The organism is Shewanella sp. LC6, from assembly GCF_006385735.2.
Lineage (GTDB): Bacteria > Pseudomonadota > Gammaproteobacteria > Enterobacterales > Shewanellaceae > Shewanella > Shewanella xiamenensis.
Genome location: NZ_CP043902.1, coordinates 230,685 through 287,324, shown reverse-complemented (window position 1 = coordinate 287,324; position 56,640 = coordinate 230,685). Strand labels below are relative to the sequence as shown.

The window sequence follows — 56,640 nt, the reverse complement described above, 5'->3', positions numbered from 1 at the left end:
AATAAGCTAAAACCAATCACAATCAGCGCCAATACAGCCAGCACCCTTGCAGTAAACACTTCTTCCAAGCCTTTACTGAATAATGCGACAGAAGCGGCCCAAGTCGATAACGCAAACACCCAGAACAACAGAGACCCTTCATGACCGCCCCATACGGCCGCAATCTTAAAGAAAATAGGTAACTGAGAATTAGAGTGATGTGCCACGTAGGCCACGGAGAAATCATCAACGGCGAAGCTATAACCAAGCGATACTACGGATAAAGCAATAAAAAAGAACATTCCGTAGGCTAACGGCCAAGCATACCTCACTAGGTATTGGTCTTTACGGGCAACACCTATAAGGGGAACGCTGGTTAACAAGAAGGCGAATGCCACTCCTATAATCAGCGAAAAGTGTCCAAGTTCTGGGATCATGGGTTTTCCTCAGTCTCTAATAATATGTTGATTTAGAAAAATTCCAAACCAACGCACAACATGCTGTTCACACAAATGCACGAAATTTGGTTCATTTTAGTATTTGCTATTGTTCCTGTCTGCCTCTTTCATACAAAACTGGGTGACTTGTCTCATTCTCGATTTTTGCCCAAATGGAGCCACCGCAGGCCTACAGTTTTGCATGTGACAGATAAATGAGCCTTAAGTTTCATATAAAATTTACCAGATGGAACAATTTGTGAACCAGTGCCCAACTCTCAGCTTTCACAGTTGTGAAGGTCTTATATTACTGTTCAATGAATAATCTTTACGTATAATCTTGCTTCCAAGCCAGCGGTAACAACCGCTTTTATGCAAACTAAAGTGAATATAGAAACAATGACGACATTTTGGATTTTTATTGCGCTTGTTGTGTTGGTCAGCTTAACACTGATCTGGATCCCACATTTCAGACAGCAAAAGTTATTGCGTACTGAGGAAGCTGGTGTTCGCAAACAAACGAACCTCGAATTGTTCAATGAACGTCTTTCCACCCTTGAGAAAGAACTTAATGAAGAACTGCTCGACCAAGCAGAATTTGATGCGCTTAAGAAAGAACTCGAAATCAGTTTACTCCAAGACATCAAACAAGCGAGCGATGATTCCCTTGTCAATCAAATCAAACCTAAAAGTATCCTTTGGCCATCAGTCATGTCGGTATGCTTGATTGCGATCTCAGGTTACCTTTATCAGCAATTAGGGGCCTTTGAAAATATTGGCAATACCCAAGCGGCTAACCCACATGCTGGTATGGATACTGCGCAAATCATGGGGCAGCGCGTACAAATGATGGAAGCCCAAGTGCAAGCCGAGCCAGAAAATAGTCAGGCTTGGTTTAGTCTAGGTCATGCATATATTTCGGCTAACCAATTTGATAAAGCAGTCGCGGCCTTCGACAAAGTGATGGATTTAGTGGGCAAACATGCCGAGTTAATCGGACCAAAGGCCACGGCGTTGTACTACAAAGCCGGTCAGCAAATGACACCAGAAATTCAAGCCTTAATAGACGAATCGCTAGCATTAGATCCACAGGATCCATCAACACTGTTGTTAGTTGGTATGGATGCTTTCTTTACTGCAAAGTACCAAAAAGCCATTGATTCATGGCAGACTATTCTTAATAGTGACCGTACAGATGTGGATCGCGCCGCACTGATGAATGCCATCGAAACAGCTAACTTACGTATGCAAGCCGAAACGACAGGTATGCCTAACGATGATGTACACAAGCAGGCAAAAGTCACAAGCAAATCAGTAAGTATTGAAATTTCAATTTCACCTGAACTTGCAGCGAAAGCGAGCCCAGAAGACACTATCTTTGTCTTTGCACGTGCAACTGAAGGTCCTAAAGTACCGCTAGCAGCAACTAAAGTTAGTGCAAAATCATTGCCTGTTACAGTGACACTAGACGACAGCACAGGCATGGGTGGCGATGTAAAATTAAGCCAAACTGCTAGCGTTGAAGTTATTGCCGTCTTATCCAAGCATGGCAATATCAAACCTCAGGCGGGTGATATTCAAGGAAAAATCAGCAAAGTTAATGTGGGTGAAACGGCAAACTTAGTACTGGATACCCAAGTGCAATAAGTTATCCGCACCTAGCACTAAGTTTCAGCTTAGCGCAGACATAAAAAAACCGGCTAATGCCTAATGCCGTTCACTTAAGAGTGAACGGCATTTTTCTTTGGTCTAACCGGAAACTTGTTTTTGCTCATTTTAAGGACTCGTGGATATGCCCTTTCCCGTTTACCATCCAGCTTAAATTGCCGTGCATTTCGTTCTATATCCAATACGTCTCTCGGGACATTCCCCGGTGTTTGTGATGACAGTTGTGTCAACTTGAAGATGATATAACTCGCCGCATCCCGAAAACTCAGTTGATTGGGATGGACCGATGGCAAGCTTTTAGCCATCAGCAACATCTTATATCTAATGAGATTGTAGGCCAGTAGCACGCCCCATAACTCTTGAGTCACCAGCTCCGGTAGTTGACTGCGGAGCGTAAAACGGCTCTCCAGTAGATGTTGTTTCATCTCTCTATAGCCCAGTTCGATTTCCCATCGATGGGCATATAAGTCGACGATGTCTTCGCTGGGGTAACGCATCGGGTCTGTCAACGAGGTCAAAATGGCGACTGACTTACCTTTCACTGTCTTAGTCAATAAACGCGCTTCAAGAGTTTCAGGGAGCTGCGGCCATTTCTTTCTGGCTTGAGGTGTCGTGGTGAGTTTCACCCACTGGTCATGTTTCCCCAGCGTTCGCACTACTTCATATTGAGTGCCTTTCTTCAATGGCAACAACCAGTGGCTATCAGGTTGCGCTTGCTGCCAAGCGTGCAGCAGGCCGAGCGAGTAAAATCCTCGGTCAAATAGGGTTAGGCTGTGATTGGGAATGCTAGGAATGAGCTGGGACGCTAAGTTCATTTCATTTTCGGCAACCGAATCAAAGGCGCTGTTGACCAATAAATGGCTGCTTAACTCCATCAAGCAAACCATGCGAATTTGCGGATAAGCCGCTTCGCCTAAAGCGTTGGCGGTTCGTCCAAAGGCGGCTTGATTTTGAACACTATCGGGTGTCCGCCACACGACACCGTCAACACCATACAAGTTAAGACCGCACCAATGAGGATGTTCAGCTCTCGCGTGCCAGGTATTGCCGCTGCGGCTAAATACTTCTCTAATAACCTCACTGCCCAATCGTTTACGCGCCTGAGTCACGGCGCTGCGTGCAACATAATCAATCTCTTGCGGCAAAACAATGTCGAGTTTGTTGATGAGTGACCGAACAGACTCCCCTCGGAACAAAGCCATTCCGATAACGGCCCAAATCATCGCGTCCATCGGCAATTTACGCCGTCTTAACGTCGCAACGCCCTGGGAGTCTAGGCAAGATTGAATTAACTCAGGTTCTAACACATCAGCTAAGCAGGTGAATTCGGTTAGGCGGGTAATATGGGTACGGGCGAGTGCTTCCGAGAGTTGCATAAAAAATCCGATGACATGAGGTCATCGGATTTTGATCTTTTCAGCGAGATCGTCAAGCGATCTGTCTTAACTGATCGGCATTAGGCTAATGCCGGTTTTTTAACACTGCAAAAAAAATTACTTAGCTTTAGACATAAACTCGATAGCTGCTTTGTAATCATCATCAGTACAATCAGTACACATACCACCTGGTGGCATTGCGTTTAAACCTGTTTTTACACTTTTAACTAGATTATCAACACCTTTAGCTAAACGTGGTTCCCACTCCGCTGCATTGTGCGCTTTTGGAGCACCAGCAACACCCATGCTATGGCACACGGTACATGCCTTGTTGAAAATAGCTTCAGCATCTTGAGCTGAAACGTTGACTGACATAGTCAAAGCAGCGACTGCAGTCATTGCTAACAGTTTTTTCATGTTCAATGTTCCTAATGCAAATACGTACAAAGCTCGCGCTGCCCTTTGAGGCAGACTCATTATAGCGGACTAAGATTACTACAAACTTCAATAAATCTCATCTTTTTGTGATTAGAATCTCAGCACAAATGATATAAGGCGACAAGCGTGACAAATTCGTTAATATATTAGCAAGTATTAAAAAAGTTCGATTTGTACGAGAAATATTGCGGTTATTGGAACCACATCAAATTGCTGACATCTAGTCCCAAGCAAGTGTAAACCCGCAATATCGTTTGTGTTAGAATCACTTGTGTTTCCTTCCGGCTTGAGATAGAGGGTTCAGTGACAAATATAACTTCAGTAAACACACTGTTATCAGCGAGCAAGCTGACATGCATCCGTGAAGAACGCATTCTATTTGATGAATTAAGTTTTGAGATTAATGCTGGCGATATCGTCCAGATTGAAGGCCCTAATGGTGCCGGCAAAACCAGTTTATTACGCATATTAGCAGGTCTATCTCGTCCCTATGCGGGGCAAACCTTCTATATAAATGAAGATATCAACCGCTGTCGTGACGAATATAACGAAGATCTACTGTATTTAGGCCATCTTGCGGGAGTGAAATCCGAATTAACCGCTGAGGAAAACCTTAACTTCAATTTAAGAATCAGTGGCTATGATGATTTTGATACGTCTGCCATATTAGCTAAAGTAAATCTATCAGGTTTTGAGGAAGCGCTTGCTGGGCATTTGTCCGCGGGCCAACATCGCCGAACAGCATTGGCAAGGCTTTGGCACAATGATTGTAAGGTGTGGATCCTAGATGAACCTTTTACCGCAATCGATAAAAAAGGCGTCGAAGAGCTTGAACAGTTATTTATTCAACATGCGGATAATGGTGGCTGTGTGATCCTGACCACTCACCAAGATATGGGCATTATCAAAGATGATAGGCTTCGTAAAATTCGTCTAGATTATCGCTTCGTATAAGGTTTGGCATAATGAAAAGAGGCATCAGCTTTACTCAAGCGTTTTTAACGTTACTTCAGCGGGATCTAAAGATTGCCATTCGACACCGTGGTGATATTTTTAATCCCCTATTATTCTTCATTATGGTTGTAACCCTATTTCCACTCGGCATTGGCCCAGAACCACAAATGCTAGCCCGTATTGCCCCAGGGATTATTTGGGTTGCGGCATTGTTAGCATCCATGTTGTCGCTGGAGCGTCTATTTAAAGCTGACTTTAGTGACGGCAGCTTAGAACAGATGCTACTTAGCCCACAACCTTTGTCTGTTTTAGTCTTAGCCAAAGTGTTAGCCCACTGGATACTTACGGGTGTTCCATTGATTATTATTGCCCCACTGCTGGCCGTGCTACTGAACTTAGATGCTAATAGTTATGGTGCATTGATTGCCACACTGGCTTTAGGCACCCCAGTGTTGTCACTCTTAGGTGCTATTGGCGTGGCATTAACCGTTGGTCTACGTAAAGGCGGCGTACTATTAAGCCTTTTGATTCTGCCACTTTATATTCCAGTGCTCATTTTCGCGACCAGCGCCATTGATGCGGCAGGAATGAATTTACCCTATGACGGTCAGCTCGCTATAATTGGCGCCATGTTGATCGGTTCGTTAACCTTAGCACCTTTTGCAATCGGTGCATCTCTGCGAGTGAGTACTAACTAAAATGTGGAAATGGTTACACCCTTACGCGGATCCTGAACGCGCATATAAGTTATCAGGAACATTATTTCCATGGTTTGCCACCTTAGCCTGCCTTTTCCTTACAGTTGGCACCGTATGGGGGTTATTGTTTGCCCCGACAGATTACCAGCAAGGAGATAGCTATCGTATTATCTTTATCCATGTACCAGCGGCATCAATGTCAATGGCGGCCTACATGGGTATGGCGACAGCGGCATTTATTGGTCTTGTCTGGCAGGTCAAATTAGCAGACTGGGCAGCTGCGTCTATTGCTCCTATAGGAGCTGTCATCACCTTTATAGCACTCTTTACTGGTGCCGCTTGGGGCAAACCTATGTGGGGCACTTGGTGGGTATGGGATGCGCGTCTGACCTCTGAATTAGTACTACTATTCCTCTACTTAGGTGTGATTTCCCTCTACGCTTCCTTTGAGGATAAAGTACTCGCTGCACGTGCAGCTGGGATCTTGGCAATCGTAGGGGTAATTAATATCCCCATTATTAAATATTCCGTTGAATGGTGGAGCTCATTGCATCAACCATCAACCATCAAAATTACCTCTAAATCGACCATGTCGAGCGACATGTTATACCCACTTTTAATCAATATTTTAGGTTTCGGGCTTATGATAGGCGCTATCACTATTGTGAGATTTAGAGCAGAAATCTTAGCAAGAAACGGCATGCGCCCTTGGGTACGTGAACTTGCTAAAGCTGAGGAGGTCAAATAATGCAATTCGATTCTATCAGTGATTTTTTCAACATGGGTGGCTATGCCTTTTATGTATGGCTTGCCTATGGTGTGACCTTCTTCTGTGTATCGACGCTGATCATCACTAGCGCACGCCAAAAGCGTAAAGTTTTGATTGAAATAGCGAAAAAGATGAACCGCGAAGAGCGCCTCAAAGAAACTAGGAGTAACAAATCGTGAACCCAAGACGCAAAAAGAGACTGACGTTAGCTATAGCACTAATCGGTGGCGTAGCCGCGATTGCTTCACTGCTGCTGTATGCGTTGAACTCCAACTTAAACTTATTCTATACACCGTCAGAAATCGTAAACGGTAAAACCGATACAGGCGTTAAACCCGAAGCGGGCCAACGTATTCGTGTAGGTGGCATGGTAACGGTAGGCTCTATGGTACGTGATCCAAACAGCCTACATGTGCAATTTGCAGTACACGATTCCTTAGGTGGCGAAATTCTAGTGACCTATGACGATCTATTACCGGATCTATTCCGCGAAGGACAAGGCATCGTCGCCCAAGGTGTATTAGGGGAAGATGGTAAGTTGGCCGCAACTGAAGTCTTAGCAAAACATGATGAAAACTATATGCCTCCAGAAGTTGCAGAAGCAATGGGGCAAAAACATGAGAAGCTAGATTACAGCCAGCAGAAAGCGACAGCACAATAACGTAAGCACATCGCCGAAAGAATATTTAAAGCCTCATTATGAGGCTTTTTTATTGCCAGCCGGATACTCGAGGTTAAACTATACTCAAAGCTATATTCCACTAGGTATCTCTCCATGAATTTAATTAAGTTATTAATTAAAAGATGGCGACAGATTTTTACCTTGATACTGGTATGTTTCATACCAATGGCATATGCGGCCAAGGTGGTTGTCATCGAGAGCTATCACCAAGGTTACACGTGGGATAAGCAGTATTATCAAGCCATACTCGATACGTTGACACCTCTCAATGAGGTAAATCACTTTGAAATGGATACAAAACGGCTACCTAAAAATCTTCATGCAAAACGGGCAGAACTGGCATGGCAATTTATTCAGCAACAAAAACCACAGTTAGTGATCCTAGCAGATGATAATGCCGTTAATTATCTACACCAACGGTTAAACTCAAGCCAAATTCCAGTGGTATACCTTGGCATTAATATGAACCCAAGAGAATATCACTTAAATGAATATAAGCGTTTTACGGGTGTGCTTGAAAGACCTCTACTCAGACGCTCTCTGCTATTACTGCAACGAATATTACCAATATCAAAGCACCGAAAAATCTTAGTTCTGTTCGATCAAAGTGATACGTCTAGACTTGCAGCGGAATATATCAGTAAGCAGCAACTGAGCATGTTGAGCGATGTGGAAGTTGAAATATTACAACTAAATCAACTTAGTGAATGGCAAAAGCAAGTCATTGCGGCTAAAGACAATGGCTTTAGTGCGATAGTCGTTGCACTTTATCATGCAGTGAGGGATGACAAAGATCAGTCGGTTGATGCTGAAAAATTATTAGGATGGGTTTCAGCTAACACACCAGTACCCAATTTTGGTTTTTGGGGATTTAGCGTATACAACAACGGCAATATCGGCGGCTATGTTCTCGATGGTTACCAGCACGGCAAGATCGCAGCCAAAATGGCCTCAAGGATCCTCGCAGGTGAGAAACCGGAAAACATATTCCCAGTAACAGATGACCTAGGACAATTTATGTTTAGCCGTAAAGGGTTAAGTAAATGGCACTTAACATTGCCTAAAGAAATCGAGAAACAAACGACTTGGGTCGAGTAAGTTAAAACGAGCTGAAATAAAAAGCCGGGCTTAGAGCCCGGCTTTTAAATTTGTAACCTTAATTACTCAGCAGCTTCAACATCAACAGCTTGAGCAGCTTCTGGACGACCTACTAGCTCGATGTAAGCCATTGGGGCTTTATCACCAGCACGTAAACCGCACTTAAGGATACGGGTGTAGCCACCAGGACGTTCCTGGTAACGTGGACCCAATTCAGTGAATAACTTACCTACGACTTCAGCGTCGCGAGTACGTGCAAACGCTAAACGACGGTTTGCAACGCTGTCACTCTTAGCAAGTGTTATCAGAGGCTCAACTACGCGACGCAGTTCTTTCGCTTTAGCTACGGTTGTCTTGATGATCTCATGACGAACCAGTGAGCTTGCCATGTTACGGAACATAGCTTGGCGGTGGCTGCTGTTGCGGTTAAGTTGACGACCACTCTTACGATGGCGCATGACCTAATCCTTATAACCTAAATCTGTACAAACCTGAGACTTATAGGTCGTCTGCTAAACTAGCTGGAGGCCAGTTTTCCAGACGCATACCTAACGACAGTCCGCGAGAAGCTAAAACGTCCTTAATTTCAGTAAGAGATTTCTTACCTAAGTTAGGGGTTTTCAGCAGCTCAACTTCAGTACGCTGTACCAGATCTCCGATGTAATGAATCGCTTCGGCTTTCAAACAGTTAGCCGAACGTACAGTTAGCTCTAAATCGTCGACAGGACGCAACAGAATCGGATCGAACTCCGGCTTCTCTTCCTTCATTTCTGGCTCAGTCACGTCACGCAGCTCAACAAACGCATCCAGCTGTTCAGCTAAGATGGTTGCAGAACGACGGATAGCTTCCTCAGGATCAATAGTACCATTAGTGGTCATATCGATAACGAGTTTATCCAAGTCAGTACGCTGTTCAACACGAGCTGCTTCTACATTGTAGGCAATACGTGCGACTGGCGAGAAAGAAGCATCAACCAGCAAGCGGCCGATTGGGCGATCATCGTCTTCTGTCTGTGCACGAGCAGATGCTGGCACATAACCACGACCACGCTCAACGCGAATACGCATGCTGATATCATTGTTACCTGTCAAATGACAGATAACATGATCAGGATTCACGATAGTGACATCACCATCATGCGTGATATCTGCTGCGATGACAGGGCCTGCGCCGGACTTGCTTAATGTAAGCATAGCCTCGTCTTTACCCTCGATAGTCACTGCTAATCCTTTCAGATTAAGCAAGATTTCAAGGATATCTTCTTGTACGCCTTCCTTACTGCTGTATTCGTGCAGTACGCCGTCAATCTCGACTTCGGTAACCGCGCAGCCGGGCATAGACGACAATAGGATGCGACGCAACGCGTTACCTAAAGTGTGGCCGAAACCACGCTCAAGCGGTTCCAAAGTAACCTTGGCACGTGTTGAGTTAACCTGCTCGATATCAACGAGACGCGGTTTAAGAAATTCTGTAACAGAACCCTGCATTGTGTCCTCTCTTGTTTGTTAGCCTTACTTAGAGTAAAGCTCGACGATCAGCTGTTCGTTAATTTCCGCAGACAAATCGCTACGTTCTGGAATACGCTTGAAAGCACCTTCCATTTTCGCGCTGTCGACTTCAACCCATGTAGGCTTCTCGCGTTGACCAGCCACTTCTAAAGCCGCTTTGATACGAGCTTGAGTGCGTGACTTTTCACGGATGCTTACAACATCATTCGCAGACACTTTGAATGACGGAATGTTAACAACACGACCGTTAACCATAACAGATTTATGGCTTACTAGCTGACGTGATTCTGCACGAGTCGCACCGAAACCCATACGATAAACAACGTTATCTAAACGAGTTTCTAAAAGTTGCAACAGGTTTTCACCGGTGTTGCCTTTCAGACGTGCAGCCTCTTTATAGTAGTTACGGAATTGCTTTTCTAACACACCGTAAATACGACGAACTTTTTGTTTTTCGCGTAACTGTAAACCGTACTCTGACAGACGTGGCTTACGAGCGCCATGCTGTCCTGGTGCAGATTCCAGTTTACACTTAGAATCGATTGCTCTCACACCGCTTTTTAAGAAAAGGTCAGTACCTTCTCGGCGGCTGAGCTTGAGCTTGGGACCCAAGTATCTTGCCATGATCTTTCTCCAACTATCCTAATGAAACGCGTTATACACGACGCTTTTTAGGAGGACGACAACCATTATGAGGGATCGGCGTCACATCGGTAATGTTGGTAATTTTGTAACCAACAGCGTTCAGCGCACGAATGGCTGATTCACGACCTGGACCTGGACCCTTCACAAACACTTCAAGGTTTTTTAAACCGTAGTCTTGAGCAGCAGCGCCTGCACGCTCAGCAGCTACCTGTGCAGCAAATGGCGTAGATTTACGTGAACCACGGAAACCTGAACCACCTGAAGTAGCCCATGACAACGCATTACCTTGACGATCTGTAATGGTGACAATTGTGTTGTTGAAAGAAGCATGGATATGAGCCATGCCATCTGCAACCTGTTTACGTACGCGCTTACGCGGAGAACGTGACGGAACTTTAGCCATTGTCTACCTTCCCGTTACTTCTTGATTGGTTTACGTGGACCTTTACGCGTACGCGCATTGGTCTTAGTACGTTGCCCACGAAGAGGCAGGCTACGACGATGGCGGAGACCACGATAACAACCAAGATCCATAAGACGCTTGATGTTCATAGAAATCTCACGACGTAAGTCACCTTCTACTAAGTATTTGGCAACTTCTTCGCGTAGGGTGTCGATTTGAGCTTCGCTCAATTCCTTGATCTTAGCAGTTTCAGCAATTGACGTAGCTGCGCAGATTGCTCTAGCGCGAGTACGGCCGATGCCGAAAATTGCAGTCAATGCGATGACTGTATGCTTTTGATCAGGAATGTTAATGCCAGCGATACGGGCCACTATGCACTCCTTAAGTTAAAGGCCAACTGCGAAAAGCCCGAAAGGATACTCGACAGTTGACAGATTTGCAAACAATATTTGTTCAGCCCAACAGTGGGCTGAACAATTTCACTTTTAGCCTTGACGCTGTTTGTGTTTTGGTTCAACACAGATAACGCGCACAACGCCACTACGCTTGACGATCTTGCAGTTACGGCAGATCTTCTTCACGGAAGCTCGAACTTTCATTTCATCACTCCGTAAAGCTTACTTAGCGACCAAAACGATCTAAATTCGCTTTGTTAACTAGGTTAGCTTTCTTCATCACAGACTCATACTGATGTGACATCATATGGGTCTGAACCTGAGCCATGAAGTCCATGATTACGACTACCATAATTAGTAGTGAAGTACCGCCAAAATAGAACTGTACTTTCCACGCAATTAGCATGAACTCCGGAATTAAACAGATAAAGGTAATGTATAACGCGCCAGCTAATGTTAGGCGAGTCATTACTTTATCAATGTAACGCGAAGTCTGTTCTCCAGGACGGATCCCAGGGATGAATGCACCACTCTTCTTCAGGTTGTCTGCTGTTTCACGTGGATTAAATACCAACGCTGTATAGAAGAAACAGAAGAAGATAATCGCTGCTGCATACAATAATGAGTAAAGCGGTTGTCCAGGTGACACGGCCAATGAAAAATCACTTAACCATGACATAGACTCATTTTGACCAAACCACTGAGCCAGTGTGCCTGGGAACAAAATAATGCTTGACGCAAAAATTGGAGGAATTACACCCGCCATGTTTATTTTCAGTGGCAAGTGAGTAGATTGCGCAGCGAATACCTTACGGCCTTGCTGACGCTTAGCATAGTTAACGACGATACGACGTTGACCACGCTCTACAAACACCACGAAATAAGTCACAGCAAAAATAATTACCGCGAGCAACAACAACACTAACACATTCAGGTCACCTTGACGCGCCTGCTCAGCCGTTTGGCCGATAGCGGAAGGTAATCCAGCAACAATACCTGCGAAAATTAAAATCGAGATACCGTTACCTATACCTCGTTCGGTAATTTGCTCACCTAGCCACATCAGGAACATAGTCCCTGTCACTAAGCTCACAACCGCTACAAAGTAGAAACCGAATCCAATATTGACCACTAGGCCTGGGACTAAGTTTGGTAACCCTGTTGCAATACCGATCGACTGGAATGTACCCAGCACCAACGTACCCCATCGTGTGTACTGACTGATTTTTTTACGTCCAGACTCGCCTTCTTTTTTCAATTCAGCGAGTGCAGGATGCACAACAGTCAATAACTGCATGATAATCGATGCCGAAATGTACGGCATAATACCTAATGCAAAGATAGAAGCACGGGAAAGAGCACCACCCGAGAACATGTTAAACATGCCTAGGATGGTCCCTTTTTGCTGAGCAAACAGCTCTGCTAATACAGCTGCGTCAATACCAGGAATTGGTACAAACGAACCGGCCCTAAAGACGATAATCGCACCAATCACGAACAGGAGGCGAGCCTTCAACTCTGAAAGTCCACCTTTCGCGCTTTTTAAATCAAGTCCTGGTTTTGCCATCGACGTATTATTCCTCGATCTTACCGCCAGCAGCTTCAATTGCTGCACGTGCACCTTTGGTTACCTTCAGACCTTTTACAGTCACTGGGCGCTCAATGGTACCTGAAAGAACGATTTTCGCAAACTGGATGTTGCGAGTAATAACGTTCGCATCTTTCAGAGCGTTTAAGTCGATAACATCACCGTTAACTTTAGCCAGTTCGAGTACACGAACTTCAGCTGTTACCATAGCGCGACGCGAGGTAAAACCAAATTTAGGTAAACGGATCTTAAGTGGCATTTGACCACCCTCGAAGCCTGGGCGTACACCGCCACCGCTACGAGATTTTTGGCCTTTGTGACCACGACCTGCAGTTTTACCTAAACCTGAGCCCATACCACGGCCTACACGCTTTGGTGCATGCTTAGCGCCTGCAGCTGGAGATAGAGTATTTAAACGCATCTATTAATCCTCCACCTTAACCATGTAGTAGACCTTGTTGATCATACCGCGAACTGAAGGAGTATCTTCTAATTCAACAGTGTGACCAATGCGACGCAGACCAAGACCTGTTAAGGTCGCACGGTGCTTTGGTAAACGACCGATAGCACTTTTAGTCTGAGTAACTTTTACAGTTTTAGTTGCCATGGTGCATTACCCCCGAATTTCGTCAACATTCAGGCCACGCTTAGCTGCGATTTGCGATGGTGACTTCATGTGCACCAGAGCATCTACAGTCGCGCGAACGATGTTGATCGGGTTAGTAGAACCGTATGCTTTAGACAGAACGTTATGAACGCCTGCAACTTCCAATACGGCACGCATTGCGCCACCGGCGATAATACCGGTACCCTGTGATGCTGGTTGCATGTATACACGTGAACCAGTATGACGACCTTTAACTGGGTGATGCAGAGTACCTGCATTCAACTCAACGGTCACCATGTTACGACGGGCTTTTTCCATAGCTTTTTGAATTGCTGCTGGAACTTCGCGCGCTTTACCATAGCCATAGCCGACCTTACCATTACCATCACCCACTACTGTCAGTGCTGTGAAGCTAAAGATACGACCGCCCTTAACTACTTTAGAAACACGATTAACTGCAATTAATTTCTCTTGCAGATCGTCTTTTTGCTGAGCTTCTAATTTAGCCATTTTTATAACCCCTTAGAACTGGAGGCCAGCTTCACGAGCAGCATCTGCTAGAGCAGCTACACGACCGTGATACTTGAAACCAGAACGATCGAACGCAACTGTTGTTACGCCTTTTTCGATCGCGCGCTCAGCAATAAATTTACCTACTGCCTTAGCCGCGTCTACGTTACCGGTACTCTTCAGTTGCTCTTTAACCGCTTTTTCCACGGTTGAAGCAGCTGCCACCACCTGAGCTTCAGGATTGATCACCTGAGCATAAATGTGACGCGGTGTACGATGTACAACCAGACGGTTCACGCCCAGCTCTTGGATCTTCTTACGAGCGCGAATAGCGCGACGTAAGCGAGATGTTTTCTTATCCATATCGCGTTACCTACTTCTTCTTAGCCTCTTTACGGCGTACTTCTTCGTCGTCATAGCGAACACCCTTGCCTTTGTATGGCTCTGGTGGACGATATCCGCGAATCTCAGCAGCGACTTGGCCAATTAACTGTTTATCAACGCCACGTAGGACGATGTCAGTTTGGCTAGGGCACTCTGCAGTAACGCCTGCGGGCAGTTTGTGTACTAACGGATGAGAGAAACCTAAAGTAAGGTCAATGTCAGCACCGACGAGTTTCGCACGGTAACCAACGCCAACTAACTTTAATTTACGCTCAAAACCTTGAGATACACCAACAACCATGTTGTTTACTAACGCACGTGTTGTACCAGCCTGTGCCCAAGCGCCAACTGCGCCCTCAACAGGAAGGAATTTAATCACGCCACCTTCAATAACAACATTGACCGCATTGTTGATCACTCGAGTCAGACTTCCTTTCGCGCCTTTGACGGTCAGGGTCTGTTCGTTTAAGGTCACCTCTACGCCAGCTGGAATAGATACTGGTGCTTTTGCTACACGAGACATTCCTAGCTCCTTATGCTACGTAGCAGATAACCTCGCCACCCATGCCTGCAAGGCGGGCGGCACGATCAGTCATCAGGCCTTTAGAAGTGGACACAATTGCGACACCCAGTCCGCCCATCACTTTAGGAAGTTCGTTTTTACCTTTGTAAATACGAAGACCTGGACGGCTTACACGCTGGATAGTCTCAACGACTGGTTGGCCTTGGAAGTACTTTAAGGTAATTTCCAATTCAGGCTTGGCTTCATCTGCTACGGCGTAATCCGCGATGTAACCTTCTTCTTTAAGCAGTTTCGCAATAGCGACTTTCAGCTTAGCAGAAGGCATCTTCACAGATACTTTGTTAGCAGCTTGGCCGTTACGAATACGGGTTAACATATCCGCAATAGGATCTTGCATGCTCATATTAGCTTACTCCGTGACAAGTGCTTACCAGCTAGCCTTACGCAGGCCAGGAACTTCACCACGCATGGTTGCTTCACGCAATTTGATACGGCTTAAACCGAACTTACGTAGGAAACCATGTGGGCGACCAGTTTGATTACAACGATTGCGTTGACGCGATGCGCTGGAATCACGTGGTAGAGCTTGCAGCTTTAATACTGCATCCCAACGATCTTCATCAGAAGAAGCTGGACTTGCAATAATCACTTTCAGAGCAGCACGCTTTTCAGCGAACTTAGCTACGAGCTGTGCACGCTTTGCTTCACGTGCTTTCATTGATGTTTTTGCCATTACGCTACCCTTATTTCTTGAATGGGAAGTTAAAAGCGTCTAACAAAGCACGACCTTCTTCATCAGTCTTCGCAGAGGTAGTGATAACAATATCCATACCGCGAATTTTATCGATTTTATCGTAATCGATCTCTGGGAAAATGATCTGCTCACGCACGCCCATCGCGTAGTTACCACGGCCATCGAACGCTTTAGCGCTCAGACCACGGAAGTCACGGATACGAGGGATTGCGATGTCAACTAAACGCTCTAAGAATTCCCACATACGCTCACCGCGCAGGGTCACTTTACAGCCAATAGGGTAGCCTTCACGGATTTTAAAACCAGCAACTGATTTACGAGCAACAGTTACTACTGGTTTTTGACCAGCAATTGCAGTCATGTCACGGACAGCATGTTCCATAACTTTTTTGTCTGCAACGGCTTCGCCAACACCCATGTTCAGGGTGATTTTCTCAATCCGAGGGACTTGCATGACACTGGTATAACCGAACTTTTGAGTCAGTTCAGCGACAACAGTCTCTTGATATTTATCATGCAGTTTCGCCATCGTTTACTCCAGTTACTTAACGAGTTCACTGTTCGATTTAAAGAAACGAACTTTTTTGCCGTCTTCAAATCGGAAACCAACACGATCCGCCTTGCCAGTGACAGGGTTAAAGATCGCAACATTTGATGCTTGAATCGGTGCTTCTTTCTCAACAATACCACCGGCTACACCCAGTTGTGGGTTTGGCTTTTGGTGTTTTTTGACAAGATTGATGCCTTCAACAATTAACTTACCAGTAGGTAATACTTGAGCAACTTTAGCACGCTTGCCCTTGTCTTTACCTGCTAATACGATTACTTCGTCTTGACGACGGATTTTAGCTGCCATTTTGAAGCTCCTTACAGTACTTCTGGTGCCAGCGAGACAATTTTCATAAATTGCTCATTACGCAATTCACGTGTCACTGGTCCAAAGATACGAGTACCAATCGGCTGCAGGTTGTTGTTCAAAAGAACAGCTGCATTCCGATCGAAGCGAATGACAGAACCGTCTGGACGACGTACGCCTTTCTTAGTACGGACTACCACCGCGTTATACACATCACCTTTCTTCGCTTTAGCGCGAGGAATTGCTTCTTTAACAGAAACTTTGATAATGTCGCCGATACCGGCATAACGACGATGAGAGCCACCCAAGACCTTAATACACTGAACTCTGCGTGCGCCGCTGTTACATGCGACGTCAAGAGTCGATTGCATTTGGATCATTTTAAGTGCTCCGCTATCGTTACTACACAATTCCCACTATGGGACTATAAACACCATTTTTGCTTTGAATTTAGTCAAAAATGGGGCGCAAATATAACACCATAAATATGGAATGTATAGTATTAAAAAACAAACGGCCCCAAATACTGGAGCCGTTTACCTAAATGCCTAATATTATTAGGCCTTTGATACTACTTCAACCAGGGTCCAAGACTTAGTCTTAGACAAAGGACGACATTCGCGAATCGCGACTACGTCACCTTCATTGCACTGATTAGCTTCGTCATGTGCATGGATCTTAGTCGTACGCTTAATGTATTTCCCATAGATTGGGTGTTTCACTTGGCGTTCGATAGCGACAGTAATGGTTTTATCCATTTTGTTGCTAGTGACACGACCTTGCAAAGTACGGATTTTATCAGACATTATGCACCCGCCTTAGAAGTAATAATGGTCTTAACGCGCGCAATATTACGGCGCACCAATTTCAGTTGATGAGTCTGAGTCAACTGACCAGTGGCGTGTTGCATACGCAGGTTGAACTGCTCACGCAGCAGACCAAGTAGTTCAGCGTTCAGTTCTTCAACGCTCTTTTCTCTTAGTTCGCTCGCTTTCATTACATCACCGTCTTAGTTACGAAGGTAGTCTTGATTGGAAGCTTGGCAGCAGCTAAAGCAAACGCTTCACGAGCGATCACTTCAGAAACACCATTCATCTCATAAAGAACCTTACCAGGTTGAATCTGACATACCCAGTATTCAACGTTACCTTTACCTTTACCCATACGCACTTCAAGAGGCTTAGAGGTAATAGGTTTGTCCGGGAAAACTCGAATCCAAATTTGTCCCTGACGCTTAATGTGACGTGTCATGGCACGACGTGCAGATTCGATCTGACGAGCAGTTAAACGACCACGGCCGACTGCTTTCAGACCAAAAGTACCAAAGCTAACTTCGGTACCGTTCGCTAGACCGCGGTTGCGGCCTTTGAACATCTTGCGAAACTTCATACGTTTAGGTTGCAGCATTGCCGGCTCTCCTATTTACCACGAGGCTTGCGCTTAGGTTGCTGCTGTTTCGGCTCTTCAATCTGTGGCAGCATTCCGTCCAGAACTTCACCTTTGAAGATCCAAACTTTAATACCAATCACACCATATTGAGTGTGACTTTCAGAGGTTGAATAGTCGATATCAGCACGCAGTGTGTGCAAAGGTACACGACCTTCGCGATACCACTCAGAGCGCGCAATCTCAGCACCGCCTAAACGGCCACTAACTTCAACTTTGATACCTTGAGCACCAATACGCATTGCGTTTTGTACCGCACGCTTCATCGCGCGACGGAACATAACACGACGCTCTAATTGCTGTGCAATTGAGTCAGCAACTAACTTGGCATCTAGCTCAGGTTTACGGATCTCAGCGATGTTAATTTGAGCAGGAGTGCCAGCCAGTTTTGAAACGGCAGCACGCAATACTTCAACGTCTTCACCTTTCTTACCAATCACAACCCCTGGACGGGCTGTGTGAATAGTAACGCGGATGCTTTTCGCTGGGCGTTCAATAACAATCTTAGATACTGACGCAGCTTGCAGTTTGTCTGCAAGATACTTACGCACTTCCCAGTCGCTGTTCAGGTTATTTGCATAATCTGACTTATCTGCGTACCAGGTAGAGATCCAAGGCTTGGTGATACCCAGACGGATACCATTAGGATGTACTTTCTGTCCCATTGCTCTCTCCTAGCGATCTGATACAACCACAGTGATGTGGCTGGTACGCTTCATGATACGATCAGCGCGGCCTTTAGCACGTGGCATGATACGCTTCATAGTTGGACCCTCGTCAACGAAGACGGCGCCTACTTTTAGCTCATCAATATCCGCGCCTTCGTTGTGTTCGGCGTTTGCGATAGCTGAGTCAAGTACTTTTTTAACCAGTACGGCGGCTTTCTTTGGGCTGAAAGTCAAAATTTCGAGGGCCTTAGCAACAGGCAAACCGCGAATTTGATCAGCAACGAGACGAGCCTTCTGCGCAGACGTACGGGCAAAACGATGTTTAGCTAAAACTTCCATCTTATACCTCCCGTATTAACGCTTCTTCGCTTTCTTATCAGCAGCATGGCCGCGATAAGTGCGAGTTGGTGAGAATTCACCAAGTTTGTGGCCGATCATTTCGTCAGTTACGAACACAGGAACGTGCTGACGACCATTATGGACAGCGATGGTCAAACCAATCATATTTGGAATGATCATAGAGCGACGTGACCAAGTCTTAATAGGCTTCTTGTCACCTGCTTCCATCGCTTTCTCTACCTTCTTCAGCAAGTGCAGGTCAATGAAGGGACCTTTCTTGAGAGAACGTGGCATGGCGAATCCTCTTACTATTTATTACGACGACGTACGATGTACTTGTCAGTGCGCTTGTTACTACGAGTCTTATAACCCTTAGTTGGCACACCCCATGGAGTCACTGGGTGACGACCACCAGAAGTACGGCCTTCACCACCACCGTGTGGATGGTCTACCGGGTTCATTGCAACACCGCGAACTGTTGGGCGAACGCCTCTCCAGCGCTTAGCACCTGCTTTACCTAACTGGCGTAGCATGTGTTCGGCATTACCAACTTCACCAAATGTTGCGCGGCAATCAACTGGCACTTTGCGCATTTCGCCAGAGCGAAGACGTAAAGTGGCATATGCGCCATCACGAGCAACAACTTGTACATAAGCACCCGCTGAACGCGCGATCTGAGCACCTTTACCAGGCTTCATTTCTACAGCGTGCACAACAGAACCTACTGGAATATTGCGCAGTGGCATTGCGTTACCGGTTTTGATTTCGGCTTCAACACCAGACTGGATCTTGTCGCCAGCTTGCATGCCTTTAGCAGCAAGGATGTAACGACGCTCACCATCCGCATACAGTACTAGAGCGATGTGCGCAGTACGGTTTGGATCGTATTCCAGACGCTCAATTTTTGCAGGGATACCATCTTTATCGCGTTTGAAGTCGATTAAACGGTAGTGCTGCTTGTGACCGCCACCAACGTGACGAACAGTGATACGGCCAGTGTTGTTACGGCCACCACTTTTAGATTTTTTCGCCAACAGGCCAGCAAAAGGTTTACCCTTGTGCAGGTCAGAGTTCACCACTTTAACAACGTGGCGACGACCTGGAGAGGTTGGCTTACACTTAATAACTGCCATGATAATTCTCCTTTGCTTACTCAGCGCCGCCGACGAAATCGATGTCAGCACCAGCAGCTAAAGTCACGTAGGCTTTTTTCCAATCGCTACGACGGCCAGTACGGCCACCAGTACGTTTAGTTTTGCCTTTGCTCACTAAAGTGCGAACTGATTCGACTTCAACTTCAAATAGCTTAGCAACAGCAGCTTTAATTTCAGCTTTAGTTGCATCGATAGCTACGCGGAAAACAACAGTGTTGTGCTTCTCAGCATTCACAGTGCTCTTTTCAGAGATGTGAGGTGCCAGAATTACTTTTAGCAAACGTTCTTCGCGGATCATCATGCTAGCATCTCCTCGATTTGCTTAACTGCATCAGCAGTCACAAGCACTGTGTTGAACGCGATCAGACTTACTGGGTCTAGACCTGCAACGTCACGAACGTCAACCTTGTACAGGTTGCGAGCTGCTAAGAATAAATTCTCGTCAACTTCTGAAGTCACAATTAACACGTCTTCTAAGTTCATTGCTTTCAGTTTAGCTTTCAGCTCTTTAGTTTTAGGAGCTTCAACGCTGAATGATTCAACAACAACCAGACGGTCTTGACGTACCAGTTCAGACAGAATGCTTTTCAGCGCGCCGCGGTACATCTTCTTGTTAACTTTTTGGCTGTGATCTTGAGTTTTAGCAGCGAAAGTTACGCCACCGCCACGCCAGATTGGGCCCTTAACACCACCCGCACGAGCGCGGCCAGTGCCTTTTTGGCGCCATGGCTTTTTGCCAGAGCCAGTTACTTCCGCACGAGTCTTTTGAGCACGAGTGCCCTGACGCGCGTTTGCAGCGTATGCTACAACTACCTGATGAACCAGTGCCTCGTTAAAGTCACGGCCGAAGGTAGTTTCGGAAACTTCAAGAGCGCTTTGCGCGTCTTTCAATACCAATTCCATTACTATCTCCTCAGACCTTAAGCTTTAACTGCAGGCTTGATGATCAGGTCGCCATTAGTTGCGCCCGGAACAGCACCTTTAACCAGTAGCAGGTTACGTTCAACATCTACACGTACAACGTCTAGATTTTGAGTAGTAACACGCTCGGCACCCATATGGCCTGACATTTTCTTGCCTTTAAATACGCGACCAGGCGTTTGGTTCTGACCGATAGAACCGTTCGAACGGTGCGACAAAGAGTTACCGTGCGTCATATCTTGAGTACGGAAGTTCCAACGCTTAACGCCGCCTTGGAAGCCTTTACCTTTTGATTGACCAGTAACGTCAACTTTCGCTACATCAGCGAAGATACCTACGTTTAGCTCAGCACCAACTTCAATGCCTTCGCCTTCACCGTCTGCCAGACGCAGTTCCCACAGTCCACGACCGGCTTCTACGCCGCTCTTAGCAAAGTGACCTGCTTCTGGTTCAGTGATGCGATTGGCTTTTTTGGTACCAGTAGTAACTTGAAGTGCGCGGTAGCCGTCAGTTTCTAAAGTTTTCACTTGAGTAACACGGTTGCCAGCAACTTCAATTACTGTAACAGGTATAGAAACACCATCTTCAGTGAAGATGCGAGTCATACCAACTTTACGACCAATAAGACCGATAGCCATCTCTCAAACCTCTTCTAAGGATCTCAATTAACCCAAGCTAATCTGTACGTCGACACCAGCCGCAAGATCTAAACGCATTAGAGCGTCTACAGTCTTTTCAGTTGGCTCTACGATGTCAACCAGGCGCTTGTGAGTACGTAATTCGTACTGGTCACGAGCATCTTTATTAACGTGCGGAGAGATCAAAACGGTATAACGCTCTTTGCGCGTAGGTAGTGGAATAGGACCACGTACTTGGGCGCCAGTACGCTTAGCAGTTTCAACGATTTCCGCTGTAGACTGATCAATTAAGCGATGATCAAACCCTTTTAAGCGGATACGGATTCTTTGGTTCTGCATTGACCAGAGCTCCTAAAATGGACACATAAAAAATCACCCTCTAGCTTCTTCCTTACTGGAAAAGCAGAGCGAGATGATTTAACCGTTCGACTCCCAATCGGAGCCGCTATGATAATGATAAGTTCAAATACTTGTCATTTAATTCGTTAACCTAGGTTAACGAGGGGGCCATTATACTCATCTGAAATCAGATTTCAAGCCCGCTGTGTAAATAGTCATCAAAAACTATTCAACGTCAGAGTGGCGAGCATTTTACACAAATTTCAGAATAACACCAGCCCAAAATAAAAAAGGAAGCCTAAGCTTCCTTTTTTCTAATCACAATTGCTATTAAGCAATGATCTTAGCTACAACACCAGCACCTACTGTACGGCCACCTTCACGAATTGCGAAGCGTAAACCTTCGTCCATCGCGATTGGGCAAATCAGCGTAACAACCATCTTAATGTTGTCACCAGGCATTACCATCTCTACGCCTTCTGGCAGTTCAATAGTACCGGTTACGTCAGTTGTACGGAAGTAGAACTGTGGACGGTAGCCTTTGAAGAATGGAGTGTGACGACCACCTTCTTCTTTTGACAGAACGTAAACTTCTGATTCAAAAGTAGTGTGTGGGTTGATTGAACCTGGCTTAGATAATACTTGACCACGTTCTACGTCATCACGCTTAGTACCACGTAATAAAATACCACAGTTCTCACCTGCACGACCTTCGTCAAGCAGCTTACGGAACATTTCTACGCCAGTACAAGTTGTTTTAGAAGTCGTGCGGATACCAACGATTTCTACTTCGTCGCCCACTTTAACGATACCACGCTCTACACGGCCTGTTACTACTGTACCACGACCAGAAATAGAGAATACGTCTTCGATTGGCATCAGGAATGGCTTATCGATATCACGCTCTGGCTCTGGAATGTAAGAGTCTAAAGCTGCTGCCAGCTCAAGGATCTTCGCTTCCCACTCTGGCTCGCCTTCTAGCGCTTTCAGAGCTGAACCTTGGATTACTGGTAAGTCATCACCTGGGAAGTCGTATTCTGATAACAGTTCACGCACTTCCATTTCCACTAATTCTAACAGCTCAGCATCGTCAACCATGTCACATTTGTTCATGAATACGATGATGAATGGTACGCCAACCTGACGAGACAGCAGGATGTGCTCGCGAGTTTGTGGCATTGGACCGTCTGTAGAAGCAACTACCAGGATCGCGCCGTCCATCTGTGCAGCACCAGTGATCATGTTTTTAACATAGTCAGCGTGGCCTGGGCAGTCTACGTGTGCGTAGTGGCGAGTTGGGGTATCATACTCGATGTGAGAGGTATTGATGGTAATACCGCGCTCACGCTCTTCTGGAGCGTTATCGATTTGAGAGAAGTCTTTAGCTTCACCACCGTAGGTCTTAGCCAGTACGTGAGAGATAGCTGCAGTCAGAGTGGTTTTACCATGGTCAACGTGACCGATGGTGCCCACGTTTACGTGAGGCTTACTACGTTCAAATTTAGCTTTTGCCACGATATATTCCTTTCTTTTCAGAATAGTCCTGCATTGACAGGACCATATTACATTTATGTCGTAACTGGAAATTAGCTACGAGATTCAATAATCGCTTTCGCAATGTTTTGCGGTGCATCAGTGTACTTCAAGAACTCCATGGAGTAAGAAGCACGACCCTGAGTTGCAGAACGCAAATCAGTTGCATAACCAAACATTTCAGAAAGAGGCACTACTGCATGGACTATTTTGATGCCACCAAAGCCATCATCCATACCTTCAATCAAACCACGGCGACGGTTTAAATCACCAACAACATCACCCATATAGTTTTCTGGAGTAGTTACTTCTACTTTCATGCAAGGTTCGAGCAACACAGGTTTCGCCTCAAGCGCACCCTTTTTGAAGCCCATAGAACCCGCAATTTTGAACGCCATTTCATTCGAGTCCACATCATGATATGAACCATCGAATAGAGTGACCTTCACGTCCAATACAGGGAAGCCAGCGAGAACGCCATTCTTCATCTGCTCTTGGATACCTTTATCAACCGCAGGGATGAATTCACGTGGAACTACACCGCCAACGATTGCGTTGATAAATTCGTAACCAGCGCCTTCTTCATTAGGCTCTAGTTTTAACCAAACATGACCGAATTGTCCACGGCCACCTGATTGGCGTACAAATTTACCTTCAGCCTCAACTGATCCACGAATGGTTTCACGGTAGGCCACTTGTGGCTTACCTACGTTACACTCAACACCAAATTCGCGACGCATACGATCAACGATAATGTCTAAGTGTAACTCACCCATTCCAGAAATCAGTGTTTGTGATGATTCTTCGTCAGTCTCAACCCGGAATGAAGGATCCTCTGCTGCAAGTTTTTGCAGTGCGATACCCATTTTGTCCTGGTCGGCTTTTGACTTAGGTTCAACGGCAATGGTAATTACAGGTTCTGGGAACTCCATGCGTTCCAAGATTACTTTGTGGTCATTATCACAAAGTGTATCACCCGTGGTTACGTCTTTTAGACCAATAGCCGCGGCAATATCACCTGCACGGACTTCTTTCAGTTCTGTGCGGTCGTTAGCGTGCATCTGCACGATACGGCCAATACGTTCACGTTTCTGTTTAACAGAGTTGTAAACGCCAGAACCTGATTCAAGTACGCCTGAGTACACACGAATAAAGGTTAAAGTACCCACGAACGGGTCTGTAGCAATCTTAAATGCCAACGCCGCAAAGGGGGCGTTGTCATCTGATGGGCGCTCAACTTCTTGCTCATTGTCATCGATGCCCTTAATCGGTGGCACATCGACTGGTGCTGGCAAGAATTCTACTACCGCATCAAGAACCGCTTGAACGCCTTTGTTCTTAAATGCAGAACCACAGGTCGCTAAAACGATTTCATTATTTATAGTACGTTGACGCAGTGCTTTTTTGATCTCTTCTTCTGACAGGGTACCTTCTTCAAGATACTTGTCCATCAGTTCATCAGAGGCTTCAGCGGCTGCTTCAACCAGATACTCATGCATTTCAGCCGCTTTAGCTGCTAAATGTGCAGGGATCTCTTCATAAGAGAACGTCATCCCCTGGTCCGCTTCGTTCCAGTTAATGGCTTTCATCTTGATTAAGTCGATCACGCCAGTGAAGTTTTCTTCTGCGCCGATATTTAATTGGATCGGTACACAAGTTGCTCCAAGGCGAGTTCTGATTTGCTTCACTACACGTTCAAAGTCCGCGCCTGCACGGTCCATCTTGTTGACAAATACGATGCGTGGAACGCGGTATTTGTCAGCTTGACGCCATACGGTTTCTGATTGAGGTTCAACACCTGAAGCACCACAGAAAACCACAACAGCGCCGTCAAGAACGCGCAAAGAACGTTCAACTTCAATAGTAAAGTCAACGTGACCAGGGGTATCGATGATATTGATGCGGTGTTCAGTGAATTGAGCATCCATACCACGCCAGAAAGTAGTGACAGCAGCCGAGGTGATAGTAATACCACGCTCTTGCTCTTGCACCATCCAGTCAGTGGTCGCGGCGCCGTCATGCACCTCACCGATTTTATGAGACAAACCGGTATAGAACAGAACACGTTCTGTTGTGGTGGTTTTACCTGCGTCCACATGAGCACAAATACCGATATTACGATAACGCTCAATTGGGGTTGTACGAGCCACGATTATACCCTCTCCACCAAAACCTAAGTCTTGGCAATATCAACAACAATGGTGTGGGCCTAAGCCCACACCATCAGATTACCAACGGTAATGAGCAAAGGCCTTGTTAGCTTCAGCCATGCGGTGCACGTCTTCACGCTTCTTAACAGCAGTACCTTTGTTTTCAGACGCATCTAGCATTTCACCTGCTAGACGTAAAGCCATAGATTTTTCACCACGCTTACGTGCAGCTTCAACTAACCAGCGCATCGCCAGTGCGTTACGACGCACAGGACGAACTTCACATGGTACCTGGTATGTAGAACCACCCACGCGACGAGATTTAACTTCGACTGATGGGCGAACGTTGTCCAGGGCTGCTTCAAGGATGTCTAAATGGTTAGCGCCTTTCTTTTCAGCGATAACATCAAGAGCCTTGTAAATGATTTTTTCAGCAGTCGACTTTTTGCCGTCCTGCATAATGACGTTGATGAACTTAGCCAGCAACTCACTGTGAAACTTTGGATCTGGTAGGATTTTACGTTGTCCTACAACGCGACGTCTTGGCATAACAATTCTCCGTATGCTTCAGGGATTTCCAAAACTGGAATTCTCAAAATAAACTAGCTTGGCCTTACTTAACGGATACGTTAAGACTTAGGACGCTTAGCACCGTACTTAGAACGGCTTTGGCGACGTGAAGTCACGCCTGCACAGTCTAATGCGCCACGAACAGTGTGGTAGCGAACACCAGGTAAGTCTTTAACACGACCACCACGGATCAAAATCACGCTGTGTTCCTGCAGGTTGTGGCCTTCACCGCCGATGTACGAAGTAACTTCGAAACCGTTAGTTAGACGCACACGAGCTACTTTACGTAGTGCAGAGTTAGGTTTTTTAGGGGTAGTTGTGTACACACGTGTACAAACACCACGCTTTTGTGGGCACGCATTCAACGCAGGCACATTAGTCTTGTCGACTTTTGGCGCGCGTGGCTTACGTACCAACTGGTTTACAGTTGCCATGTATAGCTCCGAGTCAGTTGAATCAAACTCAACGATAAGGTGTGAAAAATCTATATCCCACAATTGTGGGACGCGGAATTTTAGAAAGGTAAAGCCTAACTGTCAAGAAATAGCCAACTTTTGCGGCATATTCCAATAAAAAAGGCGCCAACGGCGCCTTTTTGTTACAAACTGATTACTTAATCTTGGCTGCCAGCCAAGTTTAAGAGGTCTGCAAGGTTTTGTTCTGCTTCACTTGCAGTGATCTTATTCACTACAACTGGCTCGTCTTTCTTAGCACGGGCATCGTTACGGGTCTTGTGATAAGCGTAACCAGTACCGGCTGGGATCAGACGGCCAACGATTACGTTTTCTTTCAGACCACGTAAGTTATCAGACTTACCACCTACGGCAGCTTCTGTCAGTACGCGAGTTGTTTCTTGGAACGATGCTGCAGAGATAAACGATTCTGTTGCCAGAGACGCTTTGGTAATACCCAGCAGTTCACGTTCGAAGGTCGCAGGCACTTTGCCTTGTTCGATCAGGTCGCGGTTAGCGATCTTCACGCGAGACACTTCTACTTGTTCGCCTTCTAAGAACTCACTATCACCTGCAGAGGTGATCACGCACTTACGCAGCATTTGACGGATGATCACTTCGATATGTTTATCGTTGATCTTCACGCCTTGTAGACGATATACGTCTTGTACTTCGTTCACAATGTAGCTTGCTACGTTGTGAATGCCACGTAGACGCAGAATATCGTGCGCCGCTTCTGGACCGTCAGCAATAACTTCACCACGTTCGACTTTTTCACCTTCGAACACGTTTAAGTTACGCCATTTCGGGATCATCTCTTCGTACTGTTCACCGCCATCCGCAGGTGTAATCACCAGACGACGCTTGCCTTTAGTCTCTTTACCAAACGAGATGGTACCAGAGATTTCTGCCAGAATTGCAGGCTCTTTTGGCTTACGGGCTTCGAACAGGTCGGCAACGCGTGGTAGACCACCCGTGATGTCGCGTGTTTTAGACGATTCTTGTGGAATACGTGCTAACGCGTCACCCACGGCGATTTGCGCATTATCGTCAAGGTTAACGATCGCACTGCCTGGTAAGAAGTATTGTGCTGGTACTTCTGTACCAGGGATCATCAGGTCGCTACCATCGGCACCAACCAGACGGATCATTGGGCGCATTTCTTTACCCGCTGAACCACGTTGACCCACGTCGAGGATCACGATTGAAGACAGACCTGTCAGTTCGTCTGTTTGACGAGTCATGGTCACGCCGTCGATCATGTCAACGAACTTAATACTACCCGCCACTTCAGTGATGATTGGGTGAGTATGTGGATCCCAGTTAGCGATGATATCGCCCGCTTCTACTGATGCTTCTTCTAACTTCTCAAGCACAGTACCGTAAGGCACTTTATAACGCTCTTTCTCACGACCTAATTCGTCGATAATCGCCAGTTCAGAAGAACGAGAAACGATAACCAGCTTGCCGTCAGTGTTAGTCACGTACTTAGCGTTGTGCAGTTTCAACGAACCAGAGTTCTTCACTTGAACGTTGTTTTCTGCAGACGCTCTCGATGCCGCACCACCGATGTGGAACGTACGCATCGTTAACTGTGTACCTGGTTCACCGATTGATTGTGCCGCGACAACACCGATGGCTTCGCCGTGGTTAATCAGGTGACCACGGGCTAAGTCACGGCCATAACATGCCGCACACACACCGAAGTCGGTATCACAGGTAATTACTGAACGTACAATCACTTCATCGATTGAGTGTTCTTCTAACTTGTCACACCATGCTTCGTCGAGCAGAGTGTTACGTGGCGCAAGCACATCTTCAGTACCTGGGTACAGAACATCAACCGCAACCACACGACCCAGTACGCGTTCACGTAATGGCTCAACAACGTCACCACCTTCGATCAGCGGCTTCATTGTCAGACCTTCGTGAGTACCACAATCGTCTTCGATGACCACTAAGTCTTGAGCAACGTCAACCAGACGACGAGTCAGGTAACCCGAGTTAGCTGTCTTCAATGCGGTATCGGCTAGACCTTTACGCGCACCGTGGGTTGAGATGAAGTACTGAAGAACGTTCAGACCTTCACGGAAGTTCGCCACGATTGGGGTTTCGATGATCGAACCGTCTGGTTTCGCCATCAGACCACGCATACCCGCTAACTGACGGATCTGTGCGGCACTACCACGAGCGCCCGAGTCGGCCATCATGTAAATGCTGTTGAACGAAGCTTGTTTCTCTTCAACGCCATCACGGTTAATCACTGTCTCAGTTGACAGGTTTTCCATCATCGCTTTAGAAACTTTTTCGTTCGCACTTGCCCAGATGTCGATTACTTTGTTGTAACGCTCACCCGCGGTAACCAGACCTGATTGGAACTGCTCTTGAATTTCGAGCACTTCTGCTTCAGCGTCAGCAACTAAGGTGTACTTCTCAGCTGGGATCACCATGTCGTCGATACCGACAGATGCACCAGAGATAGTGGCGTAACGGAAACCTGTGTACATCAGTTGGTCAGCGAAGATAACAGTATCTTTAAGACCTAATTGACGGTAACAAGTGTTCAATAGTTTAGAAATCTGCTTTTTGCCCATGTTCTGGTTAACCAGATCAAATGACAAACCTGCTGGCAGAATTTGTGACAGCAGAGCACGACCCACAGTTGTATCAACGATACGACGTTGCTCAGTACGCTCACCATTGTCACCGATAACGGTTTCAGTGATACGCACTTTCACGCGGGCATGCAGTTCAGCAGCGCCAGTTGCGTAAGCTTTTTCAACTTCAGCAACAGACATAAAGTACATACCTTCACCACGGCCGTTGATACGCTCACGGCTGGTGTAGTACAGACCTAATACCACGTCTTGAGACGGAGTGATTACAGGCTCGCCGTTCGCAGGTGACAGGATGTTGTTGGTAGACATCATCAGGGCACGAGCTTCAAGCTGCGCTTCCAGTGTTAACGGTACGTGTACCGCCATTTGGTCACCGTCGAAGTCGGCGTTGTATGCCGCACAAACGAGTGGGTGTAACTGGATTGCTTTACCTTCAATCAGTACAGGTTCGAACGCTTGGATACCCAGTCTGTGCAGTGTTGGTGCACGGTTAAGCATCACTGGATGTTCGCGGATCACTTCATCCAGAACGTCCCAAACTTCCGCCACTTCACGCTCTACCATCTTCTTGGCCGCTTTAATGGTTGTCGCTAAGCCACGACCTTCCAGCTTGCCATAGATGAATGGCTTGAACAGTTCCAGTGCCATCTTCTTAGGAAGACCACATTGGTGCAGACGTAAAGTAGGACCTACGGTAATTACCGAACGACCAGAGTAGTCAACACGCTTACCTAACAAGTTCTGACGGAAACGACCTTGTTTACCTTTGATCATATCGGCCAAAGATTTCAGAGGACGTTTGTTAGAACCGGTAATAGCACGACCACGACGACCGTTATCTAATAGCGCATCAACAGACTCTTGTAACATACGCTTTTCGTTGCGTACGATGATGTCCGGCGCAGCTAAATCTAACAGACGCTTCAAACGGTTGTTACGGTTGATCACGCGGCGGTACAGATCGTTCAGATCTGAAGTCGCAAAGCGGCCGCCATCGAGCGGTACCAGCGGACGTAAGTCGGGTGGTAACACAGGCAGTACTTTTAAGATCATCCACTCTGGCTTATTACCAGAAGTGTGGAACGCTTCCATCAACTTAAGACGTTTAGTCACTTTCTTGCGACGAGTCTCAGAGTTGATTGATGGCAGCTCTTCACGCATTTGTTCGATTTCTTTTTCGAGATCGATTGCGCGCAGCAGTTCTAATACCGCTTCAGCACCCATCTTAGCTTCGAATTCGTCACCGTATTCTTCTAATGCGTCCAGATAGTTTTCTTCTGTCAGCATTTGGCCACGTTCAAGGCTGGTCATGCCAGGCTCGATCACGACGAAAGATTCAAAATACAGTACGCGCTCGATATCACGCAGCGTCATGTCCAGCATTAAACCGATACGGGACGGCAGTGATTTCAAGAACCAAATGTGGGCAACTGGGCTAGCCAGTTCAATGTGACCCATACGCTCACGACGTACTTTAGTCTGGGTAACTTCTACACCACACTTTTCACAGATCACACCACGGTGCTTCAAACGCTTGTACTTACCGCACAAACATTCGTAATCTTTGACAGGGCCAAAGATACGCGCACAGAACAGACCTTCACGCTCAGGCTTGAAGGTACGGTAGTTAATGGTTTCTGGCTTCTTAACTTCACCAAAAGACCAAGAACGGATCAGATCAGGCGATGCCAGACCAATTTTGATGCCGTTAAATTCTTCAGTCTTGCTTTGCTGTTTCAGAAACTTTAATAAGTCTTTCACGTTTCTCTCCTGAAGGAGTTAAACCGGGTGCTCCGCTCGCACGGAGCACCATTCTGTTGCCAAACGCGGCTAAATACCTGCGCTTATTCCTGATCCAACTCGATATTGATACCGAGTGAACGGATCTCCTTCAGTAATACGTTGAAGGACTCTGGCATGCCAGGCTGCATCTGATGGTTACCGTCGACGATGTTCTTATACATCTGAGTACGACCGTTAACGTCATCCGATTTCACGGTGAGCATTTCTTGAAGCGTATAAGCGGCACCGTATGCTTCGAGTGCCCACACTTCCATCTCCCCGAAACGCTGACCACCGAACTGAGCTTTACCGCCCAGTGGTTGTTGAGTCACTAAGCTGTACGAACCGGTAGAACGGGCGTGCATCTTATCGTCAACTAAGTGGTTCAGTTTGAGCATGTACATGTAACCAACAGTTACTGGACGCTCAAATTCGTTACCGGTACGACCATCAAATAATTTCAGCTGACCAGAGGTTGGCAAGCCTGCAAGCTCAAGCATCTGCTTGATCTCTTTCTCTTTAGCACCGTCGAAGGCTGGCGTAGCAACTGGGATACCGCCTTTCAGGTTGTTCGCTAAGCGCAGTAACTCATCGTCAGTGAATGAATCGATGTCAACGCGCTGCTGCACTTCGTCACCTAATTCGTACACTTGCTTGATGTAGTTACGAACTTCTGCAAGTCCCTTCTCGCGCTGATCTTCCAGCATGGCAGCAATCTTGTTACCAATACCTTTAGCAGCAGCACCTAAGTGAACTTCAAGAACCTGACCGATGTTCATACGTGATGGAACGCCTAACGGGTTCAATACGATGTCCACAGGGTTGCCTTGCTCGTCGTACGGCATGTCTTCAATTGGGTTAATCTTAGAGATAACACCCTTGTTACCGTGACGACCCGCCATCTTGTCACCTGGTTGGATAGTACGTTTAACCGCTAAGTAAACCTTAACGATCTTCAGTACGCCTGGTGCCAAGTCATCACCTTGGGTGATCTTGCGACGTTTAATTTCAAACTTCTTATCGAAGTCTGCTTTCAGCTCTTCATGCTGTTCAGCTAATTGCTCAAGCTCAGTTTGTTTGGCTTCATCGTCAATAACTTGAACCAATACATCTTTACGTGGCAATGCTGCGATTTGTGCTTCAGTGAAACCGGCACTTAATAATAAGTTGCGCGCACGGCTCAATACGCCTTCTTCAAGGATCTTGAACTCTTCGCCTAAGTCTTTACGAGCTTGGGCAATGTGCATTTCTTCGATTTCAATGGCGCGTTTGTCTTTCTCAACGCCGTCACGGGTAAATACCTGAACGTCGATGATGGTACCTTTAACAGAGTTAGGTACACGCAGTGAGCTGTCTTTCACATCAGACGCTTTCTCACCGAAGATGGCGCGCAGTAACTTCTCTTCTGGCGTCAGTTGAGTCTCGCCTTTTGGCGTCACTTTACCTACCAGAATGTCACCACCCTTCACTTCTGCACCGATGTAAACGATACCTGACTCGTCGAGTTTCGACAGAGCAGATTCACCTACGTTTGGAATGTCAGCAGTGATTTCTTCGCTACCCAGCTTAGTATCACGAGCGATACAGGACAGCTCTTGAATGTGGATAGTGGTGAAACGGTCTTCCTGTGCAACACGCTCAGAAATTAAGATCGAGTCTTCGAAGTTGTAACCGTTCCAAGGCATGAACGCGATACGCATGTTCTGGCCAAGGGCTAAGTCACCTAAGTCAGTAGACGGACCGTCTGCTAACACGTCACCACGAACCACTGGCTCACCAACAGAACAACATGGACGTTGGTTGATACAAGTGTTTTGGTTAGAACGGGTGTACTTAGTCAGGTTGTAAATGTCGATACCTGCTTCGCCTGGGCGCAGCTCGTCTTCATTTACTTTAACAACGATACGGCTCGCATCAACATAATCGATCACACCGCCACGTTTGGCAGCAACAACTACGCCTGAATCCACAGCTAGCGTGCGCTCAATACCTGTACCGACCAGAGGCTTCTCTGATTTCAGCGTTGGTACCGCTTGACGTTGCATGTTCGCACCCATCAATGCACGGTTCGCGTCGTCGTGTTCTAAGAACGGGATCAGTGACGCAGCAACAGAGATGATCTGTTGTGGCGATACGTCCATGTATTGAATGTCAGACGCGCGCATAAAGGTAGATTCACCTTTGTGACGACATGCGATCTGTTCTTCAACCATGCGACCTTGTGAGTCAACTTCGATGTTCGCCTGTGCAATCACGTAACGACCTTCTTCAATCGCTGACAAGTATTCCACTTCGTCAGTGATCACACCGTCTACCACTTTGCGGTATGGTGTTTCTAAGAAGCCGTATGAGTTAGTACGGGCAAAGCTTGCTAATGAGTTGATCAGACCAATGTTTGGACCTTCAGGGGTCTCAATTGGACATAAACGACCGTAGTGCGTTGGGTGTACGTCGCGAACTTCGAAGCCTGCACGCTCACGGGTCAAACCACCTGGGCCTAGAGCAGAAATACGACGCTTATGCGTTACTTCTGACAGCGGGTTGTTTTGGTCCATGAATTGTGAGAGCTGAGAAGAACCGAAGAACTCTTTCACTGCAGCAGAAATTGGCTTAGCGTTGATTAAGTCTTGTGGCATCAGCTCGTTCAGATCGCCTAATGACAGACGTTCACGCACGGCGCGCTCAACACGGACCAGACCAACACGGAATTGGTTTTCAGCCATTTCACCCACAGAACGAATACGACGGTTACCTAAGTGGTCGATATCGTCCACTTCGTCAAAGCCGTTACGGATGTGGATTATGTTCTTCATTACTGCAACGATGTCTTCTTTAGACAGTACGCCGCTACCTTCGTCATCAGGAATGCTGAGACGACGGTTGAACTTCATACGACCTACTTTAGACAGGTCATAACGTTCTTCGCTGAAGAATAAGTTTTGGAACAGGGCTTCTGCTGCATCTTTGGTTGGTGGCTCACCAGGACGCATCATGCGGTAGATCTCAACTAACGCTTCTAAGCGGTTAGTGGTTGGATCGATACGCAGAGTGTCAGAGATGTAAGCACCGTGGTCCAGCTCGTTAATGTATAACGTGCTCAACTCTTTGATGCCTGCCAGTGATAACTTCGCTAAGTCTTCTAAGCTGATTTCACTGTTAGCAGAAACTAATACTTCGCCCGTGTCCGGATCGATGTAATCTTGAGCAGCATATTTGCCCACGATGTACTCAACTGGTACTTCGAGTTCAGTGGTGTTGGTTTTTTCGAGTTGGCGAATATGACGTGCAGTCACGCGACGGCCCGCTTCAACCAATACAGTGCCTTCTGCATCCTTGATGTCGTAGCTGGCGGTTTCGCCACGCAGACGCTCAGGGACTAAGGTCATAACCAGAGTATCTTTCTTGATCTTGAACTCAACGCGTTCGAAGAACAGGTCAAGGATCTCTTGAGTAGAGTACTCTAATGCACGCAGAATGATGGTCGCTGGTAATTTACGGCGACGGTCGATACGTACGAATAGTGCATCTTTAGGATCGAATTCAAAGTCTAACCATGAACCACGGTAAGGAATGATACGTGCGTTATATAGCACCTTACCTGATGAGTGGGTTTTACCACGGTCGTGATCGAAGAATACGCCTGGGCTGCGGTGTAATTGAGAAACGATTACACGCTCAGTACCGTTGATAACAAAGGTACCGTTGTCAGTCATCAATGGGATATCACCCATGTAGACTTCTTGTTCTTTAATATCTTTTACAGTGCCGGCCGCTGCTTCACGGTCATACAACACCATGCGTAATTTAACGCGCAGTGGAGCTGAATATGTAACACCACGGATCTGACACTCTTTCACATCAAAAACAGGCTCGCCAAGCTTATAGCTGACGTATTGCAGTTCTGAATTACCAGAAAAGCTCTTGATGGGAAAAACGCTACGGAAGGCGGCTTCAAGACCGCGCTCACCGGTAGGATCTTGATCGGTGAACTTCTTAAAAGAGTCTAACTGAATAGACAAAAGGTAAGGAATATCCAACACCTGTGGACGCTTACCAAAGTCTTTGCGAATACGCTTCTTTTCAGAATAGGAGTAAACCATGGGTTTCCTCTGCTTACGAGATGTGACCAAGACTGAATCAATAACCTGAGTTATTACATTCAGCACGTTTGCCCATCACCGTTGATGGCAAGAACCTAACCAGTAATCTCTGCTAGGGACTGCAAAATCTGGCGACAAACGGTGAAAAAAAATCGCCGGCGCATATAGCGCAAAAAAGGCCGACGGTTAAAAAACCGCCAGCCTCCACCCAAGTGGCTTGGGTGAGCAAGCTAAATAATAGCTTACTTGATTTCTACTGAAGCACCAGCTTCAACTAGTTCTTTCTTCAGAGCTTCAGCTTCTTCTTTAGAAACGCCTTCTTTAACTGCTACTGGAGCAGCTTCAGACATTGCTTTAGCTTCTTTCAGGCCTAAACCAGTTGCGCCACGGATGGCTTTAATAACTGCAACTTTGTTGTCGCCGTGTGCAGTCAGAATTACGTTGAATTCTGTTTGCTCTTCAACAGCAGCAGCAGCTTCGCCACCACCAGAAACAACAGCAGCAGCGGCAGAAACGCCAAACTTCTCTTCCATTGCTTCGATCAGTTCAACAACTTCCATTACAGACATAGCTGCAAAGGCTTCTAAGATTTGGTCTTTAGTGATAGACATAACAAATGTTTCCTATTGTTCTGAATTCAATTCTATTAAGCAGCCAGCTTGAAATTAAGCGGCTTCTTGTTTTTGATCGCGCAGGGCGGCCAGTGTACGAACGAACTTGCCAGCAGATGCTTCTTTCATAGTCATCATTAACTGTGCTAGTGCTTCTTCGTATGTTGGCAGTTTCGCCAAACGATCAATGTCAGCTGCAGGGATGAAATTCCCTTCAAAGGCTGCGCCTTTAACTTCGAAATTAGCTTGCTCTTTAGCAAAGTCTTTTAACAGACGAGCTGCAGCACCTGGGTGCTCGTTAGAGAAAGCAATCAAAGTTGGGCCAGTGAACGTTTCTGCTAGGCACTCAAATGCAGTACCTTCAACAGCACGACGAGCCAGAGTGTTACGTACTACACGTACATAAACACCAGCTTCGCGAGCTTTTTTACGCAGACCGGTCATAGCACCTACAGTTACACCGCGAGAATCAGCGGCAACTGCAGATAGCGCACCTTTGGCAGCTTCGTTGACTTCAGCAACAATCGCTTTTTTGTCTTCGAGTCTTAATGCCATTGGCTTTACTCCTGGATTCTACCTAGGGTATTCCCTAGTATTTACCATACTAAATACTTATGTATTTAGTGACTTACGGTGCAGATTATCCAGTAAAAAAATTTAGCTGGGGCCTGACACCGTCTACGCAGGAAATTAAGTAAACCGTTAAAGTAAACACCTGCGGTCTTGGACGGAAGCCTAATTAATGATGCTTAAAGCATCAAAAACAGGCTTCAACCCACAAAGTGCGCGCATTATAGACTAATGCACTCACCTTGTAAAATTAGTTAGCTGTTTCGAGAGAAGCTTGGTCAACAGCAACACCTGCACCCATAGTGGTGGAGATGCTTACTTTTTTCACGTATACACCTTTTGCAACTGCAGGCTTAGCCTTTTTCAGTGCAGAGATTAACGCTTCCAAGTTTTCTTTCAATTGAACTGGTGTGAAATCCACTTTACCGATAGTAGTGTGGATAATACCGTTCTTGTCGTTGCGGTAACGAACTTGACCTGCTTTAGCGTTCTTAACTGCTTCAGCAACGTTAGGCGTTACTGTGCCAGTTTTTGGGTTAGGCATTAAGCCACGTGGGCCTAAGATTTGACCTAACATACCAACAACGCGCATTGCGTCTGGAGATGCGATAACTACGTCGAAGTTCATTTCACCGGCTTTGATTTTCTCAGCCAGATCATCCATACCAACAAGTTCTGCACCAGCAGCTTTAGCAGCTTCAGCATTCGCACCTTGTGTAAATACTGCAACGCGAACGTCACGACCAGTACCGTGTGGCAACACAGTTGCACCACGAACGTTTTGGTCAGATTTACGTGGGTCGATACCCAGGTTAACAGCAACGTCAACACTTTCAACGAACTTAGCAGTTGCTAATTCTTTTAACAGAGCAACAGCGTCGTTGATTTCGTATAATTTAGTACCGTCAACTTTCTCGCGGATTACGCGCATGCGTTTAGTTAGTTTTGCCATTATATTAACCCTCTACAACCAAACCCATTGAACGCGCAGTACCTTCGATTGAGCGAGTCATCGCTTCAATATCAGCACCAGTCATATCGGCGGCTTTCATTTCAGCAATTTCCTGAATCTTAGCACGAGCGATAGTACCTACTTTCTGAGTGTTTGGACGTGGAGAACCTGATTTCAGGCCTGCAGCAGTCTTCAGTAAGTAAGAAGCTGGTGGTGTCTTAGTTTCGAAAGTGAATGAACGGTCACTGTATACAGTGATCACGACTGGAATAGGCATGCCTTTTTCCATTTTTTCTGTACGAGCGTTGAACGCTTTACAGAATTCCATGATGTTCACACCTTTCTGACCCAGAGCTGGACCAACTGGTGGTGAAGGGTTCGCAGAACCTGATTTCACTTGTAGCTTAATATAAGCATCAATCTTTTTTGCCATCTGACATTTCCTCAGTTTGGGTTCAAACGCATATCAGCGACATGCCAACATGCTCCCCCGAAAACAACGGGTGCGGATTATATAGAAATCCGCACCCGTTGCCAAACGGATTTTGTATTTAATTTAATCAGCCTTTTTCGACCTGACTAAAATCGAGCTCAACTGGTGTAGAACGACCGAAGATCATTACCGACACTTTTACGCGGCTCTTGTCATAATCCACTTCTTCAACGGTACCGTTAAAGTCAGCAAATGGACCATCACATACACGCACCACTTCGCCTGGCTCAAAAATAACGCGGTGAGTTGGCGAAGCTGTGGTTTCTTGTAAGCGACGCAGAATAGCATCCGCTTCTCTATCTGAAATTGGAGCAGGACGATCAGATGTTCCGCCAATAAAGCCTAAAACACGCGGGATGCTTTTGACTAAATGCCAGCTATCATCGTTCATTTCCATCTGGACCAAAACATAACCAGGGAAAAACTTACGCTCGCTCTTACGACGCTGGCCTGCACGCATTTCAATGACTTCTTCAGTCGGAACTAAGACTTCACCGAAGTATTGTTCCATGCCGTGCATTTTAATGTATTCAATCAGTGACTTACAAACTCGGCCTTCATAGCCAGAGAATGCCTGCACTACATACCATCTTTTTTTAGCTTCTTTAGCTTCAGTCATTCGAGGTGCCTATACGCCAGTGATAAAATTGACAATTCGCATTAACACTGCATCTAAACCCCATAAAATGAGAGCTAAGATACCTGTTGCAGCAAGGACAATAAAAGTGGTGTTAAGCGCTTCTTGACGTGTTGGCCATACGACCTTACGCACTTCAATTTGCGACTCACGCGCGAATGCTAAAGCTTTTTTACCCTTTTCGGTTTGCAGGGCAATAAAACCAGCAATAGCGAATGCAACGATAACAGCCAGTGCGCGGATCACGGCACTCGCCTCGCTATACATTTGATTGCCAATAACAGCAGCGGCCAGCAATAGGATCGCTAAACCCCACTTCACGATATCCAGAGAGTTAGTCTGGTTTTCAGTATTTGTTGTCATCGGTTATTCCGTTACTCAATACGGCCTGAGCTTGAGCACAATAATTAGGGACATACGACCCAGTTACAATACGCTTTAGATACTCTGAATCCCGAATACCCTTAGAAACGCATGTTGCATAAGCTCAGGGTCAAAAATCGGCCATAGATTGTATTCTGATTCGACTTTGTTAGCAAGGATGCACAACAGTTGCAACCCACAAAACCCACTAAATAATCGACTTAAACAAAAAAGGAAGCTTAAGCTTCCTTTTTTCTAATCACAATTGCTATTACGCAATGATCTTAGCTACAACACCAGCGCCTACTGTACGGCCACCTTCACGAATTGCGAAGCGTAAACCTTCGTCCATCGCGATTGGGCAAATCAGCGTAACAACCATCTTGATGTTGTCACCAGGCATTACCATCTCTACGCCTTCTGGCAGTTCAATAGTACCGGTTACGTCAGTTGTACGGAAGTAGAACTGTGGACGGTAGCCTTTGAAGAATGGAGTGTGACGACCACCTTCTTCTTTTGACAGAACGTAAACTTCTGATTCAAAAGTAGTGTGTGGGTTGATTGAACCTGGCTTAGATAATACTTGACCACGTTCTACGTCATCACGCTTAGTACCACGTAATAAAATACCACAGTTCTCACCTGCACGACCTTCGTCAAGCAGCTTACGGAACATTTCTACGCCAGTACAAGTTGTTTTAGAAGTCGTGCGGATACCAACGATTTCTACTTCGTCGCCCACTTTAACGATACCACGCTCTACACGGCCTGTTACTACTGTACCACGACCAGAAATAGAGAATACGTCTTCGATTGGCATCAGGAATGGCTTATCGATATCACGCTCTGGCTCTGGAATGTAAGAGTCTAAAGCTGCTGCCAGCTCAAGGATCTTCGCTTCCCACTCTGGCTCGCCTTCTAGCGCTTTCAGAGCTGAACCTTGGATTACTGGTAAGTCATCACCTGGGAAGTCGTATTCTGATAACAGTTCACGTACTTCCATTTCCACTAATTCTAACAGCTCAGCATCATCAACCATGTCACATTTGTTCATGAATACGATGATGAATGGTACGCCAACCTGACGAGACAGCAGGATGTGCTCGCGAGTTTGTGGCATTGGACCGTCTGTAGAAGCAACTACCAGGATCGCGCCGTCCATCTGTGCAGCACCAGTGATCATGTTTTTAACATAGTCAGCGTGGCCTGGGCAGTCTACGTGTGCGTAGTGGCGAGTTGGGGTGTCATATTCGATGTGAGAGGTATTGATGGTAATACCGCGCTCACGCTCTTCTGGAGCGTTATCGATTTGAGAGAAGTCTTTAGCTTCACCACCGTAGGTCTTAGCCAGTACGTGAGAGATAGCTGCAGTCAGAGTGGTTTTACCATGGTCAACGTGACCGATGGTGCCCACGTTAACATGGGGCTTAGAACGTTCAAATTTAGCTTTAGCCATGGTATTGCCTCAATCCAAGAGTCTTGGTGATGAAAACATACATATAGAAAAAATCCGATGCATATAAATGACATCGAACCGATTAATTTAGGTATAGGAGCTTAATTCAGAAAGGCTGGTGCTGATAGGCAGATTCGAACTGCCGACCTCACCCTTACCAAGGGTGTGCTCTACCAACTGAGCCATATCAGCAACTAAATTTGGAGCGGGCAGCGGGAATCGAACCCGCGTTATCAGCTTGGAAGGCTGGAGTAATACCATTATACGATGCCCGCGCAACCTAACTAAGGCTACCTAACTACCTAGAAAATGGTGGAGGGAGAAGGATTCGAACCTTCGAAGGCGGAGCCGTCAGATTTACAGTCTGATCCCTTTGGCCACTCGGGAACCCCTCCAGTAAAATGGTGCCGGCACCAAGAGTCGAACTCGGGACCTACTGATTACAAGTCAGTTGCTCTACCAACTGAGCTATGCCGGCAAATCATTTCGGAACGGGATATTAGGTAAATGTGTGCCCAAGTGCAAGCGAAAATCGACGATTTGTTTAAAAAAAGCAATCAAATGATGCTTTTTTACCCTCAAACTGATGTTGGCAAGCATTTATCCAGTAAATAAGGCTAGAAGAGCTAGAAACCGAGCTTCATGAATTGATTTTATATTGTCGATACTTAAGTCATGGTGTACTGTGCGATTCCTAAGCCGAGGAAAGCCAATGACGTCAAAAAATCCAATTCAAAAAGCACTCTATCTTGCCTTTGAGCGCGCACAGTGGTCTGTTTTGAGGGACGCAGTGCCAATGACGCTGAGTGAACAAGACTTGGAGAATCTTCGGGGTATCAATGAAAAGGTTTCGCTCTCCGAAGTCACTGATATTTATTTGCCTCTGAGCAGGTTGCTTAACTTAATTGTAAAAGCCAAACAACAACGTGGTTTAGTCCTTGATGAGTTTCTCGGGCAAAAGCCCTCAAGCAGCCCTTATATCATCAGCATTGCCGGTAGTGTTGCCGTGGGTAAAAGTACCACTGCGCGTATTTTACAGGCGTTACTAAGCCAGTGGCCCGAGCATCCTAAAGTCGATTTAGTTACGACCGATGGTTTTCTATATCCTCTGGCAGATTTGAAGCGTAAAGGGCTATTGCAACGCAAAGGCTTTCCTGAAAGTTACGATATGAAGATGTTGGTCGAATTTATTTCGGCGGTAAAATCCGGGCAAGCCCATGTAAATGCGCCTATCTATTCCCACGTGACTTACGATCGTATTCGCGGCCAGCATCAAACCGTTTCGCAGCCCGATATTTTGATCCTCGAAGGACTGAATGTTTTACAAACTGGTTTAGATTCGCCAGTCGATATACGTAGGCCCTTTGTCTCCGACTTTGTCGATTTTTCGATTTATGTCGATGCCGAAGAGCATTTATTGAAGCAATGGTATCAAGAGCGCTTTTTGCAATTTCGCAAAGGGGCATTTAGTGATGAAAAGTCCTATTTCCATCACTATGCTAGCCTGACGGATGATGAAGCCTATACTATAGCGGCGAAAATATGGGACACAATCAACGGTCCCAATTTGCAGCTCAATATTCAGCCCACAAGGGAACGAGCGCATCTGATCCTACAAAAAGGACAGGATCATTTGATGTCACACGTTTTACTGCGTAAATAATCTTATCTTGCTCTTAAACTGATTTCTCCGCCGATATAGGCTTGTATGCCATCGGCGGTTTCTAACAATACTGCACCTTGTTCATCGATCCCTCGACAGATGCCGTCAACGTGATTCTCACCCATCAGTAAACGAATTTCTTTACCATGGAATAGATCCGCCTGTTTCCAGCGCGTTTTAAAGGCTGCCAGCCCTTCACGCTCAAACAACTGTATGTCTCTCTTCAACTGTTTGTGTAGTGCAATCACGAGGTCCGTTTTATTTGGCATATCCGTCAAGCTAGACAAGTCGCTCCAAGGCTGGTCAATTCCCTTACCTTGGTCTTCCGACATAGCCATGTTAACACCAATACCAATGATTAATTGGCACTCGCTATCCGCCTGCCCGGACATTTCAATTAAAATCCCAGCAAGCTTTTTATAATTAAGATAAATATCGTTTGGCCATTTCACGCCGATATTATCAACACCAAAGGATTTCAGTACCTCAACTAAACTACAAGCCACCACTAGGCTTAAGCCCATGGCCTGTGCAATCCCTTGGGGGAATGACCAAAACTGCGAGAAATACAAATGATGTCCATAGGGAGACACCCAAGTTCGTCCTCTACGTCCTCGTCCCGCTGACTGGTACTCAGCCACACACACATCGCCACTCTTCAGCTCACTGGTATGGCTTAACATAAAGCCGTTAGTGCTCGGGATTTCATCAAAGTAAAAGCATCGATTATCGATCGACTGAATTAAACGAGCCGAGTCGATAAGGGAGATAGGATTAGCTAACTTGTAACCGCGGCCTTTGACACTGTAGATCGCCACGCCATAGTCTTCCAAAGCATCGACATGCTTGCTCACCGCCGCACGAGAAATACCCAGTTGCGTAGCCAATTCTTCACCTGAGACAAAATGTTCGCTCGACAGTAATCCCAGTATTTCGCGTTTTCTCACCCAGTTATCAGACATCGAGACTCGTCTCCCCAGTTAATCCCATAATTCTTGGCTCGGCTTCGAGCTTAACACCAAAAACCTCATTCACTCGCGCAATCACATGCAATGCTAATCGACAAATATCTTGGCCAGTCGCATGACCTAAATTGACTAATACTAAAGCTTGCTTCGCATGCACTCCCGCATTCCCAAGAACAAACCCCTTAAGACCTGCATGCTCAATTAGCCACCCCGCAGCCAGTTTAACCTCACCATTGGGTTGAGCATAACCGACGATACTCGGGAAACGCGCAGCAAGCTGCATATAAGTCGCCGCGCTTACGATTGGATTCTTAAAAAAACTCCCAGCGTTACCTAGCACCTCAGGATTCGGCAGCTTCTCACTCCTCACCTCACAGACACGGTCAAAAATCTCCCTTGGGGTCACCGTCTCAGCGTTAAATGATTGCAACGGGCCATAGGCCAATTTTGGTTGCCAAGCTTTAGGGAGGCGCAAACCAACAGCGGTAATCACAGCTTTGTCGCGTAAGCTGCCTTTAAATATCGACTCGCGATATGAAAACTCACATTCATCGACCGTAAGCCTTAGTAAGTCGCCAGACTCGACATCAAGATATTCAACCCAATCACAAACATCACAAAACTCAACACCATAAGCACCGATATTTTGAATCGGAGCTGCGCCAACTGTGCCCGGGATCAGGGCTAAATTCTCAAGTCCAGGCATATTCTGATCTAAGCTAAATAGGACCAATTCATGCCAGTTTTCACCCGCCTCAACATCAAGATAAAAGTGAGAGTCATCTTCGGAGCAGGAAATACCTTTAGACAATACTCGCACTACAGTGCCATTAAAATCATCGGTAAATACGATATTGCTGCCACCACCAAGCACAAGCATTGGTTGCTTTGATTGATATAAAGATAAGCAAGTCGTTTGCAGTTCCATCTTGGAATGGACTTCAATCAATGATGAACAGGATTGCTCTACGCCAAAAGTATTAAACGGTTTTAGCGAGTATGGAAAAGACATGATGATGTTCTGCCGCGATAAAAGCGACATTGTAAACGCTTCACCCTAGAATTGCAGCAAACTGAGATTGATCGATAAAACAGATACGTCATGACTCAAGCTTTTGAGCTGTTGAGCTGTTGAGCTGTTGAGCTGTTGAGCTGTTGAGCTGTTGAGCTGTTGAGCTGTTGAGCTGTTGAGCTGTTGAGCTGTTGAGCTGTTGAGCTGTTGAGCTGTTGAGCAAGAGTTAAAGATGAGCAAAAACAAGTTGAGGAAGCTGTGAATAAAACATCAAAAACAAAAAAGCCAGCTTATTCAGCTGGCTTCATTGTTTAATTAGGCGCTTGGCGATGACCTACTCTCACATGGGGAGACCCCACACTACCATCGGCGCGATTGCGTTTCACTTCTGAGTTCGGGATGGGATCAGGTGGGACCACAATGCTATTGTCACCAAGCAAATTTGGTTTAAACAAGACTCGAGAGCGCACTCCGTGCTGCTAGATTCTAGGAACTAAAATCTGCTCTTATCTTATTTAATAATTCGGAAAGCTGTATTGAGTACCACTTCTTAAGTGTTTCTATTCGTCTAAGTGCTACTTAGCAAAACCCATCTGGGTTGTATGGTTAAGCCTCTCGAGTCATTAGTATCAGTTAGCTCAACGCCTCACAACGCTTACACACCTGACCTATCAACGTCCTAGTCTCGAACGGCTCTTTAGTGGACTTATAGTCCAAGGGATGACTCATCTTGGGGCTCGCTTCCCGCTTAGATGCTTTCAGCGGTTATCGATTCCGAACATAGCTACCGGGCAATGCCATTGGCATGACAACCCGAACACCAGCGGTTCGTTCACTCCGGTCCTCTCGTACTAGGAGCAACTCCCCTCAATCATCCAACGCCCACGGCAGATAGGGACCGAACTGTCTCACGACGTTCTGAACCCAGCTCGCGTACCACTTTAAATGGCGAACAGCCATACCCTTGGGACCGACTTCAGCCCCAGGATGTGATGAGCCGACATCGAGGTGCCAAACACCGCCGTCGATATGAACTCTTGGGCGGTATCAGCCTGTTATCCCCGGAGTACCTTTTATCCGTTGAGCGATGGCCCTTCCATTCAGAACCACCGGATCACTATGACCTACTTTCGTACCTGCTCGACGTGTCTGTCTCGCAGTTAAGCTGGCTTATGCCATTGCACTAACCGTACGATGTCCGACCGTACTTAGCCAACCTTCGTGCTCCTCCGTTACTCTTTGGGAGGAGACCGCCCCAGTCAAACTACCCACCAGGCACTGTCCTTACCCCAGATAATGGGGCCAAGTTAGAACATCAACACTACAAGGGTGGTATTTCAAGGACGACTCCATCAGAACTAGCGTTCCAACTTCATAGTCTCCCACCTATCCTACACATGTAGGGTCAATGTTCAGTGCCAAGCTATAGTAAAGGTTCACGGGGTCTTTCCGTCTAGCCGCGGGTATACGGCATCTTCACCGCAATTTCAACTTCACTGAGTCTCGGCTGGAGACAGCGTGGCCATCATTACGCCATTCGTGCAGGTCGGAACTTACCCGACAAGGAATTTCGCTACCTTAGGACCGTTATAGTTACGGCCGCCGTTTACCGGGGCTTCGATCATGAGCTTCTCTTGCGATAACCCAATCAATTAACCTTCCGGCACCGGGCAGGCGTCACACCGTATACTTCCTCTTGCGAGTTTGCACAGTGCTGTGTTTTTGATAAACAGTTGCAGCCACCTGGTATCTGCGACTCCCGTCAGCTTAGAGAGCAAGTCTCATCACCAACAAGAGCGTACCTTCTCCCGAAGTTACGGTACCATTTTGCCTAGTTCCTTCAGCCGAGTTCTCTCAAGCGCCTTGGTATTCTCTACCCGACCACCTGTGTCGGTTTGGGGTACGATTCCCGCTAACCTGAAGCTTAGAAGATTTTCCTGGAAGCATGGCATCAACTACTTCATCCCCTTGGGGACTCGTCATCAGCTCTCAGTGTATAGTGACCCGGATTTGCCTAAGTCACCCACCTACCACCTTAAACGCGGACTACCAACGCCGCGCTAGCCTAGCCTTCTCCGTCTCTCCATCGCAGTTAGCGGAAGTACAGAAATATTAATCTGTTTCCCATCGATTACGCCTTTCGGCCTCACCTTAGGGGTCGACTCACCCTGCCCCGATTAACGTTGGACAGGAACCCTTGGTCTTTCGGCGAGGGGGTTTTTCACCCCCTTTATCGTTACTCATGTCAGCATTCGCACTTCTGATACCTCCAGTGTGGGTTACCCCTTCACCTTCAACGGCTTACAGAACGCTCCTCTACCGCGCAACTCTAATGAATTGCACCCGTAGCTTCGGTGGTATGTTTAGCCCCGTTACATCTTCCGCGCAGGCCGACTCGACTAGTGAGCTATTACGCTTTCTTTAAATGATGGCTGCTTCTAAGCCAACATCCTAGCTGTCTAAGCCTTCCCACATCGTTTCCCACTTAACATACACTTTGGGACCTTAGCTGACGGTCTGGGTTGTTTCCCTTTTGACGACGGACGTTAGCACCCGCCGTCTGTCTCCCGAGTAGTACTCATTGGTATTCGGAGTTTGCAAAGGGTTGGTAAGTCGGGATGACCCCCTAGCCTTAACAGTGCTCTACCCCCAATGGTATTCGCTCGAGGCGCTACCTAAATAGCTTTCGAGGAGAACCAGATATCTCCCGGTTTGATTGGCCTTTCACCCCCAGCCACAAGTCATCCGCTAATTTTTCAACATTAGTCGGTTCGGTCCTCCAGTTGATGTTACTCAACCTTCAACCTGCCCATGGCTAGATCACCGGGTTTCGGGTCTACGCCTTGCAACTAAACGCGCAGTTAACACTCGGTTTCCCTACGGCTCCGCTATTCGCTTAACCTCGCTACAAAACGTAAGTCGCTGACCCATTATACAAAAGGTACGCAGTCACGGTCTCAAGAACCGCTCCCACTGCTTGTACGTATACGGTTTCAGGTTCTATTTCACTCCCCTCACAGGGGTTCTTTTCGCCTTTCCCTCACGGTACTGGTTCACTATCGGTCAGTCAGGAGTATTTAGCCTTGGAGGATGGTCCCCCCATATTCAAACAGGATATCACGTGTCCCGCCTTACTCGTTTTCATCAAAGGTTAGTTTTCGTGTACGGGGCTATCACCCTGTGCCGCTGGACTTTCCAGACCATTCCACTAACACCCCTCTGACTTAAGGGCTAATCCCCGTTCGCTCGCCGCTACTAGGGGAATCTCGGTTGATTTCTTTTCCTAAGGGTACTTAGATGTTTCAGTTCCCCTCGTTTGCCTCATGTAGCTATGTATTCACCACATGATGACCGCTTATGCGGCCGGGTTCCCCCATTCGGACATCGTTAGCTCAAATGCTTGTTACTAGCTCGCCAACGCTTTTCGCAAGTTACTACGTCCTTCATCGCCTCTGACTGCCAAGGCATCCACCGTATACGCTTAGTCGCTTAACCATACAACCCAAATGAGTTTCACTTGCGTGAGCCACTTGAGTCGTTGCGACCAGCTGGTTTTACTTGTCTCATCTTCGACCAAGAAGATGGACTCGCCTTAGACTTGAATATTCAAGACACTTAACAAGTGTTTTAAGAACTCAATTTTTTTCGTATTAACACAACGACAGACATCATTGTGTTAATTACTATCAGCTTTCCAAATTGTTAAAGAACAATGCTTACCGGCTCGCGGTGCATGTCGCTCTCCCTTCCCTTACAGGAAGTTCAACAAGCCATCTGTGTGAACACTCAGCAAACATCGAGTTAGTCGTATAGGTAAGGAGGTGATCCAGCCCCAGGTTCCCCTAGGGCTACCTTGTTACGACTTCACCCCAGTCATGAACCACAAAGTGGTGAGCGCCCCCCCGAAGGTTAAGCTACCCACTTCTTTTGCAGCCCACTCCCATGGTGTGACGGGCGGTGTGTACAAGGCCCGGGAACGTATTCACCGTGGCATTCTGATCCACGATTACTAGCGATTCCGACTTCATGGAGTCGAGTTGCAGACTCCAATCCGGACTACGACGAGCTTTGTGAGATTAGCTCCACCTCGCGGCTTTGCAACCCTCTGTACTCGCCATTGTAGCACGTGTGTAGCCCTACTCGTAAGGGCCATGATGACTTGACGTCGTCCCCACCTTCCTCCGGTTTATCACCGGCAGTCTCCCTAGAGTTCCCACCATTACGTGCTGGCAAATAAGGATAGGGGTTGCGCTCGTTGCGGGACTTAACCCAACATTTCACAACACGAGCTGACGACAGCCATGCAGCACCTGTCTCACAGTTCCCGAAGGCACAACCGCATCTCTGCAGTCTTCTGTGGATGTCAAGAGTAGGTAAGGTTCTTCGCGTTGCATCGAATTAAACCACATGCTCCACCGCTTGTGCGGGCCCCCGTCAATTCATTTGAGTTTTAACCTTGCGGCCGTACTCCCCAGGCGGTCTACTTAATGCGTTAGCTTGAGAGCCCAGTGTTCAAGACACCAAACTCCGAGTAGACATCGTTTACGGCGTGGACTACCAGGGTATCTAATCCTGTTTGCTCCCCACGCTTTCGTGCATGAGCGTCAGTCTTTGTCCAGGGGGCCGCCTTCGCCACCGGTATTCCTCCAGATCTCTACGCATTTCACCGCTACACCTGGAATTCTACCCCCCTCTACAAGACTCTAGTTCGCCAGTTCGAAATGCTATTCCTAGGTTGAGCCCAGGGCTTTCACATCTCGCTTAACAAACCGCCTGCGCACGCTTTACGCCCAGTAATTCCGATTAACGCTCGGACCCTCCGTATTACCGCGGCTGCTGGCACGGAGTTAGCCGGTCCTTCTTCTGTAGGTAACGTCACAGATGAGCCGTATTAAGACTCACCCTTTCCTCCCTACTGAAAGTGCTTTACAACCCGAAGGCCTTCTTCACACACGCGGCATGGCTGCATCAGGGTTTCCCCCATTGTGCAATATTCCCCACTGCTGCCTCCCGTAGGAGTCTGGGCCGTGTCTCAGTCCCAGTGTGGCTGATCATCCTCTCAGAACAGCTAGGGATCGTCGCCTTGGTGAGCCATTACCTCACCAACTAGCTAATCCCACCTAGGTTCATCCAATCGCGAGAGGCCCGAAGGTCCCCCTCTTTCCCCCGTAGGGCGTATGCGGTATTAGCAGTCGTTTCCAACTGTTATCCCCCTCGACTGGGCAGATCCCTAGGCATTACTCACCCGTCCGCCGCTCGCCACCTCAGGAGTAAACTCCCTTGTGCTGCCGCTCGACTTGCATGTGTTAGGCCTGCCGCCAGCGTTCAATCTGAGCCATGATCAAACTCTTCAATTAAAAGTTTTTTGTTTAACTCGCGTTAAACGACTCAATGAATTCTGTCGTTTGTTTCCGCTTTTAAAAAAGCGAAACCAAAACTTTGTACATATTGCTATGAACACTCATTCATTGATTTAATTCTTTGATTACTCGCCAAACGGCAGAGTAATTTCGATTAACTCAACACCTGTGAGTGTCCACACAGATTTCTTGTTTAGATTGTTAAAGAGCATTTGACCTCATCGCTTGCGTTACCGCTCACTGGGTCAGGGCTGCGTATTTTACGCATTCCCGTTTTTGCGTCAAGTAGTTTTTTAAACTTTCTTTTCGCTCATCAAGGATTGAATCACTCGATGAACTGGCACTTGCAACTACGTATCGCTGTCTGCCGTGTCAGTGGATGCGCATTATAGGCAGCGGAACTTTTTGTGCAAGCGCTTTTTTAGCCCCCAAAGACTGTACGCCGACATTTTAAGCATTATGTTTATTTTTTATCTATTTTGGCTTGGTTATTCAATTTTGATGTAAGTTTTTATCTGATAAATGATAATTCGCGCTCAATTTTTCGGCAGCAGTCTAGTGTAAAAGTAAATAATTCATTACCATATGACTTGCTGTTAACAGTTATTTATCATTTTCTATTTCATTCAGAGAGCATTTATATGCAAAAGTCATTTCTTATTGTTTTGGTTATTGCCATTCTTGGCGCAATTGCGCTATCTCAATTTGCAACAACATTACCCGCTTACATCGCCTTTGTTGCTGGCGTGATTATTACTACGCTTATCTTTAAATTTGTCCCTGATTTAGGTACCACTCAAGCTGCTGATGAACAATATGTCGGCCCGACAATGACACTCTATGTAGGCAACTTGCCTTATCGTGTGCATGAGGGAGAAGTGAAAGTCTTGTTTGGTGAATTCGGCCCAGTCAATTCAGTCCGTTTAGTTCGAGATCGTAAAACAGGTCGCCGTAAAGGCTTCGGTTTTGTTGAAATGTCCGAAGCAGGTGCTCAAAAAGCAATGGTTAAGCTAAATGACTTTAACTTCCAAGAAAGAACCTTAAAGGTTAGAGAAGCTAAGACTCAAGATTCGGAAGCTGCCGACCGTACAGGTACTGATGAATAATCTGCGTTAGCTTATCCGTTCTGGTTGATTGTGGTGATTCGCTCTAGGGCCGAAAAGCCACAATCGACTAACATAGTCATCAATCCCTCACTGATTTCCGCTTTAGTATAAAACGCCTGCATAACCGAATCTTGATGCGCGTCTTTTAGACCTTGCTGTTCGCTCTTAGTAGCTAACAGTGTTTTGACTCGTTTAGCTATTGCTTCACCTGAATCAAGCAGAGTCACACCTTGACCCAATACCTGCTGCAATTCATCACGCATCATTGGGAAATGAGTACATCCAAGTACCAATACATCTAACTCCGCCTCGACAATCGGCGACAATATCTGCGTTAATCGCACCATATCCAGCTGACCAGTGGCAATCTTCTGCTCGGCCATCAGTACTAATTCCGAACATCCGAACAGCTCTACATGGCAGTCATCGGCAAATTGGCTAATGAGTTCGTGAGTATAGTGGCGCTTTACCGTACCTGGGGTGGCTAGTAAACCGATACGCTTACTTTTAGATAACTGCGCCGCGGGTTTAATGGCGGGGACAACGCCCACCACAGGAATAGATAAAGTGGCACGCAGCGCGGGCAGCACAACCGTACTCGCGGTATTGCAAGCAACGATAACAATGGCAGCATGGGTACGCTCGACGACTTGGTCGATTAGCGCGACACAGCCTGAGACAAGTTCATGCTCCTCCAATTCGCCATAGGGCAATCTGGCATTATCGAATAAATAGCAGTAATCATGGTGAGGAAGCAGTTTGCGAATTTCTGCTAATACGGATAGACCGCCGATGCCAGAATCGAATACTAATATTGGTTGCGACAAGCCCATCTCCAGTTAATTCTTCGCCCCATGCGCGGGCGGATTTTCCCACAGCTTTGCTCAAACCGCAAAACCAAGATGCTGGACATTCGTGTCACCTAGTATAAAATTTGCGCCCCAATTTACAGCCACGGTGAATCAACAATGAATTTAGCAGCAATGGATCCCACGACCTATGATGCGCAACTGACTGCAAAGCGTATCAAGCTAGAGCAGACCTTTGCCCAATTTGAGACGCCGAGTGTTGAAGTGTTTGCCTCTGAGCCTGCCAACTACCGTATGCGCGCCGAGTTTCGCGTATGGCATGAGGGCGACGATTTATACTATTACATGTTTGATAAAGTATTGAACGACAAAGTACGTTGTGATCAATACTTACCTGCGAGTGCGTTAATCAATCAAATGATGGCGGCACTGATCGCCGAGTTAAAACCTAACCACAGCCTACGCCACAAACTCTTCCAGGTTGATTTTTTATCAACGCTCAGTGGTGAGATTCTAGTATCACTGCTGTATCACAGACAGCTTGATGACCAATGGCGCAGCGAAGCCACCGCGCTCAAAGCTAGATTGAGCAGCCAATTTAAGGTCAATATCATTGGCCGTGCGCGCAAACAGAAAATCGATTTAGATAAAGACTTTGTGGTTGAGTCACTGCAAGTGAATGACAAAGTTTTCCATTACAAACAAATCGAAAACAGCTTTACCCAGCCAAATGCCAAGGTGGCAATCAAGATGCTGGAATGGGCTATCGACGTGACTCAACACAGCCAAGGCGATTTGCTGGAGCTTTACTGTGGTAATGGCAACTTCTCTATCGCGCTGGCACAAAACTTTAATCGCGTGCTCGCGACCGAGTTAGCTAAACCTTCGGTGGATGCAGCCCAATACAATATCGAAGTCAACAATATCGATAATCTGCAAATTATCCGCATGTCGGCGGAAGAGTTTAGCGATGCGATGGCCAAAAAACGCAGCTTCAGGCGCTTAGAAGGCATCGATCTGGATAGCTATGTGTGCAACACCATTTTTGTTGACCCACCACGAGCAGGTATTGACCCAGCTACGTTGGACTTAGTGCAAGGTTATGAGCGGATTTTGTATATCTCGTGCAATCCCGACACCTTAAAAGACAATTTGCAGCAATTAAATCAGACTCACAAGGTGACACGTTTTGCGCTATTCGATCAGTTCCCTTACACCGACCATATGGAAACAGGTGTGCTGTTAGAACGTCGTTAGGCGACTCTATATACCTAAAAACAAAGGAGCCTGTGGCTCCTTTGTTTTTAGTCAAACCGTACCCAACTAACGATGTTCTACTTTATGTTGTAATGCTTCAGCGCCCTTGGCGACCATGCGCAGCTGCATTACTAATTGATCGGCAAGCACTTTACGATCGGCGCGCTTCATATCCAGTGCCGACGCTCCGGCGTTAAACACTAAGGTCACTAGCGCTTCTGCCTGCGCTCTGGCTAGCATAGGTGTACGGCCCGCCGTCGCTTCGGTGTAATGGGCCAATTCAGAAATAAAATGTTCAATCTCGCGAGCCACCGCAGCGCGGAATGCCGCCGAGGTACCTGAACGCTCATGCAGTAAAATTCTGAAAACGTTTGGATTAGAATCAAGAACTTCCATAAAGGTATCCACTGATATACGGATCACGCTACCACCCGCTTCAGCACGTTGACGCCCCTTGCGCATCATTTGCCTTAGGGTAAGCCCGCCCTCGTCGACCATAGTCAACCCGAGTTCATTCATATCCTTAAAATGACGATAAAAGGATGTGGGCGCAATGTTGGCTTCCCTCGCCACTTCTCGCAAACTTAAGCTAGAGAAGCTCCGCTCAGCACTGAGCTGGTTAAACGCCGCATCGACTAGAGCCCGCCGAGTTTTCTCTTTTTGCTGTGCACGAATACCCATTCTTGAATCCGCTAACTGAATGTAATGACGCGATAATACCGCTTTTGCGATTGAAACACAGCCCTATCCACCTTGACCAAACAAGATTGCTGGGCTAAATTAGCTTACAGTTGTACGCTCAAATGCGGATATTGGAAACTATAATGAATAAACCCCCTATCATCTGGCTTAATGTCACCCTATTTAGCCTAACCTTTCTCAGTGCGGTAATCCTCGTTCCTTGGTATGGCCTAGCCCACGGTTACGGTGCCAGCGAATGGATTGCTTTTGTGGTGTTAGCCTTTGCCAGTGGCCTGTCGATCACTGCGGGTTACCATAGACTCTGGTCACATAAAGCCTATAAGGCACATCCTGTAATACGTTTCATCTACGCACTTGGTGGTGCATTAGCATTACAAAACAGCGCGTTACATTGGGCATCCGATCATCGAGTGCATCATAAGCATGTCGATGACAATGACAAAGATCCTTACTCCGCCAACATGGGTTTCTGGTACAGCCATATCGGTTGGATGCTGCGCGAATACCAAGCCCAGCGTTACCATGACTACCAAAACGTGCGTGATTTACAGAACGACCGTATCGTGATGTGGCAACACAAGCACTATCTTGCACTTGTGCTACTTATGAATATTGGTCTGCCTGCTTTATTAGGCTGGTTCACTGGCAATATCGCGGGTATGTTACTGATGGCGGGACTTCTGCGCTTAGTGGTCGTGCATCACTGCACCTTCTTCATTAACTCCCTCGCCCACGTTTGGGGTAGCCAACCTTATACCGATAAAAATACGGCTCGCGATAATGGTTTTCTGGCTGTACTGACCTACGGTGAGGGTTACCATAATTTCCACCATATCTTCGAAAACGATTATCGTAACGGGATTAAATGGTGGCATTACGATCCGACTAAGTGGTTGATTAAGGCGTTATCTTGGGTGGGTTTAGCCAAAGACTTACGCACGAGTCCGCAGGAGCGAATCGAGAGTGCCCGCTTACAAATGCAACTGCTGCATGCTAAAAGCAAAGTGCTCAATTTGCCAAATGCCGATGAAATTATTGAAAAAATTCAACAAGAGTATGAGTTGATGAAACAACACTTACTCGAATATTATCAAGCCCAAAAGGCACTGTTAGAGGCCAAACGTAAGCAACTGGTCGATCAGCAATTATTGCAGCAAGTCGAAGAGCTAAAAACCCGACTCCTGAATCAGCAAAAAAGCTGGAAGAGCCTGACTGCAACTTATAGCTAGGCCACAATTATCGGTAAAAATCATACGGCCGCCTTGCATGGTGGCCGTATCCTATTATGATGATGCCTCATTCACTTTTTACAGGATGTTAGGCTCATGTCGAATTGTGCAGTATCTCCAACCGATAGCATTAAACTCACCGAATATAGTCATGGTGCCGGTTGCGGCTGTAAAATTTCCCCTAAAGTACTGACCACCATTCTTGCCTCGCAGCTGCCTGTATTTACCGATCCTAATCTGCTGGTCGGCAATCAGAGTCGCGATGATGCGGCCGTGTATAAGCTCAATGATGAGATTGGCATTATCAGTACCACTGATTTTTTTATGCCCATTGTTGATGACCCCTTTACCTTTGGCCGCATTGCTGCCACCAATGCGATTAGTGATATTTACGCCATGGGCGGCACGCCGATGATGGCGATTGCTATTTTAGGCTGGCCAATCAACAAATTGCCTGCCGAAATCGCGCAACAAGTGGTTGATGGCGGTCGTCAAGCCTGTATGGAAGCAGGCATTATGCTGGCTGGCGGTCATAGCATCGATGCACCTGAACCTATCTTTGGCCTTGCGGTCACAGGGCAAATCGCCCTTACGGATTTAAAACAAAACGACACAGCTAAAACTGGCGATCGTTTGTATCTCACAAAACCGATTGGCATTGGCATTCTTACCACGGCACAAAAGCAGAAGAAGCTAAAAGACGAAGATAGCCACATTGCGGTGAATGCCATGTGCCAGCTCAATAGCGTAGGCGCTAAGATCGCTAAGATCAAAGGCGTAAACGCCCTGACAGATGTCACTGGCTTTGGCCTTGCAGGCCATCTGCTCGAAATGTGCCAAGGCGCTAAACTCACCGCCAAATTAACACTCGATGCAGTGCCGCTCTTACCTCGCGCCCTCGACTATCTTGCGCAGGGTTGTGTTCCCGGCGGAACCCACCGTAACTACGACAGTTATGGCGAGCACTTACCCACTCTAACCGATTATCAGAAAGCCATTTTGTGTGACCCACAAACCAGTGGCGGCTTGTTAGTGGCGGTATCGAATGAGGCCGAAGCAGAACTGGTGGCACTGCTTAATGCCCATCAAATTGAGCCTATCTGCATTGGTTCGTTAGAAACGCCCACCTCCACCGCCAATGTGGTGCTGTGTTAATGACAACAACGATTATCCAGGCTCAGCAATACCACGATATCTTTGTCGCTGGGCAGCCATTAATCGACTTAAGAGCGCCAATCGAGTTTGACCGCGGCGCGTTTCCTTCTTCGGTAAATCTGCCGTTAATGGTTGATAAAGAAAGGGAAAAGGTCGGCACTTGCTACAAAGAGCAAGGACAGCAAGCCGCGATTACCTTAGGCCATTCACTCGTACATGGCGCAGTAAAACAACAAAGAATTGATGCTTGGTTAAACTTTTTATCGGCCCACCCCGAAGCTTACCTTTACTGCTTTCGCGGCGGGCTACGCTCACAGCTAACTCAGCAATGGCTTAAAGAAGCGGGCGTAGTCGTACCTTATGTACAGGGTGGCTACAAAGGCATGCGCCAATATTTAATTGGTGTGATTGATGCCGTCCCTAGCGAACAACGCTTGTTAAGCCTAAGTGGTATGACGGGCTGCGGTAAAACGGATTTTTTAAGACAGCGCAAAGAGGCAGTGGATCTTGAGGGTATAGCCAATCATAGAGGATCGAGTTTTGGTAAAAACATCGACCCACAACCAACGCAAATAAACTTTGAAAATCAGCTCGCGATTGCACTACTCCGCCACCAACAGGGTAATCATTCCTGCTTACTACTTGAGGATGAAAGCTTTCTGATTGGCCGCTCAGCGCTGCCGCAAAGCTTTTATAGCGCCATGCAGGCAGCCGATATTGTGGTACTCGAAGAAGAAGATGACATCAGGCTCACTCGCTTACTCGATGAATATGTTCATAAAATGCACCGAGGATTTATCGAGCGTCTCGGCTTAGAGGCAGGTTTCGAAGCCTTTAGCCACTACCTATTACAGAGTCTTGGCAGCATTCGCAAACGTCTTGGCGGTAAGCAATATCAAGAGTTACAAGACATGATGCAAAATGCGCTATCGCAACAACTTAATCAAAACCAAACTTCACAACATTTGGCCTGGATAAGTATGCTACTGCACAAATATTACGACCCCATGTACGAATACCAGTTGCAAAAGAAAGCCGGCAATATTCTGTTTAGGGGAGGTCACCAAGCCATGCATGAGTGGCTGGATAACTATCAGCGGGATAACTATCATCGGAATAACAATCCGTTGGATAGCCACCACTCAAACCGCTAAAAACAAGAAAACCGTGTGCGAACTGCCCACGGTTTTCTTTATCCATCTCGTTAACTTAATGCTTATTGAGTAGATTTGCGACACTATCCCTGAGCGAGTGCCGATCAGCATTTTGCCCATCCACCACATCCGTTAAACTCACCAATACCTTGGACCAGAA

Annotated in this window: 62 protein-coding genes, 4 tRNA genes and 3 rRNA genes (2 of these 69 running past the window's edge); 13 read left to right on the top strand and 56 right to left on the bottom strand. The window is 46.7% G+C overall.

Annotated elements, in window-relative coordinates:
• On the bottom strand, positions 1–416 hold the beginning of the coding sequence (locus FJD32_RS01320) for a heme lyase CcmF/NrfE family subunit (protein ID WP_037429822.1). It extends 1,564 nt beyond the left edge of the window; 416 of the gene's 1,980 nt are visible here — the first part of the coding sequence; it begins with the start codon at positions 414–416; its stop codon lies off the left edge, out of view.
• Positions 417–815: 399 nt separating this feature from the next.
• Here FJD32_RS01320 and ccmI point away from each other — a divergent pair, with 399 nt between their 5' ends.
• Complete coding sequence (ccmI, locus tag FJD32_RS01315) at positions 816–2,063, top strand: c-type cytochrome biogenesis protein CcmI (protein WP_037429823.1); 1,248 nt, start codon at positions 816–818, stop codon at positions 2,061–2,063.
• Positions 2,064–2,137: 74 nt separating this feature from the next.
• Here ccmI and FJD32_RS01310 read toward each other — a convergent pair whose 3' ends face one another.
• The gene (locus FJD32_RS01310) at positions 2,138–3,460 is read right to left on the bottom strand and encodes an IS4-like element ISSba6 family transposase (protein WP_205403022.1); all 1,323 of its coding nucleotides are present in this window, start codon (positions 3,458–3,460) and stop codon (positions 2,138–2,140) included.
• A gap of 117 nt (positions 3,461–3,577) precedes the next feature.
• Positions 3,578–3,877, bottom strand: coding sequence for a monoheme cytochrome c5 ScyA (gene scyA / locus FJD32_RS01305; RefSeq protein ID WP_037422782.1), 300 nt, complete (start codon positions 3,875–3,877; stop codon positions 3,578–3,580).
• 324 nt (positions 3,878–4,201) lie between these two features.
• On the opposite strand from scyA, the gene ccmA reads away from it, so the two are divergent.
• The 6 genes from ccmA (at position 4,202) to FJD32_RS01275 (ending at position 8,099) form a co-directional block, all read left to right on the top strand.
• Positions 4,202–4,852 carry a cytochrome c biogenesis heme-transporting ATPase CcmA gene (gene ccmA / locus FJD32_RS01300; RefSeq protein ID WP_037422780.1) on the top strand — a complete coding sequence of 217 codons (651 nt, stop codon included), beginning with the start codon at positions 4,202–4,204 and terminating at the stop codon, positions 4,850–4,852.
• 11 nt (positions 4,853–4,863) lie between these two features.
• Positions 4,864–5,550: a heme exporter protein CcmB gene (ccmB, locus tag FJD32_RS01295; RefSeq protein ID WP_037422777.1), complete on the top strand. Its 687-nt coding sequence runs from the start codon at positions 4,864–4,866 to the stop codon at positions 5,548–5,550.
• Between the two features lies 1 nt (position 5,551).
• Positions 5,552–6,298 carry a heme ABC transporter permease gene (locus FJD32_RS01290; protein ID WP_037422774.1) on the top strand — a complete coding sequence of 249 codons (747 nt, stop codon included), beginning with the start codon at positions 5,552–5,554 and terminating at the stop codon, positions 6,296–6,298.
• Entirely contained in the window at positions 6,298–6,498 is a 201-nt protein-coding gene (gene ccmD, locus FJD32_RS01285; protein ID WP_037422771.1) for a heme exporter protein CcmD, read from the top strand. Before FJD32_RS01290 ends, ccmD begins: the two co-directional genes overlap by 1 nt.
• Positions 6,495–6,980, top strand: a complete 486-nt coding sequence (gene ccmE / locus FJD32_RS01280; protein WP_037422767.1) for a cytochrome c maturation protein CcmE — start codon at positions 6,495–6,497, stop codon at positions 6,978–6,980. The genes ccmD and ccmE overlap by 4 nt, the downstream gene beginning before the upstream one ends.
• A gap of 186 nt (positions 6,981–7,166) precedes the next feature.
• The gene (locus tag FJD32_RS01275; RefSeq protein ID WP_226770049.1) at positions 7,167–8,099 is read left to right on the top strand and encodes an ABC transporter substrate-binding protein; all 933 of its coding nucleotides are present in this window, start codon (positions 7,167–7,169) and stop codon (positions 8,097–8,099) included.
• A 62-nt stretch (positions 8,100–8,161) separates the two neighbouring features.
• Here FJD32_RS01275 and rplQ read toward each other — a convergent pair whose 3' ends face one another.
• From rplQ to FJD32_RS01050, 45 genes are all read right to left on the bottom strand, one after another.
• The gene (rplQ, locus tag FJD32_RS01270; RefSeq protein ID WP_007644470.1) at positions 8,162–8,557 is read right to left on the bottom strand and encodes a 50S ribosomal protein L17; all 396 of its coding nucleotides are present in this window, start codon (positions 8,555–8,557) and stop codon (positions 8,162–8,164) included.
• Between the two features lie 40 nt (positions 8,558–8,597).
• Positions 8,598–9,587 carry a DNA-directed RNA polymerase subunit alpha gene (rpoA, locus tag FJD32_RS01265; protein ID WP_011070632.1) on the bottom strand — a complete coding sequence of 330 codons (990 nt, stop codon included), beginning with the start codon at positions 9,585–9,587 and terminating at the stop codon, positions 8,598–8,600.
• Positions 9,588–9,611: 24 nt separating this feature from the next.
• Positions 9,612–10,232 carry a 30S ribosomal protein S4 gene (rpsD, locus tag FJD32_RS01260; protein ID WP_037421477.1) on the bottom strand — a complete coding sequence of 207 codons (621 nt, stop codon included), beginning with the start codon at positions 10,230–10,232 and terminating at the stop codon, positions 9,612–9,614.
• A 31-nt stretch (positions 10,233–10,263) separates the two neighbouring features.
• On the bottom strand, positions 10,264–10,656 hold the full coding sequence (gene rpsK / locus FJD32_RS01255) for a 30S ribosomal protein S11 (RefSeq protein ID WP_006083577.1): 393 nt from the start codon (positions 10,654–10,656) through the stop codon (positions 10,264–10,266).
• Between the two features lie 14 nt (positions 10,657–10,670).
• Positions 10,671–11,027: a 30S ribosomal protein S13 gene (gene rpsM / locus FJD32_RS01250; RefSeq protein WP_011070630.1), complete on the bottom strand. Its 357-nt coding sequence runs from the start codon at positions 11,025–11,027 to the stop codon at positions 10,671–10,673.
• Between the two features lie 114 nt (positions 11,028–11,141).
• The gene (rpmJ, locus tag FJD32_RS01245) at positions 11,142–11,255 is read right to left on the bottom strand and encodes a 50S ribosomal protein L36 (RefSeq protein ID WP_006083579.1); all 114 of its coding nucleotides are present in this window, start codon (positions 11,253–11,255) and stop codon (positions 11,142–11,144) included.
• A 22-nt stretch (positions 11,256–11,277) separates the two neighbouring features.
• Positions 11,278–12,618: a preprotein translocase subunit SecY gene (gene secY, locus FJD32_RS01240; RefSeq protein ID WP_011621032.1), complete on the bottom strand. Its 1,341-nt coding sequence runs from the start codon at positions 12,616–12,618 to the stop codon at positions 11,278–11,280.
• Between the two features lie 7 nt (positions 12,619–12,625).
• Positions 12,626–13,060 carry a 50S ribosomal protein L15 gene (gene rplO, locus FJD32_RS01235; RefSeq protein ID WP_011070628.1) on the bottom strand — a complete coding sequence of 145 codons (435 nt, stop codon included), beginning with the start codon at positions 13,058–13,060 and terminating at the stop codon, positions 12,626–12,628.
• Between the two features lie 3 nt (positions 13,061–13,063).
• Positions 13,064–13,246, bottom strand: coding sequence for a 50S ribosomal protein L30 (gene rpmD, locus FJD32_RS01230; RefSeq protein WP_007644440.1), 183 nt, complete (start codon positions 13,244–13,246; stop codon positions 13,064–13,066).
• 6 nt (positions 13,247–13,252) lie between these two features.
• A complete protein-coding gene (rpsE, locus tag FJD32_RS01225) occupies positions 13,253–13,756 on the bottom strand; it encodes a 30S ribosomal protein S5 (protein ID WP_007644438.1) in 504 nt (167 codons plus the stop codon).
• Positions 13,757–13,768: 12 nt separating this feature from the next.
• On the bottom strand, positions 13,769–14,119 hold the full coding sequence (rplR, locus tag FJD32_RS01220; protein ID WP_011715467.1) for a 50S ribosomal protein L18: 351 nt from the start codon (positions 14,117–14,119) through the stop codon (positions 13,769–13,771).
• A 10-nt stretch (positions 14,120–14,129) separates the two neighbouring features.
• Positions 14,130–14,663: a 50S ribosomal protein L6 gene (gene rplF, locus FJD32_RS01215; RefSeq protein ID WP_037421473.1), complete on the bottom strand. Its 534-nt coding sequence runs from the start codon at positions 14,661–14,663 to the stop codon at positions 14,130–14,132.
• A gap of 10 nt (positions 14,664–14,673) precedes the next feature.
• Positions 14,674–15,066 (bottom strand): 30S ribosomal protein S8, encoded by a 393-nt coding sequence (gene rpsH, locus FJD32_RS01210; RefSeq protein WP_007644434.1) that lies wholly within the window; start codon positions 15,064–15,066, stop codon positions 14,674–14,676.
• 24 nt (positions 15,067–15,090) lie between these two features.
• Positions 15,091–15,396: a 30S ribosomal protein S14 gene (gene rpsN / locus FJD32_RS01205; RefSeq protein ID WP_011070625.1), complete on the bottom strand. Its 306-nt coding sequence runs from the start codon at positions 15,394–15,396 to the stop codon at positions 15,091–15,093.
• A 10-nt stretch (positions 15,397–15,406) separates the two neighbouring features.
• Positions 15,407–15,946: a 50S ribosomal protein L5 gene (gene rplE / locus FJD32_RS01200; RefSeq protein WP_011070624.1), complete on the bottom strand. Its 540-nt coding sequence runs from the start codon at positions 15,944–15,946 to the stop codon at positions 15,407–15,409.
• Between the two features lie 12 nt (positions 15,947–15,958).
• Positions 15,959–16,273, bottom strand: coding sequence for a 50S ribosomal protein L24 (gene rplX / locus FJD32_RS01195; protein WP_011070623.1), 315 nt, complete (start codon positions 16,271–16,273; stop codon positions 15,959–15,961).
• An 11-nt stretch (positions 16,274–16,284) separates the two neighbouring features.
• Complete coding sequence (gene rplN, locus FJD32_RS01190) at positions 16,285–16,653, bottom strand: 50S ribosomal protein L14 (protein ID WP_006083590.1); 369 nt, start codon at positions 16,651–16,653, stop codon at positions 16,285–16,287.
• Between the two features lie 177 nt (positions 16,654–16,830).
• Entirely contained in the window at positions 16,831–17,079 is a 249-nt protein-coding gene (gene rpsQ, locus FJD32_RS01185; protein WP_011070622.1) for a 30S ribosomal protein S17, read from the bottom strand.
• A complete protein-coding gene (gene rpmC, locus FJD32_RS01180; RefSeq protein ID WP_007644429.1) occupies positions 17,079–17,270 on the bottom strand; it encodes a 50S ribosomal protein L29 in 192 nt (63 codons plus the stop codon). The genes rpsQ and rpmC overlap by 1 nt, the downstream gene beginning before the upstream one ends.
• Complete coding sequence (gene rplP, locus FJD32_RS01175) at positions 17,270–17,680, bottom strand: 50S ribosomal protein L16 (protein ID WP_006083593.1); 411 nt, start codon at positions 17,678–17,680, stop codon at positions 17,270–17,272. The genes rpmC and rplP overlap by 1 nt, the downstream gene beginning before the upstream one ends.
• A gap of 11 nt (positions 17,681–17,691) precedes the next feature.
• On the bottom strand, positions 17,692–18,384 hold the full coding sequence (rpsC, locus tag FJD32_RS01170; protein ID WP_011070621.1) for a 30S ribosomal protein S3: 693 nt from the start codon (positions 18,382–18,384) through the stop codon (positions 17,692–17,694).
• Positions 18,385–18,393: 9 nt separating this feature from the next.
• A complete protein-coding gene (rplV, locus tag FJD32_RS01165; protein ID WP_006083595.1) occupies positions 18,394–18,726 on the bottom strand; it encodes a 50S ribosomal protein L22 in 333 nt (110 codons plus the stop codon).
• Positions 18,727–18,741: 15 nt separating this feature from the next.
• Entirely contained in the window at positions 18,742–19,020 is a 279-nt protein-coding gene (gene rpsS / locus FJD32_RS01160; RefSeq protein WP_006083596.1) for a 30S ribosomal protein S19, read from the bottom strand.
• Between the two features lie 14 nt (positions 19,021–19,034).
• Positions 19,035–19,859 (bottom strand): 50S ribosomal protein L2, encoded by an 825-nt coding sequence (rplB, locus tag FJD32_RS01155; RefSeq protein WP_011621028.1) that lies wholly within the window; start codon positions 19,857–19,859, stop codon positions 19,035–19,037.
• Between the two features lie 16 nt (positions 19,860–19,875).
• Positions 19,876–20,178 carry a 50S ribosomal protein L23 gene (gene rplW, locus FJD32_RS01150; protein ID WP_037421480.1) on the bottom strand — a complete coding sequence of 101 codons (303 nt, stop codon included), beginning with the start codon at positions 20,176–20,178 and terminating at the stop codon, positions 19,876–19,878.
• Positions 20,178–20,783, bottom strand: a complete 606-nt coding sequence (gene rplD, locus FJD32_RS01145; RefSeq protein WP_011070618.1) for a 50S ribosomal protein L4 — start codon at positions 20,781–20,783, stop codon at positions 20,178–20,180. The genes rplW and rplD overlap by 1 nt, the downstream gene beginning before the upstream one ends.
• Positions 20,784–20,800: 17 nt before the next feature.
• Positions 20,801–21,439 (bottom strand): 50S ribosomal protein L3, encoded by a 639-nt coding sequence (gene rplC, locus FJD32_RS01140; RefSeq protein WP_140907708.1) that lies wholly within the window; start codon positions 21,437–21,439, stop codon positions 20,801–20,803.
• 27 nt (positions 21,440–21,466) lie between these two features.
• Complete coding sequence (gene rpsJ, locus FJD32_RS01135) at positions 21,467–21,778, bottom strand: 30S ribosomal protein S10 (RefSeq protein WP_011070616.1); 312 nt, start codon at positions 21,776–21,778, stop codon at positions 21,467–21,469.
• Positions 21,779–22,108: 330 nt separating this feature from the next.
• A complete protein-coding gene (gene tuf, locus FJD32_RS01130; RefSeq protein WP_069453807.1) occupies positions 22,109–23,293 on the bottom strand; it encodes an elongation factor Tu in 1,185 nt (394 codons plus the stop codon).
• A 71-nt stretch (positions 23,294–23,364) separates the two neighbouring features.
• Positions 23,365–25,461, bottom strand: coding sequence for an elongation factor G (gene fusA, locus FJD32_RS01125; RefSeq protein ID WP_037418387.1), 2,097 nt, complete (start codon positions 25,459–25,461; stop codon positions 23,365–23,367).
• Positions 25,462–25,539: 78 nt separating this feature from the next.
• Positions 25,540–26,010 carry a 30S ribosomal protein S7 gene (gene rpsG / locus FJD32_RS01120; protein WP_011070613.1) on the bottom strand — a complete coding sequence of 157 codons (471 nt, stop codon included), beginning with the start codon at positions 26,008–26,010 and terminating at the stop codon, positions 25,540–25,542.
• 80 nt (positions 26,011–26,090) lie between these two features.
• Positions 26,091–26,465 (bottom strand): 30S ribosomal protein S12, encoded by a 375-nt coding sequence (gene rpsL / locus FJD32_RS01115; protein ID WP_011070612.1) that lies wholly within the window; start codon positions 26,463–26,465, stop codon positions 26,091–26,093.
• A 179-nt stretch (positions 26,466–26,644) separates the two neighbouring features.
• Positions 26,645–30,862, bottom strand: coding sequence for a DNA-directed RNA polymerase subunit beta' (gene rpoC / locus FJD32_RS01110; protein WP_140906724.1), 4,218 nt, complete (start codon positions 30,860–30,862; stop codon positions 26,645–26,647).
• An 83-nt stretch (positions 30,863–30,945) separates the two neighbouring features.
• Complete coding sequence (gene rpoB / locus FJD32_RS01105) at positions 30,946–34,983, bottom strand: DNA-directed RNA polymerase subunit beta (RefSeq protein WP_133182683.1); 4,038 nt, start codon at positions 34,981–34,983, stop codon at positions 30,946–30,948.
• A 242-nt stretch (positions 34,984–35,225) separates the two neighbouring features.
• Positions 35,226–35,594 carry a 50S ribosomal protein L7/L12 gene (gene rplL, locus FJD32_RS01100; RefSeq protein WP_007644333.1) on the bottom strand — a complete coding sequence of 123 codons (369 nt, stop codon included), beginning with the start codon at positions 35,592–35,594 and terminating at the stop codon, positions 35,226–35,228.
• A 54-nt stretch (positions 35,595–35,648) separates the two neighbouring features.
• Entirely contained in the window at positions 35,649–36,149 is a 501-nt protein-coding gene (gene rplJ, locus FJD32_RS01095) for a 50S ribosomal protein L10 (protein WP_011070609.1), read from the bottom strand.
• Positions 36,150–36,414: 265 nt separating this feature from the next.
• A complete protein-coding gene (gene rplA, locus FJD32_RS01090; protein ID WP_011070608.1) occupies positions 36,415–37,116 on the bottom strand; it encodes a 50S ribosomal protein L1 in 702 nt (233 codons plus the stop codon).
• Between the two features lie 4 nt (positions 37,117–37,120).
• Positions 37,121–37,549: a 50S ribosomal protein L11 gene (gene rplK / locus FJD32_RS01085; protein WP_037430687.1), complete on the bottom strand. Its 429-nt coding sequence runs from the start codon at positions 37,547–37,549 to the stop codon at positions 37,121–37,123.
• A gap of 127 nt (positions 37,550–37,676) precedes the next feature.
• The gene (gene nusG, locus FJD32_RS01080; protein ID WP_011070606.1) at positions 37,677–38,228 is read right to left on the bottom strand and encodes a transcription termination/antitermination protein NusG; all 552 of its coding nucleotides are present in this window, start codon (positions 38,226–38,228) and stop codon (positions 37,677–37,679) included.
• Between the two features lie 9 nt (positions 38,229–38,237).
• Positions 38,238–38,609 (bottom strand): preprotein translocase subunit SecE, encoded by a 372-nt coding sequence (secE, locus tag FJD32_RS01075; protein ID WP_037418403.1) that lies wholly within the window; start codon positions 38,607–38,609, stop codon positions 38,238–38,240.
• Positions 38,610–38,880: 271 nt separating this feature from the next.
• Entirely contained in the window at positions 38,881–40,065 is a 1,185-nt protein-coding gene (tuf, locus tag FJD32_RS01070; protein WP_069453807.1) for an elongation factor Tu, read from the bottom strand.
• A gap of 116 nt (positions 40,066–40,181) precedes the next feature.
• Positions 40,182–40,257, bottom strand: a tRNA-Thr gene (locus FJD32_RS01065).
• Positions 40,258–40,266: 9 nt separating this feature from the next.
• Positions 40,267–40,340 (bottom strand) — tRNA-Gly (locus FJD32_RS01060).
• 35 nt (positions 40,341–40,375) lie between these two features.
• Positions 40,376–40,460: transfer RNA gene (locus tag FJD32_RS01055), tRNA-Tyr, on the bottom strand.
• 7 nt (positions 40,461–40,467) lie between these two features.
• Positions 40,468–40,543: transfer RNA gene (locus tag FJD32_RS01050), tRNA-Thr, on the bottom strand.
• Between the two features lie 234 nt (positions 40,544–40,777).
• Here FJD32_RS01050 and coaA point away from each other — a divergent pair.
• The gene (gene coaA, locus FJD32_RS01045; protein ID WP_037417855.1) at positions 40,778–41,728 is read left to right on the top strand and encodes a type I pantothenate kinase; all 951 of its coding nucleotides are present in this window, start codon (positions 40,778–40,780) and stop codon (positions 41,726–41,728) included.
• Positions 41,729–41,730: 2 nt separating this feature from the next.
• Here the strand turns inward: coaA and birA are convergent, their stop codons facing one another.
• The 5 genes from birA to FJD32_RS01020 all read right to left on the bottom strand — a co-directional run bounded on the left by birA (position 41,731) and on the right by FJD32_RS01020 (position 49,065).
• Positions 41,731–42,690 carry a bifunctional biotin--[acetyl-CoA-carboxylase] ligase/biotin operon repressor BirA gene (birA, locus tag FJD32_RS01040; protein WP_088586506.1) on the bottom strand — a complete coding sequence of 320 codons (960 nt, stop codon included), beginning with the start codon at positions 42,688–42,690 and terminating at the stop codon, positions 41,731–41,733.
• Positions 42,683–43,708, bottom strand: coding sequence for a UDP-N-acetylmuramate dehydrogenase (gene murB / locus FJD32_RS01035; RefSeq protein ID WP_088587007.1), 1,026 nt, complete (start codon positions 43,706–43,708; stop codon positions 42,683–42,685). The genes birA and murB overlap by 8 nt, the downstream gene beginning before the upstream one ends.
• A 321-nt stretch (positions 43,709–44,029) precedes the next feature.
• Positions 44,030–44,145: ribosomal RNA gene (gene rrf, locus FJD32_RS01030) — 5S ribosomal RNA — on the bottom strand.
• A gap of 165 nt (positions 44,146–44,310) precedes the next feature.
• Positions 44,311–47,203 (bottom strand): 23S ribosomal RNA (locus FJD32_RS01025).
• Between the two features lie 319 nt (positions 47,204–47,522).
• Positions 47,523–49,065: ribosomal RNA gene (locus tag FJD32_RS01020) — 16S ribosomal RNA — on the bottom strand.
• The 16S, 23S and 5S rRNA genes sit together here, the layout of an rRNA operon.
• 644 nt (positions 49,066–49,709) lie before the next feature.
• On the opposite strand from FJD32_RS01020, the gene FJD32_RS01015 reads away from it, so the two are divergent.
• On the top strand, positions 49,710–50,174 hold the full coding sequence (locus tag FJD32_RS01015) for an RNA-binding protein (protein WP_037430549.1): 465 nt from the start codon (positions 49,710–49,712) through the stop codon (positions 50,172–50,174).
• An 11-nt stretch (positions 50,175–50,185) separates the two neighbouring features.
• On the opposite strand, the gene murI is transcribed toward FJD32_RS01015, so the two are convergent.
• Positions 50,186–51,001, bottom strand: coding sequence for a glutamate racemase (gene murI / locus FJD32_RS01010; RefSeq protein WP_088587006.1), 816 nt, complete (start codon positions 50,999–51,001; stop codon positions 50,186–50,188).
• Positions 51,002–51,142: 141 nt separating this feature from the next.
• Between murI and trmA the strand changes: the two genes are divergently transcribed.
• Positions 51,143–52,240: a tRNA (uridine(54)-C5)-methyltransferase TrmA gene (gene trmA, locus FJD32_RS01005; RefSeq protein ID WP_088586505.1), complete on the top strand. Its 1,098-nt coding sequence runs from the start codon at positions 51,143–51,145 to the stop codon at positions 52,238–52,240.
• Between the two features lie 66 nt (positions 52,241–52,306).
• On the opposite strand, the gene fabR is transcribed toward trmA, so the two are convergent.
• On the bottom strand, positions 52,307–52,921 hold the full coding sequence (gene fabR / locus FJD32_RS01000; RefSeq protein ID WP_011070594.1) for an HTH-type transcriptional repressor FabR: 615 nt from the start codon (positions 52,919–52,921) through the stop codon (positions 52,307–52,309).
• A 143-nt stretch (positions 52,922–53,064) separates the two neighbouring features.
• Between fabR and FJD32_RS00995 the strand changes: the two genes are divergently transcribed.
• From FJD32_RS00995 to mnmH, 3 genes are all read left to right on the top strand, one after another.
• The gene (locus tag FJD32_RS00995; protein ID WP_037416479.1) at positions 53,065–54,171 is read left to right on the top strand and encodes a fatty acid desaturase; all 1,107 of its coding nucleotides are present in this window, start codon (positions 53,065–53,067) and stop codon (positions 54,169–54,171) included.
• Between the two features lie 96 nt (positions 54,172–54,267).
• Positions 54,268–55,326, top strand: a complete 1,059-nt coding sequence (gene selD, locus FJD32_RS00990; protein WP_037416476.1) for a selenide, water dikinase SelD — start codon at positions 54,268–54,270, stop codon at positions 55,324–55,326.
• Positions 55,326–56,480: a tRNA 2-selenouridine(34) synthase MnmH gene (gene mnmH / locus FJD32_RS00985; RefSeq protein ID WP_069453811.1), complete on the top strand. Its 1,155-nt coding sequence runs from the start codon at positions 55,326–55,328 to the stop codon at positions 56,478–56,480. The genes selD and mnmH overlap by 1 nt, the downstream gene beginning before the upstream one ends.
• 55 nt (positions 56,481–56,535) lie before the next feature.
• Here mnmH and FJD32_RS00980 read toward each other — a convergent pair whose 3' ends face one another.
• Positions 56,536–56,640, bottom strand: partial view of an MFS transporter gene (locus FJD32_RS00980; RefSeq protein WP_069453812.1) — the end only. It continues 1,758 nt past the right edge of the window; the window shows 105 of its 1,863 coding nt (coding positions 1,759–1,863); the start codon falls outside the window, past its right edge — the gene reads right to left on this strand; the stop codon is at positions 56,536–56,538.

Excerpts from the sequence above, each read along its gene's own strand:
- ccmI (WP_037429823.1), top strand. The coding sequence starts at position 816 with ATGACGACATTTTGGATTTTTATTGCGCTTGTTGTGTTGGTCAGCTTA.
- FJD32_RS01310 (WP_205403022.1), bottom strand. The coding sequence starts at position 3,460 with ATGCAACTCTCGGAAGCACTCGCCCGTACCCATATTACCCGCCTAACC.
- scyA (WP_037422782.1), bottom strand. The coding sequence starts at position 3,877 with ATGAAAAAACTGTTAGCAATGACTGCAGTCGCTGCTTTGACTATGTCA.
- ccmB (WP_037422777.1), top strand. The coding sequence starts at position 4,864 with ATGAAAAGAGGCATCAGCTTTACTCAAGCGTTTTTAACGTTACTTCAG.
- FJD32_RS01290 (WP_037422774.1), top strand. The coding sequence starts at position 5,552 with ATGTGGAAATGGTTACACCCTTACGCGGATCCTGAACGCGCATATAAG.
- ccmD (WP_037422771.1), top strand. The coding sequence starts at position 6,298 with ATGCAATTCGATTCTATCAGTGATTTTTTCAACATGGGTGGCTATGCC.
- FJD32_RS01275 (WP_226770049.1), top strand. The coding sequence starts at position 7,167 with ATGGCATATGCGGCCAAGGTGGTTGTCATCGAGAGCTATCACCAAGGT.
- rplQ (WP_007644470.1), bottom strand. The coding sequence starts at position 8,557 with ATGCGCCATCGTAAGAGTGGTCGTCAACTTAACCGCAACAGCAGCCAC.
- rpoA (WP_011070632.1), bottom strand. The coding sequence starts at position 9,587 with ATGCAGGGTTCTGTTACAGAATTTCTTAAACCGCGTCTCGTTGATATC.
- rpsD (WP_037421477.1), bottom strand. The coding sequence starts at position 10,232 with ATGGCAAGATACTTGGGTCCCAAGCTCAAGCTCAGCCGCCGAGAAGGT.
- rpsK (WP_006083577.1), bottom strand. The coding sequence starts at position 10,656 with ATGGCTAAAGTTCCGTCACGTTCTCCGCGTAAGCGCGTACGTAAACAG.
- rpmJ (WP_006083579.1), bottom strand. The coding sequence starts at position 11,255 with ATGAAAGTTCGAGCTTCCGTGAAGAAGATCTGCCGTAACTGCAAGATC.
- secY (WP_011621032.1), bottom strand. The coding sequence starts at position 12,618 with ATGGCAAAACCAGGACTTGATTTAAAAAGCGCGAAAGGTGGACTTTCA.
- rplO (WP_011070628.1), bottom strand. The coding sequence starts at position 13,060 with ATGCGTTTAAATACTCTATCTCCAGCTGCAGGCGCTAAGCATGCACCA.
- rpmD (WP_007644440.1), bottom strand. The coding sequence starts at position 13,246 with ATGGCAACTAAAACTGTAAAAGTTACTCAGACTAAAAGTGCTATCGGT.
- rpsE (WP_007644438.1), bottom strand. The coding sequence starts at position 13,756 with ATGGCTAAATTAGAAGCTCAGCAAAAAGACGATCTGCAAGAGAAATTA.
- rplR (WP_011715467.1), bottom strand. The coding sequence starts at position 14,119 with ATGGATAAGAAAACATCTCGCTTACGTCGCGCTATTCGCGCTCGTAAG.
- rplF (WP_037421473.1), bottom strand. The coding sequence starts at position 14,663 with ATGTCTCGTGTAGCAAAAGCACCAGTATCTATTCCAGCTGGCGTAGAG.
- rpsH (WP_007644434.1), bottom strand. The coding sequence starts at position 15,066 with ATGAGCATGCAAGATCCTATTGCGGATATGTTAACCCGTATTCGTAAC.
- rpsN (WP_011070625.1), bottom strand. The coding sequence starts at position 15,396 with ATGGCAAAAACATCAATGAAAGCACGTGAAGCAAAGCGTGCACAGCTC.
- rplE (WP_011070624.1), bottom strand. The coding sequence starts at position 15,946 with ATGGCGAAACTGCATGATAAATATCAAGAGACTGTTGTCGCTGAACTG.
- rplX (WP_011070623.1), bottom strand. The coding sequence starts at position 16,273 with ATGGCAGCTAAAATCCGTCGTCAAGACGAAGTAATCGTATTAGCAGGT.
- rplN (WP_006083590.1), bottom strand. The coding sequence starts at position 16,653 with ATGATCCAAATGCAATCGACTCTTGACGTCGCATGTAACAGCGGCGCA.
- rpsQ (WP_011070622.1), bottom strand. The coding sequence starts at position 17,079 with ATGTCTGATAAAATCCGTACTTTGCAAGGTCGTGTCACTAGCAACAAA.
- rpmC (WP_007644429.1), bottom strand. The coding sequence starts at position 17,270 with ATGAAAGCGAGCGAACTAAGAGAAAAGAGCGTTGAAGAACTGAACGCT.
- rplP (WP_006083593.1), bottom strand. The coding sequence starts at position 17,680 with ATGCTGCAACCTAAACGTATGAAGTTTCGCAAGATGTTCAAAGGCCGC.
- rpsC (WP_011070621.1), bottom strand. The coding sequence starts at position 18,384 with ATGGGACAGAAAGTACATCCTAATGGTATCCGTCTGGGTATCACCAAG.
- rplV (WP_006083595.1), bottom strand. The coding sequence starts at position 18,726 with ATGGAAGTTTTAGCTAAACATCGTTTTGCCCGTACGTCTGCGCAGAAG.
- rpsS (WP_006083596.1), bottom strand. The coding sequence starts at position 19,020 with ATGCCACGTTCTCTCAAGAAAGGTCCCTTCATTGACCTGCACTTGCTG.
- rplB (WP_011621028.1), bottom strand. The coding sequence starts at position 19,859 with ATGGCAGTTATTAAGTGTAAGCCAACCTCTCCAGGTCGTCGCCACGTT.
- rplW (WP_037421480.1), bottom strand. The coding sequence starts at position 20,178 with ATGATCCGCGAAGAACGTTTGCTAAAAGTAATTCTGGCACCTCACATC.
- rplD (WP_011070618.1), bottom strand. The coding sequence starts at position 20,783 with ATGGAATTGGTATTGAAAGACGCGCAAAGCGCTCTTGAAGTTTCCGAA.
- rplC (WP_140907708.1), bottom strand. The coding sequence starts at position 21,439 with ATGGCTATCGGTCTTATTGGTCGTAAAGTTGGTATGACTCGCATCTTC.
- rpsJ (WP_011070616.1), bottom strand. The coding sequence starts at position 21,778 with ATGCAGAACCAAAGAATCCGTATCCGCTTAAAAGGGTTTGATCATCGC.
- rpsG (WP_011070613.1), bottom strand. The coding sequence starts at position 26,010 with ATGCCAAGACGTCGCGTTGTAGGACAACGTAAAATCCTACCAGATCCA.
- rpsL (WP_011070612.1), bottom strand. The coding sequence starts at position 26,465 with ATGGCAACTGTAAACCAGTTGGTACGTAAGCCACGCGCGCCAAAAGTC.
- rpoB (WP_133182683.1), bottom strand. The coding sequence starts at position 34,983 with ATGGTTTACTCCTATTCTGAAAAGAAGCGTATTCGCAAAGACTTTGGT.
- rplL (WP_007644333.1), bottom strand. The coding sequence starts at position 35,594 with ATGTCTATCACTAAAGACCAAATCTTAGAAGCCTTTGCAGCTATGTCT.
- rplJ (WP_011070609.1), bottom strand. The coding sequence starts at position 36,149 with ATGGCATTAAGACTCGAAGACAAAAAAGCGATTGTTGCTGAAGTCAAC.
- rplA (WP_011070608.1), bottom strand. The coding sequence starts at position 37,116 with ATGGCAAAACTAACTAAACGCATGCGCGTAATCCGCGAGAAAGTTGAC.
- rplK (WP_037430687.1), bottom strand. The coding sequence starts at position 37,549 with ATGGCAAAAAAGATTGATGCTTATATTAAGCTACAAGTGAAATCAGGT.
- nusG (WP_011070606.1), bottom strand. The coding sequence starts at position 38,228 with ATGACTGAAGCTAAAGAAGCTAAAAAAAGATGGTATGTAGTGCAGGCA.
- secE (WP_037418403.1), bottom strand. The coding sequence starts at position 38,609 with ATGACAACAAATACTGAAAACCAGACTAACTCTCTGGATATCGTGAAG.
- tuf (WP_069453807.1), bottom strand. The coding sequence starts at position 40,065 with ATGGCTAAAGCTAAATTTGAACGTTCTAAGCCCCATGTTAACGTGGGC.
- coaA (WP_037417855.1), top strand. The coding sequence starts at position 40,778 with ATGACGTCAAAAAATCCAATTCAAAAAGCACTCTATCTTGCCTTTGAG.
- birA (WP_088586506.1), bottom strand. The coding sequence starts at position 42,690 with ATGTCTGATAACTGGGTGAGAAAACGCGAAATACTGGGATTACTGTCG.
- murB (WP_088587007.1), bottom strand. The coding sequence starts at position 43,708 with ATGTCTTTTCCATACTCGCTAAAACCGTTTAATACTTTTGGCGTAGAG.
- FJD32_RS01015 (WP_037430549.1), top strand. The coding sequence starts at position 49,710 with ATGCAAAAGTCATTTCTTATTGTTTTGGTTATTGCCATTCTTGGCGCA.
- trmA (WP_088586505.1), top strand. The coding sequence starts at position 51,143 with ATGAATTTAGCAGCAATGGATCCCACGACCTATGATGCGCAACTGACT.
- fabR (WP_011070594.1), bottom strand. The coding sequence starts at position 52,921 with ATGGGTATTCGTGCACAGCAAAAAGAGAAAACTCGGCGGGCTCTAGTC.
- FJD32_RS00995 (WP_037416479.1), top strand. The coding sequence starts at position 53,065 with ATGAATAAACCCCCTATCATCTGGCTTAATGTCACCCTATTTAGCCTA.
- selD (WP_037416476.1), top strand. The coding sequence starts at position 54,268 with ATGTCGAATTGTGCAGTATCTCCAACCGATAGCATTAAACTCACCGAA.
- mnmH (WP_069453811.1), top strand. The coding sequence starts at position 55,326 with ATGACAACAACGATTATCCAGGCTCAGCAATACCACGATATCTTTGTC.